This is a genomic window from Brevundimonas sp. 357, from assembly GCF_003938605.1.
Lineage (GTDB): Bacteria > Pseudomonadota > Alphaproteobacteria > Caulobacterales > Caulobacteraceae > Brevundimonas.
The window spans coordinates 1-56,263 of sequence record NZ_RHWX01000005.1; the positions used below are offsets into that span (position 1 = coordinate 1).

Genomic DNA, 56,263 nt, shown 5'->3' on the forward strand with positions numbered 1-56,263 from the left:
CGCCCGCGCGGCCCAGGCGGCGGCCGCGGCTGCTGCTGCGGCGGCGCCGACGGTCACGGCCCCTGCCGCCGCTCAGACGCCGTCCGCCGCCCCGCCCCTGGCCGGCTGACCTTTTGGCGGGCGAAGGCGCGATCTTTCGCCGCCTGTCGTGGTTTTGCCGCTCTTCCTGTCCTATGTTCCCGGCGTCATGAGCGACCATTCCGAACTCGGCCATATCCGTCCCTGGCGCCACATCGAGCGCCGCAAGAGCCGCCAGATCATGGTCGGCTCCGTTCCGGTCGGCGGCGACGCCCCGATCAGCGTCCAGTCGATGACCAATACGCCGACGACCGACGCGGCGGCGACCCTGGCCCAGATCCGTCAGCTGGAGGAGGCCGGGGCTGACATCGTCCGCGTCTCCTGCCCGGATGTGGAATCGACGGAGGCCTTTAAAACCATCGCGCGCGAAGCCCGCGTGCCGCTCGTGGCCGACATCCACTTCCACTACAAACGCGGCATCGAGGCGGCCCAGGCGGGCGCCGCCTGCCTGCGCATCAACCCCGGCAACATCGGCTCCATCGACCGGGTCAAGGAAGTCGTCCAGGCCGCCCGCGACCACGGCTGCTCCATGCGCATCGGCGTCAACGCCGGCTCGCTGGAGAAGGAGCTGCTGGAGAAGTACGGCGAGCCTTGCCCCGACGCGATGGTCGAAAGCGCCCTGAACCACGCCCGCATCCTTCAGGATCTGGACTTCCACGAGTTCAAGATCTCGGTGAAGGCGTCGGACCCCTTCCTGACGGTGGCCGCCTATCAGCAGCTGGCCGACGCCATCGACTGCCCCCTGCACCTGGGCGTGACCGAGGCGGGGCCGCTGCGCACCGGCACCATCAAGTCGGCCATCGGCATGGGCAATATGCTGTGGTCGGGCATCGGCGACACCATCCGCGTCTCGCTGGCCGCCGATCCGGTCGAAGAGATCAAGGTCGGCTTCGACATCCTGAAGTCCCTGGGCCTGCGTCACCGGGGGGTGAACATCATCGCCTGCCCGTCCTGCGCGCGTCAGGGCTTCAACGTCATCGAGACGGTGGCGATTCTGGAAGAGCGCTTGGCCCATGTCTCGACCGCCATGTCGCTGTCGATCATCGGCTGCGTGGTCAACGGGCCGGGCGAGGCCCTCTATACCGACATCGGCTTCACCGGCGGCGGCAAGGGGGCGGGCATGGTCTATCTGAACGGCAAGATCGCTCACAAACAGGCCAACGACGGCATGATCGACGAGATCGTCGCCCAGGTCGAAGCCAAGGCCGCCGAGCTGGACGCCGCCCGCAAGGCGGCCGAATAGTCGGCGAAACGAGAGGGGGGAGACGATGCTGAAACACGCGATCCTGGCAGCGGCGCTGTTGGCGGGCGCCGCCTGTGCGCCGGCGCCTGAGGCCGAGCTGTCGCCTCGATCCGTCGGCATGGCCAATCCCGCCTCGGCCAACTGTCAGCGCGAAGGCGGCAAGTCGGAAATCCGTCGCGACGCCCAGGGCGGCGAATACGGCGTCTGCGTCTTCGAAGACGGCCGCCAGTGCGAGGAATGGGCCCTGTTCCGCGACAAGCGCTGCGTGGCGCCCAAGGCGGCCGACTGAAGACGACTGAACAATGAAACTCTACATCACCACCCCGTCGCCCTTCGCGCGCAAGGTTCGCATCGTCGCCCGTGAAAAGGGCCTGGCCGACCGGATCGAGGAGATCGTCGTCGATCCCTACGGCAATGCGCCGGAACTGCTGTCGAACAATCCTGTGGTGCAGGTTCCGACCCTGATCGCCGAGGACGGCCTGCCGCTGACCGACAGTCCGGTCATCGCCGAATATCTGGACGCGCTCGGCGCCGGGCCGCGTCTGCTGCCGACCGAGGGGCCGGAGCGCCTGCGGGTCAAGCGACTGGAGACGCTGGGCTGCGGCGCGCTGGAGATGGGCGTCAAACTGGTGCTGGAGAAGCGCCGGCCCGAGCAGGAACGCTCGCCGTCGTGGATCGAACGCTGGACCGTCAACATGGGCCGCGCCCTCGATGCGCTGGAGGCCGCCGCCCCCGACGTCGACGCGCTGGACATGGGCGTGCTGACGGCGGGGATCGCCGTCACCTGGATCAGCTTCCGCCATCCGGACTACGACTGGAAGACGGGCCGCCCGAACCTGGTCGCCTTGCAGGCGGCGCTGGAGCAACGTCCCAGCTTTATCGAGACCTATCCCGTCTGAGGCTCAGTCGGCCGTCGCCTCGAACGGGGACAGAAGACGATAACGCAGGCGGGTGTTGTCCGCATCTATCACCTCCAGCCGCGCGCCGCGAAAGCCGATGACCGCGTCTTCATCCAGGTCGTATTCGACCGTCTGGGTCTGAGCCGGTCCATCGTGCGTCGTCTCGCGATAGAGGAAGCGGACCTTGCCGTCGGCGCGGCCATGATAGATCAGTTCGCGCCGTCGCGATCCGTCGTCGGCCTCCTGGATGCGGATGTCGCGCACCTGGGGCGTCGTGTTCCAGGTCAGGACGCACAGGCCTGGCGTGATGAAGCCGCGTACCGGACCTGACCCGTCATTGGCCCGGCATAGCCCGCCCGAGGTATGGGGCGCGGTCCCCAGCAGGGGATCGCGGGCCGTCATCCGGTCGGAGACGTAGTAGGTGTGGCGTTGGTCGCTCTGTCGCGCCGTCAATTTGCCGGGCGAGATGGTGAAGCGCTTCCTCAGTAAGCCGTCGCCCCAGGTCAGCTCATTGGCCAGGGCCAGGCCCGGCAGGCTGCGCCGCCGTCCTGCCTCGACGGCCGCCTCGCCGACATCGACTTCCGTGACCGTGTTCAAGGCGGGACGGTCGACGGTCTCGATCTGCGGCGCGACTATCTGCGTCGAGGCGCAGCCGGACAGCAATCCTCCAGCCATGACGCAGGCCGTGAGGTCGATCATCCATGTACGCATCCCGTCGCCCCGACCTGTTGCATGCGACAGTCGGCCAGCGATCCGCGCCTCTGTCAATGATCAGTGTTAGGTGAGGAGTTGGTAGCCTTGGAAGGCCGCCAGCACGATCAGCAGGCCTCCCACTGCATAGGTCAGAGCCTTGCGCGGCGCCATCTTGACGATCAGCCCGGCGAAGGGGGCGGCGATCAATCCGCCGACCACCAGTCCGCCCACTGCGGCGGCGTGGTTCTGCAAGGCGCCCGCCTCTTCCCAGTGGCCGGTGATCAGCGCCCAGACAAAGGTGGCTGATATGGCGACGGTCAGGAAGAACTCGGCCGTGTTCACCGTACCGATGGCCTTGCGCGGCTCCTGTCCGGCGCCGACCATGGTTGATGAGACCGTCGGTCCCCAACCGCCGCCGCCGACCGCGTCCAGAAAGCCCCCGATCAGGCCCAGCGGGCCGGTGACCCAGGCGGGCAGGTGGCGCGTCGGGATGTCATGCCCGGCCCGCCACAGAATCCACGCCCCGACCAGGGCCAGATAGCCGACGATGAAGGGTTTGATCACCGCCGCCTCCAGTCCTGTCAGCACATAGGCCCCCAGCACCCCGCCGATCACGCCGGCGACAGCCAGGGGCAGCAACAGCCGCCACTCCACGTTCTTGTGCCAGGCGTGGCTGCCTGCGGACGCGGCGGTGGTGAAGATCTCAGCAGCGTGGACGCTGGCCGATGCCGTAGCCGGGGGCACGCCCAGCGCCAGGAGTACGGAAGAGGATATGACGCCGTAGGCCATGCCTAGGGCCCCGTCGACAGCCTGCGCCAGGACACCGACCAGCAGGAACAGGAAGAAGGTATCCATTCACGCCTCGGTCGGCTGTTGTTGAAGGCCATCAGGCGCAGGTCGCGGCCCGGCTGGCAATGGTTGTCGTGATCGGGTCAGGCCTGATCCAGGCGCGCGAGGGCGTTCAGCACGTCGCGGCCGCGATAGGGCTTGATGACCATGGCCGCCGCCAGTTCGGCGTTCTGGGCCGCGGCTGTCACGTCGCCGGAAAGGAAGACGACGGGCACGCCCCAGCGCGCCTTCAGACGACGCGCCAGATCGACGCCTGTCGCAGCGCCCGACAGGTTGATGTCCAGCAGGGCCACGTCAATGGGATGAAGAGCGGTGGCCGCCTCGGCTGCTTCGGCGCTGTGGAAGGGGCCGATGACCCGATGGCCGGCGGCGTCCAGGGCCTCGGTCAGGTCGATTGCCGCTTCGGCGTCGTCCTCGACCAGCAGGACGGTCAGGGGATCGGCCTCGGTCGTCGCCGCAGGTTCGACGGGCATGCGGTCGACGGCGGGGGTTTGGCGCACCAGAACGGCGCGGACATAGGGCCACAGTTCGGCGGCGGGCCGTTCAGCGTCCAGATCGAAGATCTTGGCCAGGGCCTTCAAGTCCTTCTCGGCGTCCGGGCTCACGGGGGCGCCGCCCGCAGTCAGCAGGCCGTCATAGAGCGCGCACAGGCGCGCGACGTCGGCGCCCGGCGCAGGGCCCGTCGAGGCCCCATCCAGGGGCTTTTCATGGGTCATGCCCTGTCTCCAATTTTGTTTCAGCCCCGTGGAGCTAGGGGTTTTGCAGATGCGAAGGAACCGGCCTGACGGGCTTGTGACGGCTGTTCACGATTGCTCCATGAGCGCGTGTAGAGGCGTTTTTATCGACACGGCGCCGCGTCGCGGGTAAGGCTCCGCGCTCGATTTTCTCAGCAAGGATACGCCGTTGCGACTGCCTCAGGCCCGGCTCGATCAGGTGCTCGACCGCTTCCATCAGGTGGAGGCGCGCATGGGCGCGGCCTCGGACGGCGCCGAGATCGTACGCCTGTCCAAGGAGCACGCCGAGCTGAAGCCGGTGGCCGACGCGGTCCAGGCCCTGGCCCGCGCCCGGGCCGAGGCCGACGACCTCAAGGTGATGGCCGCAGACCCGGAAATGGCCGCCCTGGCCGCCGATGAACTGGACGCCCTGACCGAGCGCCTGCCGGGCCTGGAGCGCGAAGTCGCCCTGCTGCTGGCCCCGCGCGACGCCGATGAAAACGCCTCGGCCGTACTGGAAGTGCGCGCCGGCACCGGGGGCGACGAGGCGGCCCTGTTCGCGGGCGATTTGTTCCGCATGTATTCGCGCTACGCCTCCGCGCGCGGCTGGCGGGTCGAGATCGACAGCGCCACCGAGGGCGACGCCGGCGGCTACAAGGAGATCATCGCCACTGTGACGGGCGACGGCGTGTTCGGCCGCCTGAAGTTCGAGAGCGGCGTGCACCGGGTCCAGCGCGTACCGACGACCGAGGCGGGCGGACGCATTCACACCTCGGCGGCCACAGTCGCCGTCCTGCCCGAGGTCGAGGACGTCGAGATCGAGATCCGCGACCAGGACATCCGCATCGACACTTATCGTTCGTCCGGCGCGGGCGGCCAGCACGTCAACAAGACCGACTCGGCGGTGCGCATCACCCACCTGCCGACCGGGATCGTCGTCACCTCGTCCGAGAAGTCGCAGCACGTGAACCGCGACAAGGCGATGAAGAATCTGCGCGTGCGCCTCTACGACATGCAGCGGCAGGCCAAGGACGCGGCTCGCTCGGATGCGCGCAAGTCGCAGGTCGGTTCGGGCGACCGGTCCGAGCGCATTCGCACCTACAACTTCCCGCAGGGGCGCGTGACCGATCACCGCATCGGCCTGACCCTGCACAGTCTGCCGCAGATTCTGGAAGGCGAGATCGATCCTCTGCTGAACGCTCTGATCGCCGAGGACCAGGCCGCGCGCCTGGCCGACCTGGAGGCCGAGTTCGCCTAGGGCGTCGCTTCAGGGCCGCTTCGTCCTGGTGCGACGTCGCAGCACCCGATCGCCCAGGCTTTCGGCGTACTTCAGCGTATAGGCCAGGGCGGCCGGATTGCCGCGCCGTGCGCCCACGGAATCGGCCATCACCGCCCCGCGCTCGCCGATGGGCCGGGGCGCGCCGATGGTGGTGTCGATGGCCGTCTGGTGCTCGATCTCGGCGTTCAGCCGAGCGCCCATCAGGATCACCTGCACCGAGATCCAGGTCCACAGCAGGAAACCCATGGCGGCCGCCAGCGGGCCATAGGAATCTGTGCGCACGAAGGTGGTCAGGAACCAGCTGAACAGGAAGGAGACCAGCAGGCTCATCGTCGCTGCGAACAGCGCCCCCGGCGTCAGCCAGCGCCAGCGCGCCCGCGCCCGGCTGGGCCCCAGTCGATAGATCAGGGCCAGCGCCCCTGCATAGCCGAAAAACAGCAGCGGCCAGCGCAGCGGAGCCAGATAGGCCCATTCGTCCTCAAGGCCGAACACCGCCAGCACTACCGGCACCCCGACCACCAGTGTCGAGCTCAGCAGCACCGCCGCCATCGCTGAGACGGTGAAGCCCATGCACATCAGGTTGTAAACGACGATATTGCGCCGCTCGACCTCATGATAGGCGAGGTTCAGGCCGTAGAAGAGGGTCTTTACGCCGCCGTTGGCCGCCCACAGCGTCAACAGCAGGGTCCAGGCCAGGGTGAAGGTCAGTTGTCCGGTCGAATTGCCCGCCAACCGCGTCATCTCCGTCCCCAGAAACTGCGCCACGTTCGCCGGCAGCACCTCATAAAGGAAGCTCAACTGCCCCCAGGCGTCGGCCGGATCGGCGAACAGACCGTAGATGGTGACGAAGGCGCCCAGCGTTGGAAACAGGGCCAGCAGCATGAAGAAGGTCACGCCTCCTGCGACGAAGCCGACGCGGTCGCCGAAATAGCCCATGACGGTGCGCCACAGAATGTCGACCCAGCCCTTGTGCGGAATCTGCCTCGGCCGCTGGGCCAGACGGCCGCGACCCGGCTCCTTGTCGTCATAGTCTTCGGGCGTCGGATCGCGCGGGGGCAGGGGCTCGGGCCGCTCGGGCCGCAGCTCCAGGCCGAAGCGATGGCCTTGAGTATAGAGCAGATGCGCCGCCGTCGCCCCCGTCGCCAGTCCGCCCGCCGCAGCGGCCAGATAGCGCAGCAGTCCGCCCGTCGCGTCGTGTGATCCCCGCGCAGCCCGACGTTTTCCGACGCGCGGCGCGCGATGATTCGACCGTGGTTTCATCCCCATTCGCCCTTCAACGGCCACGCTGCCTGGCCGTTCCGTCTTGAAATCATGCGTCACAGACCCCAATCACCGGGGATGTCTGATCAGAACACCCAACCGACTCTGCTGACCGCCTGGAAAGGCGCCCAGGCGCGCCTGAAGGCCGCTGGTATCGACAGCCCCTCCATCGACGCCCGCATTCTGCTGGAGACGGCGACCGGAGCGGGGCGCGTGGATATTCTGAACGATCCCTATCGACTGGTCACGCCGGAACAGGCGCAGGCGCTGGAAACCCTGGTCGAGCGACGTCTGCGGCGCGAGCCCGTGTCGCGTATCCTGGGCCGCAAGGGGTTCTGGAAGATCATGCTGAACGTCACGCCCGACGTGCTCAGCCCGCGGCCGGACACCGAGACCCTGCTGGATGTCATCGTCCGCGCCTTTCCGCCGCACAAGGCGTTCGACATGATCGATCTGGGCACCGGCTCAGGCGCCATCCTGCTGGCGACGCTGGCCGAGCGATTCGGCGCGCGCGGCGTCGGCACCGATATCTCGTCCGAGGCCATCGCCGTGGCGCGCGAGAACGCCGCCAACCTGGATTTGAACAGCCGCTGCACCTTCCTGCGTACGGACTGGGCGACGGGCTTCGCTGACGACAGCTTCGACCTGGTGGTGTCCAATCCGCCCTACATCCCGAGCGGCGATATCGCCGGCCTGGATCCAGAGGTGCGCGATCATGACCCGCATCTGGCGCTGGACGGCGGCCCGGACGGGTTGCAGCCCTATCGCGACCTGGCGCCCGAGATTGCGCGCATCCTGCGCCCGAACGGCATCTTCGCAGTCGAAATCGGCTGGGATCAGGGCGAGGCGGTCAAGGCCTTGTTCGAGGCGGCGGGCTTCACCGACGTGAAGGTGGTCAAGGATCTGGGCGACCGCGACCGCGTGGTCACCAACGGCCCGGATCCGCGCGTGGAGCCTATCCCTGAAGCTGAAGCGCCGATGCAATAAAAACCCTTGGCAAAGCGTCTCTGTGCGCGCTAAGTTCGTGGTGTTCCCCACTCAGACGCATTCTTTTCGAGCAGGTTCGCTCGCTTAAGCGCATCGGAGTTCAGTGACGGTCGCGTCCCTAGGACGGACGCGGCGGACCACGGGGAGCGCACGGTTTTCCGAACAGCTCGCACCGGGGATTGGCCCCGAACGAACGGAACGACGAACAGGGCCCCGACCGTCTCCACGACGGCGGCCCGCACCAGCACGGTAAGCTCCGATGAGAGATTTCAAGGGCATGAAGCGTCAACGCGGACGCAACCGTAAGCCCGGCGGCGGCAATAACGCCAACGCGACCAATCCGAACCGCTCGTGGGACTCGCAAGGTCCAGAGAATATCAAGGTCCGCGGCAACGCCCAGACCGTCTATGAACGCTACATGCAGCTGGCGCGTGACGCCGCGGCCGCCGGCGACCGCGTTCTGGCTGAGAACTACACCCAGCACGCCGAACACTATTTCCGCGTCCTGCGCGCGCTTCAGCCGCAGCGTTCAGTGAGCGAAATCGCTCAACGCGAGCAAGCGGGCCAAGGTTTCGATATCGACTTCGAGGACGAGTCCGGCGCACAGGCGGCAGCCATCATCGCCGCCCAGCAGGCTGAAGAACGCCGCGTCGAGGATGAAGCTCGCCGTCAGGCCGAACGCGCCGAGCGCGAGGCCAATCGTGACCGCGATCGTGATCGCGACCGGGATCGTGACGGCTCCGACCATGGCGGCGCCGACAGCGAGGGCCGAGAAGGCGGTCGTCGCGAAAGTCGCCGCGAACGCTGGGAGCGTCGTCGCGACGAACGCAATCGCCGCTTCGAAAACACCGAGGGCGAGCCTGGCGTCGCCGCCGATGACGAAAACGCCGCGCAGGGCGAAGATCGTCCGACCGAGGTCGTCGCATCGAGCGATGAGACGACGGTTGAGCGTGCGCCGCGCGCTCCTCGTGCGCCGCGCCGTCCGCGCGGGGGAGCTGAGGATGAGGCCGTACAGTCGACCGACGACGCCGCCGCCTTGCCGGGCTTCCTGACACGTCCCATCACCGCTGAAGACGGCGCCTCGGTTGAACAAGACGCCCCGCCCGCACCCAAGCGCCGTACGCGTCGCAAGGCCGAGCCGGCCGTCACCGACGACGAAGGCTGAGCGCGCTCTATTCTACTAAAGCGAGCGCCTACAGAAAAATACAACCTTTGATCGGCCATCCTTCTTTTGACGGGAGGATGGCCGATGGAATTCGTTGTGCTGATTCTGGCTCTCGGCCTCGCGACGGGCGTCGCCGGGCTCAGGCTGTCGTTCGGGGCCCATGGCCGCATTCGCGCGGCGCAACGTCTGCATGATCGCCAGATGGACGGCGCGCGACGTCGGATCGTCCAACTTGAAGCGGCCCTTGTCGATGCGGACGCGATTCGAATGCGGGCGCAGGATAGCGCTTTGCAGGGACGTCGGCGCCATGCTGATCTGATGGCCGCCGTCAGCCGCCAGATGCGCTCCCCGCTGGAGGGGGTTCTCGGCTTTTCCGACCTTCTGCGCCTGAACGCGGCGGGGGAGCCGCTCAGTCACCGTCAGCGGCAGGCGGTCGAGCGGATCCGCGAAGCCGCCGCCCGGCTGCTGATCCTGGTCGAGGGCATGAACACACTGGCAGGCGCCGAGCGACCCGTCCCAGCCGTGCTTCAAGCCGTCGATCCCCTGCTGCTGGCGCACAAGGTCTGCCTGGCTTTCGAGATAGAGGCGACGGCGGCCGGAGTGTTACTGACCCTGCCCGAGCCGAAACCGGGTCTGACCGCCCTAGCGGACCCTGAACGGCTGACGCGCATCCTCTCCGCCCTGATCGCCAACGCCGTGCGCCACAACCGTCCAGGCGGAACGGTGACGATCGAGGGGCGCCGCGTCGGAGCCGAAATACAGGTGACGGTGCGCGATAGCGGCCCCGGTCTATCATCGGCGCAGCTTGAAACGCTGTTCGAGCCTTTCACCCTTCCGGCGATCGCAGCGGGGCGGGTTTCAGGTGCGGGCCTGGCCGCCGCCAGAGGGTTGGCCGAGGCTATGCAGGGGCGTGTCGAAGCCGAGAGCGTTGAAGGGCAGGGCGCGGCCTTCACCGTCAGCCTGGCTGCCGCACTCGCCGCGCCATCCGACGCCGCCGGCCGTTCCGAGGGGCTGTTGGCGGATCTGCCGCGCATGCCGTCGGGCGTGCTTCTGTACATCGCCCGCGACGCGGCGGCGGTGGCTTTGATGCGACGCCTGACGCAGGACTTCGACGGGCTTCAGCTCCATGTCGCGGCGTCCGTGGACGAGGGCGCGGCGCTGGCGCGCGACCTGCGACCGGACGCTCTCATCCTTGATCTGGATCTGGCGGAGGACGGGGGCGCGGCCTTTCTGAAGACCGTGCGCACGGATCCGACGCGACGCCCGACGCCGGTCCTTGCCCTGACTTCGGACGCGCAGGCTTTGTGCGCCGACGGCGTCGCGGAGCTGCTTCGACGGCCGGTTTCCTTGGCAGACCTGACCGCGACCCTGGCCAGGTTGCTGAATCAGTCCGCAACGGAGTTTTGCGACGCGAGGGTGGCGCGTACGACGTCATAAGTCGGTGCGCAGGGTTGACGCGGCGGGCCATGGCGGCTTCCTAGAGAAATGGGGCTTTCGATCCCTGTCGCGAGGGAAACCGATATGCAGCGCGCGCCGATCCGTTCTTTCCGGCCGACTCTATTGCGAAGCAGCCTGTCGGCGTTTGCGCTTTCAGCCTTGGTCGCCGCCTGCGCCACGACGCCCCCACCGCCGCCGCCGCCGCCGATCCCCGTCGCGCCCGAAGCTCCTGTGGGCGCGGTGCTGGACGATTGGCGCGGGGTCATCACGGCGGCCGATCGTGACCGTTATCAGCGCCGCGCCGCCGCTTGGTCTCTGGCTCTGGAGCAGGCCAAACGACAGCCTGGCTCGGGCGACCTGGCGGCGCTGGGCGAATTGATCGACCCGGAGGCGGCTCGTCCCTCGGTGATCCCGCCGGGCGGAAATTATCGCTGCCGCACCGTCAAGCTGGGCTCGCAGGGCGGCGAGGCGGGGCTGGGGTATGTCGTCTATGGCTGGTTCGCCTGTCGGATCGAGAACACCGCCCAAGGCCTCAAGCTGACCAAGCTCAGCGGCTCCCAGCGTCAGGCGGGCCTGCTCTTCCCGGAGAGCGATCGCGAGATGGTCTTCCTCGGCTCCATGGCTCTGGCCTCCGAACCGGGCGCGCGCGCCTATGGTCAGCGTCCGGAGCGTGACATGGTCTCGGTGCTGGAGCGCATCGGTGAAAACCGTTGGCGCCTGGTCACGCCCTGGCCCGCCAATGAATCCAACCTCGACATACTGGAGTTGGTCCCGGCCCCGGCGACAGCCCGCCGTCGTTGAGCGATGGGAACTTGATCGACGCGGCTTGACCGGAGACGACCGGAGCCGCCACCTTGCGGCTCCCTCTCTTTCAACATCAGGACAAGCCCATGCGCGGCGTCGGCCTCACGCTCGGATCCATCATCGCTATCGCTGTTGTCCTGGCGGTCGTGCTGATCGGCTTTCCGACCTACAATGTCTATTCCAAGCAGATGGCGGGCAAGGCGGCCTATGAGGAGGCGGTGCAGAACCGTCGTATCCGCGTGCTGGAAGCCCAGGCCGCCTTGGATTCGGCCAAGCTGACCGCCGCCGCCGAGATCGAGCGCGCCAAGGGCGCCAATGAGGCCAACCGCATCATGGCGGAAGCTCTCGGCGGTCCCGAAGCCTATCTGCGTTGGTCCTACATCAACATGCTGCAGGAAACCGCAGGCAAGGAAGGTCGCCAGACCATCTACATCCCGACCGAGGCGGGCATGCCGATTCTTGAGGCCGGTCAGCGGCCTGCGGCGCGGTGAGGAGCGGTTCCGATGGCGAGGGGCTTGCTTTTCAGCCGGCCAACCGCTCCAGCACTGTGGCGATGACGCGCTCATAGGCGTCGGTCAGGGCGCGCAGTTCGGCCTCGGGCACGCGCTCGTCGACCTGGTGCATGGTCTGGCCGACCAGACCCAGCTCCAGCACCGGACACAGGGCGCGGATGAAGCGGGCGTCGGAGGTGCCGCCGGTGGTCGAGGCCTCGGGACGGCGGCCCAGCACGGCCTCCACCGCGTCCTGCACGGCGCCGACGAAGACGCCGGGTTCAGTCAGGAAGGCCTCGCCCGAGCACATGTGCTCCAGCTCGATCCGCAGACCGGTCTCGGCCTGAAGCGCGCCCGCCTCGCGGTTCAGCCAGTCGATCAGGCCGTCGCCGGTGTGGGTCGGGTTGAAGCGGATGTTCAGCCGCGCCTTAGCCTCGGCCGGGATGATGTTGGTCGCCGGATTGCCTACGTCGATGGTGGTGATCTCCAGGTTCGACGGCGGGAACTCGGGATAGCCCTCGTCGAGGACGTGGGCGTCGAGCTGGGCCAGCAGCCGGGCGATGACCGGGGCCGGATTGGCGGCGCGATCGGGATAGGCGACGTGGCCCTGCTTGCCGAAGACGGTGATCCAGGTGTTCAGCGAGCCGCGCCGCCCGACCTTGATCATGTCGCCCAGGTGGTGGGCCGAGGACGGCTCGCCGACCACGCAGGCGTCGATGACCTCGCCCTCGGCGGCCAGGGTCTGGACCACCCGCTTGGTGCCGTGCAGGGCCGGGCCTTCCTCGTCGCCGGTGATCAGGAAGGACAGGGAGCCTTCGATTTCGCCTTGGGCGAGCACGCGCGAGACGGCGGCGACCCAGGCGGCGATGCCGCCCTTCATGTCCACGGCGCCGCGGCCGTACAGGACGCCGTCGCGGGTTTCGCCCTCGAACGGTCCGGCGCTCCAGGCCTTCAGGTCGCCGATCGGCACCACGTCGGTATGGCCGGCGAAGCAGAGGTTGGGCGAGGCCGTCCCGCGCCGGGCGTAGAGGTTCTCGATCCGCGCGTCGTGGCCCACGCCGCTCGGCCCCTCGAACACCATGCGGCGGCAGGTGAAGCCCAGGCCGGTCAGGGCGCGCTCCAGCACGTCCATGGCCCCTTCGTCGGCGGGGGTGACGGACGGGATGCGGATCAGGTCGCGAGTCAGTTCGACAGGATCGATGACGGAATGTGATGCGGCGTTCATGAGGCTATTGCTTTAGGCATATCCCGCATCCGCGAGAAGGCCCGACGGCCGCGACAGCGCCCCTTGTTTGAAGACGCACCACGACCGTGACGACCGAAAGCATCGATTCCGCCCCGACCGTTCCGCCCCAGCCGCCGCTGCCGCCCGGACCGCCGCCCGGACCGCCGCCCGGTTCGCCGCCTGACGACGGTCCGTCCAGCCCGTGGGGCATTCACGATTTCCGCCTGCTGTGGCTGGGGCGGATGGTGGCGGTCCTGGGCATCCAGATCCAGTCCTCGGCCCTGCTGTGGCAGGTCTATGAGATCGCCCGGCGCGATCATCCGATCGAGCAGGCCAGCCTCTATCTGGGCCTGGTCGGGCTGTGCCAGTTCCTGCCGCTGCTGGCCTTCACCCTGCCCGCCGGGGCCATGGCCGACCGACGTGACCGCAAGCACACCGTCACCCTGTCGATCATCGTCGAGGGGATGTGCGCAGGCGCTTTTCTGCTGATGGCGCTGCACGGCTCGCCGCCGTTGTGGGGCCTGCTGGCGGTGGCCGCCGTCTTCGGCGCGGCGCGCGCCTTCCTGGCCCCGGCCAGCCAGGCCTTCCTGCCGATGGTGGTGGGGCGCAAGGCCCTGCCGCCCGCCATCGCCGCCCAGTCCATCGCCTTCCAGACCGGGGCCATCGCCGGTCCGGCCCTGGGCGGGGTCATCGTCGGCTTCAACGTGCCGTTGGCCTACGCATCGGCCGTGGCGCTGTTCCTGGTGGCGATCGCCTGCTTCGTGCTGATCCGCACCAAGGGCAAGCCGCAGGTCGACCCGTCCAAGCTGGGCCCGGTGCAGCAGGTCAAGGAAGGCCTGGCCTATGTGTGGAAGACCAAGATCGTCCTGGGCGCCATCTCGCTGGATCTGGTCGTGGTGTTGCTGGCCGGGGTGGCCCTGCTGACGCCGATCTTCGCGCGCGACATCCTGCATGTGGGAGCGATCGGCTTCGGCCTGCTGCGGGCCTCGTTTGGGGTGGGGGCGCTGATCATGGCCCTGTATCTCAGCCGTTTTCCCATCGTGCGCCACGGCGGGCGCTGGATGTTCGGCGCGGTGGCGGTGTTCGGCGTCTGCACCCTGATCTTCGGCCTGTCCAAGAGCGTCTGGCTGTCGGGCGCGGTGCTGTTCCTGGGCGGAGCGGCGGACATGATCAGCGTCAACATCCGCCAGACCCTGATCCAACTGGCCACGCCCGATCACATGCGCGGGCGGGTGTCGTCGGTGTCCATGCTGTTCATCGGCGCCTCGAACGAGCTGGGCGAGGCCTATTCCGGCGTCATGGTGCGCCTTCTGGGGCCGATCGGCGCGGCGGTGTTTGGCGGCTTCGGCGCCCTGGCCGCGACGGGCGTCTGGGCCAAGACCTTCCCCAGCCTGAGGAAGGCGAACAGGCTGACCTGATGCGCTCAAGCCGCCGCAGGCGTTAGCGCACGACCCTGATGAAAGAAAAGCGCCGCGATCGGCTGACTGCGGCGCTCACACCCCTCATCCGAGCGCCTTCGGCGCCCACCTTCTCCCTCAAGGGGAGAAGGAAAACCTAGCCCCAGGGGCGGAAGTGTTTCGACAGCTTGAGCCCCTGGCTCTGGTAGTGGCTGCCGCCCTCGCCGTAGAGACGCGACGGGCGTTCCGTCAGCGGCTCATAGACCAGTCGGGCGACGATCTGGCCGTGCTCCAGCAGGAAGGGAGTGTCGTGGGTGCGGACCTCCAACACGCCCTTGGAGCCCGCGCCGTGCGCCTCGTCCGTGCCGAAGCCGGGGTCGAAGAAGCCGGCGTAGTGGACGCGGAACTCGCCGACCGAGGGGTCGATCGGAGTCATCTCGGCGGCCTGATCGACCGGAATCTCCACATCGTCCGACGAGGCCAGGATGTAGAACTCGCCCGGATCCAGCAGCAGTTCGCCCCGACGCAGGGTCAGCGGCTCCCAGAAGTCGCGCGGGTCGTGGCCGTCGATGTGGTCCATGTTGACCACGCCCGCGTGGCGGCGGCCGCGATAGCCGACCACGCCGTTGTCGCCTGCGCGCAGATCGACGCCGACGCTGCGGGTCTCCAGCTTGGGCGGCTCGCCCGCCTTGAGGCGCAGCTGGTTCAGCCGGGTGCCCGGCTTGACCAGGATGGAGAAGGTCTGGGGCGCGATCTCGAGATAGAGGGGGCCGTCATAGCCCTCGTCCACGTCGTCGAAGCTGCCGCCCTGATCGGTCAGCAGGCGCACGAAGACGTCCACGCGGCCGGTTGAGCTCTTCGGATTGGCGCGGGCGTTCAGCCCCTTGGGCAGGTGAAGGCGCTCCTGCAGGCGGGCGATGTAGACGCAGCCCTTCTCCATGACATAGCCGCCCGACAGGTCGATGGCGTGCATGGCGACGTCGGCGATGCGCGCCTCGACCTTGCGCTGACCGGGCAGGAAGGAGGCGCGCACGCGCCAGGCCTGGTCCGATAGGCGCAGGTCCAGGCTGGCGGGTTGGACCTGATCGACGTCGAACGGGGTGTCGGAGGCGATGGCGCCGATCGCGATCAGGGTCTCAATGCCCTGGAAGGGAAGGATGCCGGAGCGGGCGGGAATCTGAAAGCTGGTCATGCCGTCCTGTTCTCACACGGATTTTCTCGTCTGTGTAGCTTGTCGGCGACGACAGACGCTTGAACCCCGCGTACGGCGGGCTGCATATAGCGCATGCACTCCGCTCCTGCCTACTCCGCCGAGACCGAAGGCGTCGTCGTTCGCGTCCGCCCCTCCTATCTGGCGGGCCAGTCGGACCCGGCCGAGGGGCGCTGGGTCTGGGCCTATCAGGTCGAGATCGTCAATCTGAGCGGCGGCCCGGTGCAACTGGTGGCCCGGCGCTGGACCATCACCGACGCCATGGGCCGGGTCGAAGAGGTGCGCGGTCCCGGCGTGGTCGGCGAACAGCCGGTGATCGAGGCGGGCGACAGCTACGCCTACGCCTCGGGCTGCCCGCTGACGACGCCGTCCGGCTCGATGGTCGGCGCCTATTTCATGCAGGACGCCGAAGGCCGCATGTTCGAAGCCGCCATCCCGGCCTTCAGCCTGGACGTGCCGGACGCCCGCCGGGTGCTGAACTAGCCGCGCGGCGCCGCCGTCAACCGCAACAGCTGGGGCGTCAGCAACAGCACCAGGATCGGCGCCGCCGCGAACAGGGAGGACAACCAGAAGGCGGCCGAGGCTGCGCCCTCTACCCCGCCGGGCGTCGCGATCCCAGCGACGTTGGCGATCATGCCTGCGCCCGCCGCGCCCATGGCGATGGCGAACAGCTGGACCGTGGTCATGGCGCCGCTGGTCAGGTCGCGCTCGTCATCAGGGGCGTTCTGGAACACGCGGGTCACCAGCGCAGGCCAGACCAGGCCGATGCCGAAACCGACCAGAAACAGGCCCAGACACACGCCCGCCAGCACGCCTGCGCCTCCAGCCGTTTCAATCGGCAGGAAGACCGACATCAGGATCAGCCCGCCCAGCATCAACAGAGGACCGGCGAACAGCAGGCGCGTGCCCGATCCGCCCTGCCAACGACTGCTGACCAGGGTGGCGAAGGTCCAGCCGAAGGCCATCAGGGCGGCCAGATACCCCGCCCACAGCGGAGACTGGGCGTGCAGGGTCTGAAGCAGATAGGGCACGAAGATCTCGGCCTGCATTCCCGCCATCAACAGGGCGATGGTCAGATAGAGCGCGCCCAGCGGCGTCTTCAGGCTGAACGAGCGGCGCGGCAGAAGGCGCGCCTGCGAACGTCCGTCGGCGACGGCGATCAGGACGACCAGGGCGACCGCCGCGCCCAATCCGGCCAGATTCCACGCCAGCAGCGGCGACAGGCTTCCAGCCGAGACACTGAGGACGGCGCCGGACAGCAGGACCAACTGGAGCAGGGGCAGGCGGCCGCCGCTGTCTCGCGCTCCATCGCGGCCCGGAAGGGTGGTCAGGGCCAGCAGGATGAAAAGCGCCGCCACCGGGACCAGCGAGCCGAAGGCCAGCCGCCAGGCGCCCATCTCGGCGAACAGACCGCCGACCGCCGGGCCGATCAGGGTGGCGACGCCGAACATGGCCGAAATGACGCCGATGACCCGGCCCCACAGAGCATCGGGGAAGACGATGCGGGTCACGGCATAGGCCAGGGCGTACAGCAGGCCGCCGCCGAACCCCTGAATGAAGCGGCCGCCCAGCATCACGGGCATGGAGGGCGCCAGCGCGCAGATCAGCGAGCCGCTCGCGAAGATCAGAGCCGCCGCCGCATAAGCCGCGCGGGGGCCTGTCGCGCGTAGAAAGGGGGCGGTCAGGGCGGCCGCCAGAATGGAGGCCAGGACGAACAGGGTCGTGGTCCAGGCGTAGAAGTCCAGCCCGCCGATATCCTGCACCGCCGAGGGCATGACGGTGGTGGCGATGTAGATGTTGACGGAATGCAGGACGACGCCGCCCGCGAGGACCAGAGCGTAGGCGCCGTTGCGCCCGCTCAGAAGCGTACTCCAGCCCGGCGGGGCGTCGTTGGGTATGTCGGTCATTTCGGCTCTCAAGGAGGCGGCGGGGCTGCCGCAAGCCGATGAGCTTCTAGAACCTCAAGTAGACTTGAGGTCAAGCGCGCTTCGGTCAGACCGGCGGGATCAGATGTCGCGGCCCCGGCCCCTCCAGACTCAGCACGTCGTCGGGGTTGCGAAGCGGGCATTCGTCCAGCGACAGGCAGCCGCAGCCGATGCAGCTGGTGATCTGATCCCTCAGCTGGGTCAGGGCGGTGATCCGCTCCTGCAGCATGGCGCGCCAGGCCTCGGAGAAGCGGCGCCAGTCGGCGGCGTTGGGGGTGTGGTCGTGCGGCAGGTCGGTCAGGGCCTCGCGCACCGTCGCCAGAGGGATGCCCGCGCGCTGGGCGATGCGGATGATGGCGATGCGGCGCAGGACGGCGCGCGGATAGCGACGCTGGTTGCCCTCGGTGCGCCAGCCTTCGATCAAGCCCTCGGCGTCATAAAAATGGATAGTGGAGACGGCTACGCCGCTGCGCCGCGCCACTTCACCGACCGACAGAGCCGACTTCAGCGCGGACATGAGCAAACCTCGAGCATGGCTGAGGTATGGTGAAGCTGACGGCGTGATGCAAGCTGTCGGCTGTGCGGCCTACTCCGCCCTCAAGCAGCGCGAAGCGCGGTAGGGCCAAACAAAAAAACCCTCGCCAAAGGCGAGGGGATGGGACTGCGTCAACCCGGATGAACCGCAGTCCCGCCCCCGAGTCCGCCGGCAAGCGGCGGGACGGACGGCGGCCCCTGTAAGAGGCGTTCGTGTCGGCGGTGAGGCCGAAAGCCGACGACGCGGCGGCTGTCCTGCTCAAGCAGAGAGCGACCGCGTCGCGAGCGATAGCGGACTTAAATATACCGGCGCAGGCTGCGGGCCAGGTCGGACGAGGCGTCCTTGCCGGCGCTCTTGCGGACCTGGGGCTGGTAGGCGACGCGGGCGTGTTCAACGCAATAGACGCCTTCCGAGGCGCGGCGGCCGCAGAAGCTGAACTCGCTGGTCGAAGGGTCGCCGATCGGCCATTTGCACATGTGCGCGCCCAGCGTCAGCACCGTGGCGGTGCCGGCCAGTTCCGGCGCGGGCGTCGGAGCCTGGGACGCGGCGGCGATGGCGACCGGGCGCGGGGCCGCGGCCTCGATGCGGCGCGGGGCCGACGGGGCCTGCACCGGCGCAGCCGGGGCGGCGGCGCGCGGACGGGCCGGGCGGAAGGTGGTGCGCGCGGGTTGCGACGGAGCAGCCCGGCCTGACAGGCCCAGGCGGTGCACCTTGCCGATCACGGCGTTGCGGGTCACGCCGCCGCCAAGGGCCTTGGCGATCTGGCTCGCTGACTGGCCTTCCAGCCACAGCTTCTTGAGCGCGCCGACGCGGTCTTCGGTCCAGCCTGGGTTCATGTCGCCCTCCTGCGGAGAAGTCGGATTCAATATCTTGTGCCGGAGTCCGAATTTCGGCCCCTCATCACGCCTCTAATCGTAAATCACCCCTTAAAACACGCAATATGTGGGAATTCACCTGTCCACAGAAACTACATCTAGTATGGTTAATGTCCCGATTTGACTCAACTTCCTGGGTGTCATCCACAGGGGCTGCGCCTTGCGAAACCGGCCTGGCTGTCGCATCTGAGGCGGCATGACGCACCTGACCGCCGGTTCCGACGCCTCTTCCGCCACGCCTCACGGCCTCCCGCAACCCCGTCGCTATGACGGGATCAACTGGGTGGGGCTGCGCACCCTCTACTTGAAGGAGGTCCGCCGCTTCTGGAAGGTGGGCGCTCAGACGGTGGCGGCGCCGGTGGTGACGACCCTGCTCTACATGATGGTCTTCGTGGTAGCGCTGAAGGGGGCGCGGCCGCCGCTGCACGGCACGCCTTTCGCCGAGTTCGTCGCGCCGGGCCTGATCATGATGGCCATCCTGCAGAACGCCTTCGCCAACGCCTCGTCCAGCCTGATCCAGGCCAAGATCATGGGCACGGCCACCGACTTCCTGACGCCGCCGCTCAGCCCGCTGGAGCTGACGGTCGGCTTCACCCTGGGCGCGGCGACGCGCGGGGTGGCGGTGGGTCTGGTGACGGCGATCTGCGTCATGCCCTTCGCGAGGCTGGGCCTGGCCAACATCGCCCTGATCGTATGGTTCGGCCTGATCGCCTCCTTGCTGATGGGCATGGTCGGGGTGCTGGCCGGGCTGTGGTCTGAGAAGTTCGACCATCTGTCGGCGGTGCAGAACTTCGTGGTCATGCCGATGACCTTCCTGTCGGGCACCTTCTACCTGATCGACAGCCTGCCTGAGCCCTTCGCCGGCATCAGCAGGTTCAATCCCTTCTTCTATCTGATCGACGGCTTCCGGGCGGGCTTCATCGGTCATGCCGAGGGCAGCCTGATGGTCGGGGTGGTCATGAGCGCCGTCTTGACCGTGGTCATGGGCGCGGCCTGCTGGCTGGTATTCCGTTCGGGCTGGCGGCTGAAGAGCTGACGGCTTTGATCGTGAGCGAAGATCTGAGTTCAGATGCGGTCGCATCTGAACCGGTTTCGCTTTAAGCAAGACGTCGAGCGCGAGGCGAGGGGCCTCGCGAAAGGGGCCTCGCCATGTCGTTTCATCTTCGCCTGAAAGCCGCTGTCAGCGGCGCCTGCCTGGTCGCCGCCTGCCTGACGGCCGCACCGTCTTTCGCCCAGGATCGCGCCGCCGATCTGCGTGAACAGGTCGGCGCCTACGCCAAGCCGTCCAACGCCGAGCGCCTGGAGGTGCTGCTGGGCCAGTTGCGGGCCGAGGGCTTCGCGCCGACGGTCGAGACCTTCGAAGGCGGCGGCCGCGCCGGTCCGATGCAGGGCTCAAACGTCGTCGTCGTCATCGGCGAGGGCGAGAAGGAGATCCTGCTGACCGCCCACTATGACGCGGTGAAGCTGCGCGACGGAACGATGGCCGACGGCCTGGTCGACAACGCCGGTTCGGTGGTCGCCCTGATCGAGGCGGCCAAGATCCTGCGCGAAGCGTCGCTGTCGCACCGTATCCGCATCATCTTCTTCGACCAGGAGGAGCTGGGCCTGATCGGCGCCAGGAAGTGGATCGAGGCGCATGGGATCGCCAATGTCGCGGCCGTGGTGAACTCGGACGTCGCCGCCTATGGCGACACCATGATGTACGGCCAGAACAACGGGGCGCAGTCGGCCTTCGTCACCCGCGCGGTGCAGGAGCTGTGCGCCGAGCGCGCCCAGCAGTGCGTCGGCTTCCCCGAATATCCGCCGTCCGACGACCGGGCCTTTTCGGCGGCGGGCGCGCCGGTGGTCTCTCTCGGTTTTCAGGACGAGGTCGGCGCCCACCAGATGTGGCTGGCCTTCAACGGCGGCCAGACCAACGGCCTGGCCGAGGGCTTCGTCCCCCAGGTCTTCCGCGTCATTCACTCCAAGGACGACGTCATCGCGGCGGTCGAAGGCCACACCATCGATCTGGCCGGTCGGACCTATGCGGCCCTGATCCAGAAGCTGGATGCGCAACTGCGCTGAATTCGCGCCCCTCGCGGTGTTGACTAAGCCGGAATAGCGCCCGACAAGTTCGTCGCCCTTTTCCAAAGCGGTCCCGTCGCAGACGCGCCGGGACCGTCTCGCTTTATGGAGTCTGCCAAGTGTCCGGTCATCTGATGGGTGTCTACAATCGCGCGCCGCTGGAAGTGGAGCGCGGCCAGGGCGTCCGCCTCTGGTCCACTGACGGGACCGAGTATCTGGACTGCGTCTCGGGCATCTCGACCAATGCGCTGGGCCACGCCCATCCCAAGCTGGTGCAGGCGGTCAAGGATCAGGCCGAGAAGCTGTGGCACGTATCCAACATCTTCAAGATTCCGGGGCAGGACGCCCTGGCCGATTCCCTGTGCGAGAAGTCGTTCGCCGACGTCGTCTTCTTCACGAACTCGGGCACCGAGGCGATCGAGTGCGCCTTGAAGACGGCGCGTAAATTCCACGTCGCCAACGGCCAGCCTGAGCGTATCGACATCTACGGCTTCGACGGCTCGTTCCACGGCCGCACCTACGGCGCCATCAACGCCGCCGCCAACCCCAGCTACACCGAGGGCTTCGGGCCCAAGATGGAAGGCTTCCATCAGTTGAAGTGGGGCGACAAGGCCGCCCTGACCGCCGCCTTCGAGAACCCGAACACGGCCGCCATCATTCTGGAGCCGGTGCAGGGCGAGGGCGGCTGCCGCGCCACGCCGGACGCCGATCTGCGCTGGATGCGCGAGATGGCCGACAAGTACGGCGTCTTGATCATCTTCGACGAAGTCCAGTGCGGCATGGGCCGGACCGGCAAGCTGTGGGCCCACGAATGGGCCGACATGACGCCGGACATCATGGCTGTCGCCAAGGCTCTGGGCGGCGGCTTCCCCATCGGCGCCTGCCTGGCCACCGCCGAGGCGGCCAAGGGCATGACGGTCGGCGTGCACGGCTCGACCTTCGGCGGCAACCCGCTGGCCATGGCCGTCGGTCAGGCCGCCTTCGACGAAGTGTCGTCGGACGCCATTCTGGACAACGTCAATGAGGTCGCCGGCTACCTGACCCAGCAACTGCACGGCCTGGCCGAACGCTTCCCCGACGTGATCGTCGAGGTGCGCGGCAAGGGTCTGCTGCTGGGCGTCAAGCTGGTTCCGAACAACCGCGAGTTCATGGGCTGGGCCCGTGACGAGGCCAGGCTGCTGGTCGCCGGCGGCGGCGACAACCTGGTCCGCGTCCTGCCGCCGCTGAACATCACCCTCGACGAGGCCCGCGAGGCCATCGAGAAGTTCGAGAAGGCCTGCGAGTTCGCCCGCGCCAAGGTCGCGGGCTGACGCTGTTTCTCCCTCCTCTTCATGGGGAGGGGGCCGAGCCGCGAGGCGAGGCCGGGTGGGGACGCTTTCTTCTACCTCCAGACTTTCGCAGGGCCGCCCCCACCCGGTCCCTGCGGGACCACCCTCCCCATGAAGGGGAGGGAGAAGGCTTGGTCATGGTTCGTCACTTCCTCGACATCCACCGCCTGGACGCAGCTGACCTGCGCGCCATTCTGGACGACGCCCATGCCCGAAAACGCGCCCGAAAAGGCTGGCCCCAGGGCCGCGCCGACGCCGATGCGCCGGGCAAGGACCGCGTCCTGGCCATGATCTTCGAGAAGAACTCGACGCGCACCCGCTTCAGCTTCGACGCGGCCATCCGCCAGCTGGGCGGCGACTCCATCATCGCCACCGCCTCGGACATGCAGCTGGGCCGGGGCGAGCCGGTCGAGGACACGGCTCGCGTCCTGTCGCGCATGGTCGACGCCGTGATGATCCGCGCCAACGATCATGAAGACGTCGAGCGCTTCGCCCGCGTCTCGACCGTGCCGGTCGTCAACGGCCTGACCGACCGCAGCCACCCGTGCCAGATCCTGGCCGACCTGATGACGATCGAGGAGCATCGCGGCCCGATCGAGGGCAAGACGATCGCCTGGATCGGCGACGGCAACAACGTCTGCCACAGTTTCATGCACGCCGCGCCCAAGTTCGGCTTCCACCTGCACGTCGCCTGCCCGGCGGAATACCACCCCGACCTGCGCGACCTGGAGAAGGGCGGCGCTCACGTCCACCTGACCAGCGACCCGCGCGAGGCGGTCAAGGGCGCCGACGTCGTCGTCACCGACACCTGGGTGTCGATGGGCGATCAGGACTATGAGGCCCGCCTGGCGGCCTTCGAGCCCTACGGCGTCGACGAGGCCCTGATGGCCGAGGCGGCCGACGACGCCGTCTTCCTGCACTGCCTGCCCGCCCACCGCGGCGAAGAGGTGACCGACGCCGTCATCGACGGTCCGCAGTCGCTGATCTGGGACGAGGCCGAGAACCGCCTGCACGCCCAGAAGGCGGTCCTGGCCTGGTGTTTCGGAGCTTTCTAGGTCGCCCTAACGCGCTTCGCGCTGCTTGAGGGCGAATTAGGCCTAGCGCAGGTTGACGTCGACCACGTCGCCCGCGTCCGGCTCCTTGCCGGTCAGGTTGGCGCGGGCGATCTCGAAGGCGAACTTCATCAGGCCGCCGTCGCTGACCCAGACCCGGCCGTCGTCGCCGTCGAAGCGCAACAGAGTCAGGCGGGGATCGTCCTTCCCGTCCGGATACCAGGCCGACAGCACCGGGTTCCAGTAGCGTTCGATGACGGCCCGGTCGTGACCATGCACCGACAGGGCGCCGTGGATGCAGGCCCAAACCTTCTGGTCCTTGGAGCCATAGCTGAACATGGCCGTCTGTCCCGGCGTCGCCGCGTCGCGCGCCAGGTCTGTGTCGTCGCGGGTGAAGAACCAGATGGTTCCGGTCTCGGCCTCGCGAAAGGCGGTCATCGGCTGGCTGTGATAGCCGGGGCGATCCAGTCCCAGCATCCCGGTGTTGCTGGACTTCAGGCTTTTCCAGAAGGCCTCTTCGGCCTCGGCGGGCGTCAGTTGCTTGTCGGTCAAGATCGTCTCCTGTCTCGTCGTTCGGGGAGGCAGGACAACCGACCCGGCGCCGGAGCGTTCCCGCCTAGAACGGCGCCGCGGACGGCAGAGGCCGCCCGCTCAGCTCCGCCATCAGGTGGATCAGCAGGAAGAAGACCAAGGCGGCCGCCAGCAGCATGATGAAACGCCACGGCATCATGCGCGGGCCGCGCATGATGTCCGTCGGGCGCGACCCGCGCCATCCGGCGAAGACGGCGATGGCGATCGAGGCGAGCAGCAGGATCAGGGTGAGCGTGGCGTCCATGACGGCGGCAGTTGGGGCGCCCAAGGCCGCGATGCAAGCGCCGTCGGCCGCGTAATCCCCAGCGTGACCGTATTTCTTGATGCGCGGTTAATCTAAACGCGGCATTAACCATGTCGGGCGCATCAGCGGCCTGTCGGCTGCCGTCGGCGACTCGCGACGAGGCGCCACATCTAGCGGTTAACGACACGTTTACACGCTTTATCTGGAAGGATACCGTTCGCGTCATGGGTCGGGAGGCGAATCAGTGACCGCAGCGGCGCCGTGGAGCGTGAAGGGCATCGATCCCAAGGCGCGCGAGATCGCTAAGGATCTGGCGCGACGTTCGGGCATGACCCTGGGCGAGTGGCTGAACTCCATGATCATGGACGAGCCGGACGAGGACGACGGCGTCGCCACCCTGCCGCGCCGCTCGCCCATTCCTGATCCCTATGACCGCCGCAGCCGTTCGCGCCGCCTGGACGACGTCTATGGCGAGGACGCGTATCAGCAGCCGGGCATCGGTCGCATGGGCGCCTCGCTGGAAGTTATCGCCGAGCGTCTGGAGGCGGCCGAGCGTCGCTCGACCTTGGCCATTCAGGGCATCGACCAGGCGGTTGCCGGTCTGGTGCGCCGCCTCGAGAAACAGGATGAGGCTGAGACCGCCAAGGCCCGCCGCATCGATGACATCGCCGAAGAACTGCGCGAGGGCCATCGCCGCCTGCGCCGTCTGGAGCAGGACGCCGGGACCGAGGCGCGCGAAGGGCTGGATAAGCTGGACGCGGCGCTGACCGCCGTCTCCACGCGCCTTTACGACATGGACGAGCGCCAGCGCGCGGGCGTCAGCGAGCTGCGCGACCGCATCGAGGCGATCGAGAAGACGGCCGGGCCGGGCGCCGGAACCTCCCTGCTGTCGCAGGTCGGCGTGCGTCTGGACGACGCCCAGTCGCGCACCTCTGACGCGCTGAAGGGGCTGGAGCGGTCGTTCGCCGCCCTGGATCTGCGGATGCGCGACGCCGAGCGCCGCATCGAACCGGACCATGCGCGCGAAGCGTCGCGCTTCGAGAAACTGGCCGAGAGCCTGACGCGCCAGGTCGAGTCCAGCCGGACCGAGATGATCCGTCGCCTCGACGCGGCCGAGACCGAAGGCCGGGTCGACCGCATCGAGCGCGCCCTGGCCGCCATCGGCGAACAGGCGCGCGCCGCCGAGCAGCGCTCAGCCGCCGCCGTCGAGGGCATGGGGCGTGAAATCCTGCGGATCGCCCAGAACCTGAACGGTCGCGTCGAGAAGGTCGAGAAGATCGAAACGGGCGGCGCAGGCGTATCGGAGTCTGGCGTCGACGCCAAGGTCGAGGCCATGGGGCGGGCGCTGGAGCAGAAGCTGCAACGCGATATGGCGCGCCACGCCGAGGCCGTTGATCAACGCATCACTCGTTCTGACGATCAGCACGCCTTGGCGCTGGAGCGGCTGGGCGGCGAGATCACGCGTATCTCGGACCGTCTCAGCGAACGCATCGCCCAGTCCGAGCGTCGCTCGGCTCAGGCCCTTGACGACATCGGCCGCCGCTTGGCGGAAAGCTCGGACAAGCTGGACCAGCGGCATGACCGCGCCTCGGGCGATCTGGCCGAACGCATGCGGCAGAGCGAGGAGCGCACGGCTCGTCTGCTGGCTGACGCGCGCGACAGCATCGAACAACGCGCCGGCCGCGCGGAGCGTCGCGAGACGCCGCTGGAAAGTCCCGAGCCCGCGCCCTGGACCCCGGCCGAGAGCGCGAGCGGCGACTGGCGCGCAGCGGCCTTCGCCGATCCTGTAGAGCCTTGGTCGCAGGATCCTCTGGCGGGGGCGGTCGAGGCCGCGCCCTTCCCGGGCGATACGGACCGACATCCGGACGAGGGGGGCTTTGCTGACCCCTTCGAGGCTGATTTCCTGGAGCCTGGCCAGGGCGCTGCGCCGTTCGGTCGTGTTGCATCTGATGCTGTCCCGCCTGCGCCCTCAAGCAGCGCGCCCGAGGCCTTTGGCGGCGCGGACATCAGCGATATTCTGGCGGCTTTCGAGGATCAGGCCGCGGACGTTTTTGAGCGCCCTGACGCCGTCTCTGCGACGACGGACGATCGCCCGCTGACGCTGGGCGACGACGAGGACGGCTTCGCCGCCGAACTGGAATTCGTAGATCCTGCGCCGCGCGCGACGCTTGATGACGAGCGCGCCTCGACACGCAACGTTCTGGACGCGGCTCGCGCCGCCATGACGCCCGAAAGCGCTGACGACGGCGCCCGTTCGGGCTTCGGCCTGAAGAAGCGCGGCGGCAAGTCCAAGCTGCAGGAGCGCCTGGACAAGCAAGCGGGTCGTCAGGGCTCGACCGTGCGCAAGGCGCTGGGCGCTTCGGCCGTAGCAGCTCTGGTCGTCGGCGGCGGCTACGCCAGCCTGCAGGTGGCCGAGGGCGCAAGCCTGCGCTTTCCTGGCGTGACCCTGTCGGGCGTCGTGGCTGGCGAGACGGGGGCGGCCGCGGAGGCTGCTGCTCCGATTGCGGCTCTGGCCCTGGACGCGACCCCGACCGACGCCGTGCCCTCCCCCGAGGCGGCGGCGACCGAGGGTGCGGCCCTGTTCGCCCGCGCCGGCCTGATGCTGGACAACGGCGACGAAGCGGGGGTCGAGCCCCTGACCCGTGCGGCCAACCTGGGCTATGCGCCGGCGCAGTTGCGCCTGGCCATGCTGTATCAGGACGGTCAGGCGGGCCTGACCGCCGATCCGGTCGAGGCCCGCGCCTGGGCGCGTCGCGCGGCCGAGGGCGGCGAGGCCAAGGCCATGCATCATTACGCCATGCAGTTGTACGACGGCGTCGGCGGGGCCAAGAGCGGACCCGAAGCCCTGGCCTGGCTGAAGAAAGCGGCCGCCGCCGGTCGCGTCGATAGCCAGTACAACGTCGCCAAGATGCTGGAGCAGGGCGACGAGGGCGTTGCGGCCAATCGGTCCGAAGCCTTCAAATGGTACATGATCGCGGCTCGTCGCGGCGACCAGCAGGCCTTGGCCTCGGTGCAGCGCCTGACGCCCGCCCTGTCGGCTGTGGAGCGTCGCAAGGCGCGCGAGGCCGCCGACGCCTTCACCGCGCCGCCGCTGGGCTGACGTTCAGCGCAAACAGGCGCGGCGCGGGGGTGGCGGTTCGCCGCAGGGGCCGCTAAGACCGGAAGCCTAGTCGCCTTTCCGGCGCCGATTGCCTGTCCTTCCAGCCGAAGGCGCGTGCCGTGGATATTTACCTGCCGATCGCCGAAGTCTCGGTGAACTGGCCGCTCCTGGTTCTGCTGGGGGCGCTGGTCGGATTCGTGTCCGGTCTGTTCGGCATCGGCGGCGGCTTCCTGATGGCGCCGGTCCTGGTCTTCCTGGGGATTCCGCCGACGGTGGCGGTGGCCAGCCAGGCCAGCCACGTCGTCGCCTCCTCGACCTCGGGCGTCATCCGCTATTCCGGCATGAAGGCGGTCGATTATCGCATCGGCGGCATCATGGCTGTCGGCGGGGCGCTGGGCGCCGTGCTGGGCGTTGAGCTGTTCCGCTATCTGCGCCTGCTGGGTCAGGCCGACCTGGTGGTGGCCCTGTCCTATCTGCTGTTCCTGGGCTCGATCGGCAGCATGATGCTGTACGAAAGCCTGACGCAGATCCTGCACCGCGTCCGGGGCGAGACGCCGCCGCGCAAGGAACGTCGCCGCCCCATGTGGCTGTACGGCCTGCCGTTCAAGATGCGTTTCCCGCGTTCGGGTCTCTACATCAGCGCCATTCCGCCGTTCGGCCTGGGCGTGTTTGCAGGGATTCTGTCGGCCATCATGGGGGTGGGCGGCGGCTTCATCCTGGTGCCGGCCATGCTCTATGTGCTGCGGATGAAGGCCAGCGTGGTGGTCGGCACCAGCCTGTTCCAGATCATCATCACCACGGCCATCACGACGGTGCTGCAAGCCGGACGCAACCAGACGGTGGACATCGTCCTGTCGACCATCCTGCTGCTGGGCGGGGTGGTGGGGGCCCAGTACGGCGCCAAGCTGTCGGGCCGGTTCCGCGCTGAAGAAATGCGGGCGGCGCTGGGGCTGATCGTGCTGTTGGTCGGCATCCAGATGGGGCTGGAGCTGTTCGTGCGGCCCAGCGACCTGTTCCTGCTGGCGCCGGGGGTGGCGGACTGATGTTCCAGGTTCTGCCGTCGGAGCCGCCGCCCCAGGTCGCGGCGCCCGAGATCATCATCGAACGCTCCGCCGCCACGACCGAGGAGGTGCGGGTCGCCGCCGCCCTGACGGACGCGCGGGTGGATGTGGACTCCGGGTTCAAGGGGGCGTCGATCGTCCTCTACGGCGCCGTGTTCAACCCGACCGATACGCCCGCGGACGTGGTGGTGGTGGTGCGCGGCCCCGACGCGCCGGTCCGCCTGGTCAAGAAGACGCGCAACATGGGGGTCTGGCTGAACAGCCGCCCGGTGCTGTTCGAGGGAGCGCCCGGCTTCTACATGACCGCCTCGACGCGGCCGCTGAGCGACATCGCCGACTTCGGCCAGTTGCGCCGTCTGGGCGTGGGCGTCGATCACCTGCGCATCGATGCGCCGGAAGAGGCCCGCACCGTCACCCGCTACGGCGTGCGCGACGTGGTCATCAGCCGCCTGGGCGAGGACTATCTGGACTGGCGCCGCGCCGTCATCCGGCTGAAGGAGGCGGCGGCCCTCTATGACACCGACCCCAAGGGGGTGGAGTTCGTCGATCGGGGCCTGTTCCGCGCCGAGGTCAAGCTGCCCGCCGTGGCGCCGACGGGGAAGTACTACGCCGAGGTCTGGCTGTTTCAGGAGGGGGCTCCGGTGTCGGTGTCCAACATGACGCTGACCGTCGAGAAGGTGGGGCTGGAGCGCGACATCTATGAGTTCGCCCACAACCGCCCTTGGAGCTACGGCGTGCTGTGCGTGCTCCTGGCGGCGATGACGGGCTATGCGGCGTCGCGGGTGTTCCGGAGTCGGTGACTTCTCACCCGCTCATCTCGGCGTCCGCCGGGGCGAGCGGAGGTTGGGGCTGCGCTCAAGCAGCGAGCAACCGCGTTGCGAGCGTAGCGCCAACAAAAAGGGCGGCCCGCGAAGGCCGCCCTTTCCGTTTCGCCTGTACCTGAGCCTCAGGCGGCCTTGGTCTGCGGCGCGAAGCGGCCGTAGAAGGTCTCGTCCTTGGCGGCCATGTCGCGCAGAAGCTGCGGCGCCTTGAAGCGGTCGCCGTATTTGGCGGCCAGTTCGTCGGCCTTGGCCACGAAGGCCTTCAGTCCGGTCTGGTCCATGAAGGTGATGGGGCCGCCGGTCCAGGGCGCGAAGCCCCAGCCCAGGATGGCGCCCAGGTCGCCTTCGCGCGGGTCGTCGATGACGCCCTCTTCCCAGCAACGGGCCACTTCCACCGCCTGGCGATACAGCAGACGGGTCTTCAGCTCGTCGATGGCGGCCAGCGCCTCGGGGCTTTCGCCGAAGGCGTCGCCCTTGGTGGTCGGGGCCAGTTCGGCCAGGCCCGGCCAGATGACCTTGGGCTTCTGGTCGTAGTCGTAGAAGCCCTTGCCGTTCTTGCGGCCGTAGCGGCCCTGCTCGACCATGGTGGCGACGATCTGTTCGCCTTCGGTCGGGACGTACTTGTCGCCCAGATCCTCGCGGGTCTGTTTGGCGATCTTGTACGACAGGTCCAGGGCCACGTCGTCGTGCATCTCCAGCGGGCCGCGCGGCATGCCGGTCATGCGGCCGACGTTGTCGATCAGCACGGGCGAATAGCCCTCTTCCAGCATGGCCATGCCTTCCATCAGGAAGGTGGAGAAGCAGCGCGAGGTGTAGAAGCCGCGGCTGTCGTTGACGACGATCGGCGTCTTCTTGATCTTCAGGACATAGTCCAGCGCCTTGGCCAGGGCCGCGTCGCCGGTCTTCTCGCCCATGATGATCTCGACCAGCATCATCTTGTCGACGGGCGAGAAGAAGTGGATGCCGATGAAGTCCTCCGGCCGCACGCTGGCCTCGGCCAGACCCGAGATCGGCAGGGTCGAGGTGTTGGAGCCGAACACGGCGCCTTCCGCCAGTTGAGCCTCGGCGCGCTTGGTGACGTCCGCCTTGATCTCGCGGTTTTCGAACACGGCCTCGATGACCAGGTCCGAGCCCTTGATCAGGTCATAGTCCGTCGTCGCCGTGACCAGGGCCAGGGTGGCGTCGAACTTCTCCTGGGTCATCTGACCGCGCGACAGGCGCTTCTTCAGCAGTTCCTCGACGTGGGCCTTGCCCTTGTCGGCGGCTTCCTGGGTCTGGTCGATCAGCACGGTCTCGATGCCGGCCATGACCTGCACATAGGCCACGCCTGCGCCCATCATGCCGGCGCCCAGGACGCTGACTTTCTTGGGATCGGACTTGGGCACGCCGGCCGGCCGCACGGCGCCCTTGTCCAGTTCCTGCTTGGACAGGAACAGGCTGCGGATCATGGCCTGGGCCTGGGGCGTCATCAGGGTCTTGATGAAGTAGCGCGTCTCGATGCGCAGGCCGGCCTCGATCGGCACCTGCACGCCTTCATAGACGGCCTTCATCATGTTCAGCACGGCCGGGTAGTTGCCGTAGGACTGCTTGCGTAGAATGGCGTTGCCCATGATGAAGACCTGGGCGCCCGCCGGGTGGTAGGGGCCGCCGCCGGGGATCTTGAACTTGGGATCGTCCCACGGCTGGACGGCCTTGCCGCCGTTCTTGATCCAGGCCTTGGCGGCCGCGACCGACTGGCCCTTCTCGACGACCTCATGGACGACGCCGGCGCCCTTGGCGTCGTTCGGGCGCCAGGACTTGCCTTCGGCCATCTGCATCAGGGCGGTCTGCACCCCGATCAGGCGCGTCAGGCGCTGGGTGCCGCCGCCGCCGGGGAAGAGGCCGACCTTGATCTCGGGCAGGCCCAGCTGGATCTTCGGGTCGTTCTCGACGACGCGATAGTGGCAGGCCAGGGTGAACTCCAGTCCGCCGCCCAGCGCCAGGCCGTTGATGGCCGCCGCGACCGGCTTGCCCGAGGTCTCCAGCGCGCGGAAGGCGCCGTTCAGCGCCCAGCCGGTGTCGAACGCCTTTTGCAGGTCGCCGCCGCCGGCCAGCATGCCCGACGCCATGTCGCCCAGGTCCGCCCCGGCGCAGAAGCCGGTCGTCTTGCCCGAGGTCAGGACCACGCCCTTGATGGCGTCGTCGGTCTTGATCTTTTCGACCAGGGCCGGGATCTCGGCGATCACGGCCGAGGTCAGGGTGTTCATCGAACGGCCCGGCACGTCGAAGGCGACCGTGGCGATGCCGTCGGCGTCGATGTCGATCTTGAAGTTTTCCATAGTCATTCGCTCCCGGATCAGACGCGTTCGATGACGGTGGCGGTGCCCATGCCGCCGCCGATGCACAGGGTGGCCAGGGCCGTCGACTTGTTCGAGCGTTCCAGCTCGTCCAGCACCGTGCCCAGGATCATGGCGCCGGTGGCGCCCAGCGGGTGGCCCATGGCGATGGCGCCGCCGCAGACGTTGATCTTGTCGTGCGGGATGTCGAGCGCCTGCATGTAGCGCAGCACCACGGCCGCAAAGGCCTCGTTCAGTTCATACAGGTCGATGTCGCCCGGCTGCATGCCCAGCTTGCCCAGCAGCTTGCGGGTGACGGGCTCGGGGCCCGTCAGCATGATCGACGGTTCGGAGCCGATCGAGGCGCCGCCCAGGATTTTCGCGCGCGGCTTCAGGCCCAGGGCCTCGCCCATCTCCTTGGAGCCGACCAGGATGCCCGCCGCGCCGTCGACGATGCCGGACGAATTGCCCGGCGTGTGGACGTGGTTGACGCCCGCCGCCTCGGGGTAGCGCTGGTTGATCACGGCGTCGAAGCCCATGCCGCCCATCATGACGAACGAGGGGTTCAGCCCGCCCAGGGTCTGCATGTCCGTCTTCGGACGAATGGTCTCGTCACGGTCCAGCTGGGTCAGGCCGAGCTGGTTCTTGACCGCGATCACCGATCGATCGAAGCGGCGCTCGGCCCAGGACTGGGCGGCGCGCTTGTGGCTTTCGACCGAATAGGCGTCCACGTCGTCGCGGCTGAAGCCGTATTTGGTGGCGATCATGTCGGCCGAGACGCCCTGCGGCACGAAATAGGTCGGAAAGGCCGCCGAGGGGTCGGTCGGCCAGGCGCCGCCGTCGGAACCCATCGGTACGCGGCTCATGGCCTCGACGCCGCCGCCGACGGCCATGTCGGCCTCGCCGGACTTCACCTTGGCGGCGGCCATGTTCACGGCCTCCAGACCCGAGGCGCAGAAGCGGTTGATCTGTACGCCCGCCGTCTCCTGGCCCCAGCCGGCCGACAACACGGCGGTGCGGGCGATGTCCGAGCCCTGCTCGCCCACCGGCGACACCACGCCCAGGATCACGTCATCGACCTTGGCGGTGTCCAGGCCGTTGCGGTCGCGCAGAGCCTCCAGAACCTGGGTCGCCAGGCTCAGGGCCGTGATCTCGTGCAGGCTGCCGTCCTTCTTGCCCTTGCCGCGCGGGGTGCGCACGGCGTCGTAGATGTAGGCGTCGGCCATGGAGCGTCTCTCTTCTTTTGTGTCCCTACCGTTCGCTGCGCGACAGCGAACTGCATGAGGGACGGTTTTCTGGTGTCCCTATCGCTCGGCGCGCGGCGCCTCGCTGCATGAGGGACGGTTGTCGTCTTGGTTGGGAGGCGGTGGGCGGACGGATCCGATCATCGCGTCTGGAATTGAAACTCAGGTCGTTAGAAAGCCGACGTTTACGTCAACGTCAAGTAACAAGGCGCGTGAGGTCGCCGGATATGAAAAGGGCGGGCCGTTGTGCGCGGCCCGCCCTGTCTTCTTAGCCTCAGCGGCGCGCCAGCCGCACCAGCTTGCCGTTCTCCTCGTCGGTGACGACCCAGACGGCGCCGTCAGGCCCGACCGCCACATCGCGGATGCGCTCGCCCAGGCCGGTCAGCAGACGCTCTTCGCCGACCACGCGGCCGTCCTGAAGCACCAGGCGGACCAGATGCTTGCCGCCCAGGCCGCCGATCAGGGCGTTCCCCTTCCAGTCGGAGAACATGGCGCCGTCGTAGAAGACCATGCCGCCCGGCGCGATCACCGGATCCCAGTAGTAGACGGGCTGGACGGTGCCTTCCTGCGTCGTCGTGGCGCCGGGGATGGCGTCGCCGCTGTACTCGATGCCGTAGGCCGCGCCCGGCCAGCCGTAGTTGGCGCCCGCCTTCTCCAGGTTCAGTTCGTCGCCGCCGCGGGTGCCGTGCTCGATGCTCCAGACCGCGCCGGTTTCCGGCTGGACGGCGATGCCCTGCGGGTTGCGGTGGCCGTAGGACCAGATCTCGGGCAGGGCGCCCTCGCGGCCGACGAAGGGGTTGTCGGACGGGACCGAGCCGTCGGCGTTGATGCGGATGACCTTGCCGTGGTGCGAGGCCAGGCTCTGGGCCGTCGGCCGCATCGGCCTGTCGGACCGCTCGCCGATGGTGATGTACAGCTTGCCGTCCGGGCCGAAGACCAGGGAAGAGCCGAAATGCTTGTCCCCGTCATAGGTGTCCTTGACCTGGAAGACGACCTGTACGTTCTCGATGCGGCTCAGGTCGTCCGACAGACGGCCGCGGGCCACGGCCGTGCCGTTGCCGCCGTCTCGCGGCTGGGCGTAGGACCAGTAGATCGTCTGGTCCTGGGCGAAGGTCGGGCTCAGGATCACGTCCAGCAGGCCGCCCTGGCCGCGCGCCGCTACGGCGGGCAGGCCGCCGATCGGCGCGCCGATCCGGCCCTGGGCGCTGACCACGCGCATCCGGCCGGGCTTCTCCGTCACCAGCCACTGGCCGTCCGGCAGCAGGGCCAGGCCCCAGGGATGCTCCAGACCCTCGGCCACGACGGCGTGTTGCATGGCGATCGTGGTGTTGACCGACGGCGCGCGGGTCTGGCCTTCGTGCGCCGGCTTCTGATCCGGGTTGTTGGGCGGACGAGTCTCGACCGGCGCGCCGACGGTGGCGGAGGACGACGCCTCATCCTGTCCATTGGCCCCGCAGGCGGCGAGAGCCAGGGCGGCGACGGAAGCGGCGAAGAGGGCGGGGCGCAGCATGACGGCTCCTAAACGGCGTGGCTTTGAGGGGCAGTCTGCCGCCAGACCGCGCTTTGCGCGAGCCGAAACGCGCCGCGACCGATAGTCCCGCACGAAATCCGCATCGAAGCGGCTTGAACCGGAGAGAAGGCGGCGATATACGCACCCCTCTCGCGCTCAGGGGTCGTTCTCGATCCGGCGCGATGTTCCGTAAGGGGTTGGGTAGCTCAGATGGTTAGAGCGGTGGATTCATAACCCACAGGTCGGCGGTTCGATCCCGCCTCCAACCACCACGGATTTTCCAAGCATTGTTATAGCCTGACGTCGTTTTCAGCTTCGTTGGTCTTTGGCCGGCAGCAAATGTCGCTTCCGAATTTGGCGGCTTCAGCGGTTCAGTCGAAATTGAACTCGCATCAACTGATCGAAGGCTGATCGCCGCTTCGGCGCTATCGCGCAGACCATGCCCGGCGTCAGCCTGAATGACTGACTCTGCTCGCAGATCGGCTTGCGACAGCAAAGTCCGTTGCTCCTCGTCGTCGCGCCGCTCATGGACGAGACTCTCACGAAATCTGACGGTTGATCGACGGCGGGGGCGGAGCATAGGAGGGCCCGCCGCTCCTGAGAGGCGGCGGGCCAGAAATTCAGTCTTGAATTTAATTACAGCTGTTTGAATCTCTTAGGGTAGTTCGGAAGTTCGGCGCAGGCTCCATAGCCAAGCATCCACATGATGGCGCATCCGAGTTCATAGCCTGCCTCTCCGCGCGAGGAGTAGCGAGAGCTGGCGTGAGCGGCGCTCGCGACAGACGAGAACATCAAGGCAGCACAGGCGCCGGCGATCAGTTTCTTCTTCATAGTAGCCTCCCTCTACCGCTCACCCAGTGTGAGCGTGAAAATTCTACACAGGGCGATGTCGTTGCCGCTGTGGCAATTCGACGCTATCTGACAGTCACTGTCCGCAATGCTTGGGGGCTGCTATCGCAAGAGGGCTCATACAGCGATGGGCCTTGCGGCGGCGAAGCCGTATTGAGTCGTTCAGGATGATATCCGTGGCGAGGCGCACGACTTCGGTCGAGCGCGGGCGTTCTAGCCGTGCCGGAGAGCGGCTCCAGGCGGCGCCGGGAAGATGGAGATTGTCGCTGTTCTTGGCCAGGCAGGTTCTTGGCCTGCGAGGACGTCTCAGCCTTGCGGGATTCGAGTCGCTACGCCCGTGATCTTGCAGGCATAATCCGTCTGAGGGCGACCTGTCTGACCGCCGGTGGGCGACAGGATGCCGCCGCGGTCGCGGCATTCGGTTTCCAGCTTGTCCATTTCCTGCTGATAGGTCGGCAAGGGGCGGCCCGAGGCGCAGGCGGCGAGCGCCAGCGGGGCGAGGATGGCGGCGGCGACGAACAGGGGGGCGCGCATGACAATCTCCTTCGACAGGTGAAACGAGCGACGAGGCGCGATGATCTCTCCGAATGTTCCGCCGAGCAAGCGGTTCAGCCCGCCAGAACGCCCAGATGCTCCAGCAGGATCTTCAGGCCCAGCGCGATCAGGGCCACGCCGCCGATCAGTTCGACGATCTTGCCCAGCCGCGCGCCCGCCGCCTTGCCGACCAGCAGGCCCAGGGTCGCCAGGGCGAAGGTGGTGAAGCCGATGCAGGCGGCGATCAGCCAGATGTTGGCGTCCAGCAGAGCCAGGCCGACCCCCACGGCGCCGGCGTCGATCGAGGTGCCGACGGCGGTGGCGACCAGGGCCAGCAGGCCGCGCGACGCGGCCTTGCCGCCGGCGTCAGCCGTCTCGACGGCGTCTTCGTCGCGCTTCAACGCCTCCCAGATCATCTTGGCCCCGACCGCGCCCAGCAGGCCGAAGGCGATCCAGTGATCGATCGCCGCGACGAAGCCGGCGGCCGCCACGCCCAGGGCGAAGCCGATCAGGGGGGTGATGGCCTCGATCACGCCGAACACCAGGCCCGAGCGCAGGGCTTGGGACACCGTCGGCCGGTGCTGGGCGCCGCGCCCGATGGCGGCGGCGAAGGCGTCGGCGGACATGCTGACGGACAGGACGGCGATGGCGACGGGGGACATCATGGGAAAACACACTCGGCCGGACGCATGACAGCACGCTCCACGCACGGGCCGGCCCCGCAGGTGCAGCATGCTGGTCTCGCTAGGCGGAGGTGATCCGCTGATCGCGCCATGCTCCTGACGACAGGAGCAAGTGTGTTGACGCGACCCCGGCTGGGATATGCCGGAAGCTACTCCCCAACGGCCGCCCCTCTAACGCCTCGTTCCGAGTCTATCAACCCGCGCATGGCCAAAGGCGACAAGACGCCCCATCTGTGCTAGACGCCGCCGCTTCATCCTTCGCCGCAGGACATCCGCCCTTGAGCATTTCGCTCGATCTCTCGCGCGCCAGCGCCCCCGTTCAGGGTATGGTCAAGACGCCCGTCAACCTCAGCGGTCTGACGCGCGACGAGCTGCGCCAGGCCCTGATCGACGCCGGAATCTGCCCGCCGGAAAAGGCCAAGATGCGCGCCTCCCAGGTTTGGCGCTGGATCCACCACTACGGCGTCACCGACTTCGCCCTGATGAGCGATGTGGCCAAGGACACGCGCGCCAAACTGGCCGAGGCTTTCACCCTGGCTCGCCCCGAGATCGTCGAGCGTCAGGTGTCCAAGGACGGCACCCGCAAATGGCTGATCCGCACGGCGCCGGGCATCGAGATCGAGACCGTCTACATCCCCGACGTGGGCCGGGCGGGCGCCCTGTGCGTTTCGTCCCAGGTGGGCTGCACCCTGAACTGCACCTTCTGCCACACCGGCACGCAGAAGCTGGTCCGCAACCTGACCACGGCCGAGATCGTGGCCCAGGTCCAGGTGGCCCGCGACGACCTGGACGAGTGGCCCTCGCCCAAGGAAGACCGCCGCCTGTCCAACATCGTCTTCATGGGCATGGGCGAGCCGCTCTACAATCTGGACCACGTCGCCAACGCCATCGACATCATCTCGGACAATGAGGGCATCGCCCTGTCGCGTCGCCGGATCACCGTGTCGACCTCGGGCGTCGTGCCGCAACTGAACGCCCTGGGCGAGCGCACGGCGGCCATGCTGGCGATCAGCCTGCACGCCACCAACGACCCCTTGCGCGATCAACTGGTGCCGCTGAACAAGAAGTATCCGCTGGACCAGTTGATGGCCGCCATCCGCGCCTATCCCGGCCTGTCCAACGCGCGCCGGGTGACGTTCGAGTACGTCATGCTGAAGGGCGTCAACGACAGCCCGGCCGAGGCGCGCGCCCTGATCAAACTGATCGAGGGCATTCCGTCCAAGGTGAACCTGATCCCGTTCAACCCCTGGCCCGGCACCGATTATCAGTGCTCGGACTGGAAGACGATCGAGACCTTCGCCGCCATCCTGAACAAGGCCGGCTACGCCTCGCCCATCCGCACCCCGCGCGGTCGCGACATCCTGGCCGCCTGCGGCCAGCTGAAGTCCGAGAGCGAAAAGCTGCGGGCCAGCGCGCGGATCAAGGCTGAGCGCGAAGAGGCCGACGCGGCCTGAGGCGCCGACCGTCCGGTTGGACGCTTTGTCCGCCGACTGTGGCGCGGGCGCCCTAGCGGAAGGGCCAAGCTTTCGGGCAAGGGTGTTTTGGTTTCGTTCCCCTTCAGGCTGGGAGGCTAGGGTTCGTCGTCATGGAGACCTCGTCGTTGCCGGGCGTGCTGTCGACGCCTGAACTCCAGGCGTTTGCGACGGGCTTTCCGATCCTGATGCTGCACCTGGCCGTGACCTTCGGCCTGCTGGCGGCGGGGGCGGCGGTCTATGCGCTGCTGACGCCGTGGCGTGAGATCGCCCTGATCCGCCAGGGCAACCCGGCCGCCGCCGTGGCCTTTTCCGGAGTGCTGGTCGGCCTGGCCATTCCGCTGGCGGTGTCCCTGTCGGTGTCGACCTCGATCCGCGACATCGCCATCTGGGGCGTGGCGACGGTGGTGCTGCAACTGCTGGCCTTCCGCGTCGTCGACTTCCTGCTGCACGGCCTGCCGCAACGGATAGAGAAGGGCGAGACCTCCGCCGCCGTGGTCCTGGCCGGGGCCAAGCTGTCGACCGCCCTGATCCTGGCGGCCGCCCTGACGGGTTGAGGGGGCGGCCTTGCGCTTTCCCCACCTTCCCGACTGGACCATCTACGCCGCCGTCATCGGGGTGATCCTGATTGCGTCCCTGAACCGGGGCGAGCGGGCTGATGCGCCGCACGACTTCCATGCCGAAGAACCGACAGGGCCGTTGCTGGGGCCGATCACCCCCTTTGATCCGTCCGTCACGGTCGACACCTCGGACGAGCATGAGCCGGTGTCGGGCACGGCCTTCTCCATCGCCGGGGACGGGCGCTGGATCACCGCGCGCCATGTGGTCGAGGGCTGCCGCAAGCCGGCCCTGGTGATCGACAAGACCCGCGCCCTGGCCGCCGACGTGCGCCTGGCCGCGCGGGCGGACGTGGCCCTGCTGCTGACCGACGGCGGGCCGCCCGCCCTGCCGATCGCGCCCCAGGCGCCGCTCTACAAGGGCCAGCGCGCCTTCCATCCCGGCTTCCCCCAGGGGCGGCCGGGCGAGGTGGCCTCGCGCCTGATCGGCCGCGAGACGCTGAAGATACGCGGTCACCGCTCCTATGACGAGCCGGTGCTGGCCTGGGCCGAAGCCGGCCGTACGAGCGGGCTGAAGGGCACCTTGTCAGGTTTGTCCGGCGCGCCGGTGCTGGATCGTCGCGGGCGGGTGCTGGGCGTGACCATCGCCGAGTCGCCTCGGCGCGGCCGCATCTACACCACGGCGCCCGACACCTTCGTCCCCACGGTCGGCGCCCAGCAGCGCGCCGACGAAGCCGCCCTCGGCCAGGCGGTGACGACCCAGAACTACGGCGCCGTCTCCGACCGCCTGCGTCAGGATCTGCGGGTCGCCCAGGTGGTCTGCCTGACGACGTGAGTGAATGAGTTTCCTCCCTGTTCGCGAAGCGGACGGGGAGGTGGATCGGCGGCGAAGCCGACGAGACGGAGGGGCCGCTTGGTTCCGCCGTCCTAGCCCCTCCACCGCTTTCGCGGTCCCCCTCCCCATTTGCATGGGGAGGAAAAGATCGCCCGGCGCCCTATTTCAGCGAGGCGCTGCCCAGGTTCAGTTCGGTCAGCGGAATGACCTCGACGTTCGGATACTTGGCTCGCAGGCCGTCGATGAACTTGGAGGCGTCTCCGACCACGACCAGGCTGGCCCGGTCGGCCGGCAGGTGTTCGGCGAAGGCGGCTTCGACTTGTTGCGGCGTGACCGCGCGGACGCGCCCGGCGTAGTCGGCCAGATCGCTCATCGGCAGGTCGTAGAGGGCCAGGTTGGCGACCAGGCCGCCCAGGCCGTCGACCGTCTCCAGCGAGCGGCCGAAGGCGCCGATCAGGGTGGCGCGGCGCGGAGCCAGTTCGGTCTCGGTCGCCGGTGCGTCGCCCAGCTTGCCGATCTCGGCCAGCATCAGATCGACGACCTCGGTCGCCGATTCGTTCTTGGTCTGGGTCGAGGCGGTGAAGACGCCCGCGTCCGCCCGCGCGCCGAGCGACGATCCGGCGCCGTAGGACAGGCCCTTCTCGATGCGGATCTTCTGGTTCAGCCGCGAGGAGTAGCCGCCGCCCAACAGGGTGTTGCCGACCGTCAGCGGGAAGAAGTCGGCGTCGGTGCGGCTGACGCCGCGGATGGCGGCGACGACCGCCGCCTGGCCGGCGCCCGGCTGGTCGATGACGACGACGCGCGGGGCCAGGGCCTGGCCCGCCTTGTCGATGGCGGCCGGCGCCGGACCGGCGTCGCGCCAGTCGCCGAAGGCTTCATCCGCCAGGGCGCGGGCCTCGGCCGGGGTCACGTCGCCCGAGAAGACCAGGGTCGCCTGCGATGGACGGAAGCGGTCGGAGTGGAAGATCGCCACATCGTCGCGCGTCAGGGCGGGGATGCTGTTCACCGTGCCCGAACCCGGCGCGCCGTAGGGGGCGTCGCCGTAGATCACGCGGCCCACCGACTGGGAGGCGACGGAGCCCGGCTGGCTCAGCGCCACGCGCAGGCCGTCCAGCGTCTGGGACTGCTGACGCTCCAGTTCCTCGGCGGCGAAGGTCGGGTTGCGCACCAGATCGGCCATCAGGGTCAGGGTCTGGCCGAACACGTCCTTGGGCGCATTGGCGTAGACATTGGTGAAGTCGGCGCCCGCGCCCGCGCCGATGCTGGCGCCCAGCTGCTCGATGGCGGTGGCGATTTCCGGGGCGGCCCTGGTCGTCGTGCCCTGGGTCAGCAGGGCGGCGGTCATGGAGGCCACGCCCGGCTTGCCCGCCGGATCATGGGCCGAACCGGCGTTGAGGTTCAGCCGCGCCGAAACCAGCGGCAGCCCCTGCGTCGGGGCGACCAGCACGCGCAGGCCGTTGTCCAGACGGAAGTCGGCGATGGCCGGGGTGGCGGGCGACACTTCCGGCCCCGGCTGGGGCAGGCGGGCGCGCTCGGCTTCCGGCAGCAGGACGGCGACCGGACCGGCCGGAGCCAGGGAGGCGACCGTGACGGGGGCGTCGACGTTCTTCTTCTGCTCGCTGGGCGCGTTGGCGTCGTTGGCGGGCAGGTAGTTGATGGTGATCTGGCGCTGCGGCGTCAGATAGCGGCGGGCCACGCGCTGCACGTCGGCGGCGGTGACGGCCTGGATCTCGGCGATCTCGCGGTCGGCGGCGGTCGCGTCGCCGGTCATGATCAGGGCCATGCCCAGGGTGGTGGCGCGGTCGTCGATGCTTTCACGCCCGCGCAGGGCGTCGGCGACCAGCTCGTTCTTGGCCTCGGCCAGTTCGGCGGCGGTGACGGGCTCGTCGCGCAGGCGCGCGATCTCGGCCTCAAGCGCGGCCTTGCCGGTCTCGACCGTCTCGCCGCCCGCCATGATGGCGTAGGCGGTCAGATTGCCCGCCTGCTGGGCGAAGTCGGGGCTGGAGCCGATCGAGGCGGCGATCTGCTTGTCATAGACCAGCGAGCGGTACAGGCGGCTGCTCTCGCCGGTCGACAGGATGCCGTCCAGCACCGTCAGGGCTGCGCGGTCGGCGTCCTTGTAGGCCACGGTGTTCCAGGCCAGGGCGACGGCGGGCAGGGGCACGTTCGGCGCATAGTAGGTGGCGGTGCGCGGGCCGGTCGGCTCGGGCTCTTTCACGTCATTGGCGGGCATGGGCGTCGACGGACGCTTCAGCGGGGCGAAGTATTCGTCGACCCAGCCGTCCAGCTGCGCCTGATCGAAATTGCCCGCCACGATCAGCATGGCGTTGTCCGGCCGGTAGTAGGTGGCGTGGAAGCGCAGCACGTCGTCCAGGGTCGCGGCGTCCAGCTCCTCGATCGAGCCGATGCCCGGACGACGATAGGGGTGATCCTGATAGATGGTCTCGGGCGTGAACAGGCCGAACAGGCGGCCATAGGGGCTGGCCAGGATGCGCTGGCGGTATTCTTCCTTCACCACGTCGCGCTCGGAGGCGAAGTTCGCCTCGTCGACGACCAGGGAGCCCATGCGGTCGGCCTCGGCGAACAGGATGCGCTGCAGGTGGTTGGCCGGGACGACCTCGTAATAGGCAGTCACGTCGTCGGCGGTGAAGGCGTTGTTGAAGCCGCCGACGTCCTCGGTCAGACGATCGAACGTCTCGGACGGCATGTTCTTCGTCGCCTTGAACAGCAGGTGCTCGAACAGGTGGGCGAAGCCCGAGCGGCCCGCCGGATCGTCCTTTGACCCCACGCGATACCAGACCTGCACCGTGACGTTGGAGGTCGAGGCGTCGCGCGCCGTATAGACCTCCATGCCGTTGGCCAGCACCCGCTTGGCGAAGCCCAGCGGCGGCACCTCGACCCCGCTCTGGGCGGTCGACGCGGCGGCGGGCGGCGCCTTGGCCCAGGCCGGGGCGGCGGCGGGCAGGCCGAGCAGCAGCGCCGAGGCGCAGGCGGTCAGGATCAGGCGTTTCTTCATGAGGGGCGGCTTTCCAACGCCCGCAGTCGAAGAAACGGGCGCCGAAAGCCTAGCAGGGCGAAGCGCCGCCGCGCACCTTACGGAGCTGTAATGAAACGGGGAGACGTTACCGTCCAAACACCTCGACGCCGACGCCGCCATCGGTCGCCAGCCAGGCGCGTTTCATGCCCTGGCTGTTGTAGGGCTGGGCGATGTTGCCGTGACGGTCCAGGGCGATCAGGCCGCCGTCGCCGCCCAGGGCCCCGATGCGGTCGATGGTCGCTTGCGACGCCTCGGCCAGAGACTGACCGGCGGCCACGCCGAAGGCGGTGCGCGCGGCGGCGGCGACGCGGATGAAATACTCGCCCTGGCCGGTGCAGGAGACGGCGGCGTGCTCGTCAGCCCAGGTTCCGGCGGCGGGGATGGGGGTGTCGCCGACGCGGCCCGGCATCTTGCCGAACACGCCCGCCGTCGAGGTGGCGGCCGCCAAACGGCCCCGGCTGTCCAGCACGCAGCAGCCGACGGTGCCGTGGCTCAGGCCGCTGGGCGGATGGTTATCCTCGCCTTGACCGGCGCGGGTGTACCAGGTCTCGGGGTCTTCGACGCGCGCCAGGCCCTGTTCGGCGGCGAAGCGGGCGGCGCCGTTTCCGGCCAGCATGACGTGGGGGGTGCGGTCCATCACCGCGCGGGCGGCGACGACCGGGTTGCGGAACCCTTGCAGGGCGGCGACGGCCCCGGCCTTGCCGGTGATGCCGTCCATGAGGCTGGCGTCCAGCTCATAGTCGCCCGCCAGATTGGGCGAGGCGCCGCGTCCGGCGACATAAAGGCCGGAGTCCTCCAGCATGACGACCGCCTCGACCGCCACGTCCAGGGCCGAGGCCCCGGCGTCCAGCCGCGCCTTCATCGCCTCCACCACCTCGCGCATGTGCACGACCTCGGCGTCGTAGTTGCGCTCGCGCCGGGCGCCTGCGCCGCCGTGAAGGATGAGGGCGGGTTTCGCCATGATCGTCTCCTCAGAACCCATTCGGTCTCTTTGCATCGGGCCGCAGGCTGATTAGCGTCGCCGGCGTGTCGGCGCCATGGCCGATGGGGGGATAGCTGAAAAGAGTTCCTATGCGTGCAGTCCTGTCCAAGGCCCCCGGCGGCCCGGAATCGCTCGTCGTCGAGGAGATCATGGACCCCACGCCCGGTCCGGGCGAGGTGGTGATCGAGGTCAAGGCCGTGGGCGTCAACTATCCCGACGCCCTGATCATCGCCGACAAATACCAGTTCAAGCCCGAGCGCCCCTTCGCGCCGGGGGCCGAAGTCGCGGGCGTCGTCGACGCGGTCGGCGAGGGGGTGAAGGGCGTGTTCCGGGGCGACCGCGTCGTCGCCGTGCCCGGCTGGGGCGGCATGGTCGAGCGGCTGAAGGTCAAGGCCGACAGCCTGATCCCCATTCCCGACGGCATGGACTATGAGACCGCCGCCGCCTTCATCATGACCTACGGCACCAGCTACTACGCCCTGAAGGATCGGGCGCAGCTGCAGCCGGGCGAGACCCTGCTGGTGCTGGGCGCGGCAGGGGGCGTCGGCGCGGCCGCCGTCGAGCTGGGCAAGGCGATGGGCGCGCGCGTGGTCGCCGCCGCCTCGACCAACGACAAGGTCGAGTTCGCGCTGGAACTGGGCGCCGACAACGGCCTGATCTACCCCTCCGGCCCGATGGACAAGGCGGCCCAGAAGGAGCTGTCGGGCGAGTTCAAGCTGTCGACCGGCCGCGACGGCGCCGATGTGGTCTTCGACGGGGTGGGCGGCGATTACGCCGAGCCGGCCCTGCGCGCCATGGACTGGAACGGCCGCTATCTGGTGGTCGGCTTCCCGGCGGGGATTCCGTCGCTGCCGCTGAACCTCACCTTGCTGAAGTCGGTGTCGGTGGTCGGCGTCTTCTGGGGCGCCGCCGTCGCCCGCGATCCGAAGGCCCACGCCGCCAACATGGCCGAGCTGATGCAGCTCTACGCCGAGGGCAAGATCAAGCCGCGCGTCAGCCGCACCTTCCCGCTGGAGCGCGCCCATGAGGCCATCCAGGCCCTCAGCGACCGCTCGGCCGTCGGCAAGATCGTGGTGAAGGTGGAGGACTAGGTCTAGCCCTCGTCTTCCCGCAGCCGCTTCAGCGCCTGCGCCGCCTGATCGTGGTGGCGGGGCTTGAGGTGGGCGCCCAGGGTCGCCAGCACCGCCGCGATCACCGCCGCGTCGTCGGTGAAGCCGATGCCGGCGAAGATGTCGGGAATGGCGTCCACCGGCATGACGAAATAAGCCAGCGCCCCCAGGATCAGCCCCTTGGCCGCCAGCGGCGTCTTGGGATCCTGGGCGGCGTACCAGGCGGCCATCGCCTGTCCGGCGAAGGGGATGCGGGCGGCGGTGCGTCGCATCTTGGGCCAGAAGCCCTTGCGCACGCGCATCTCGTTCACCTTCTGCACGGCGGGAACCAGAGCCTTTTCAGGATTGATGGCGTCATCGGGCGACACCCCGTTGGTCTTTGCGGTCATGGCCGCTAAATCCTCGCACGAGCACTCGGTTCAATCGAATATAGGACGACTTTCATGAAACTCGACGCTTCGATCGCAGCAGTGGTGACGGGCGGGGCTTCGGGCCTCGGCGAAGGCACGGCGCGCGCCCTGGCGGCCAAGGGCGTCAAGGTCGCCCTGTTCGACCTGAACGAAGAGCGCGGCGAGGTCATCGCCCAGGAGATCGGCGGCGTCTTCTGCAAGGTGGACGTGACCTCGGACGACAGCGTCGCCGCCGGCTTCGCCAAGGCCCGCGCCGCCCACGGCCAGGAACGCCTGACCGTCAACTGCGCCGGGATCGCCACCGGCCAGAAGACCGTCAGCCGCAAGCGTGAGACCGGCGAGATCCGCGCCCACGACATGGTCCAGTTCGAGCGCACCGTTTCGATCAACCTGTTCGGCACCTTCCGCGTCCTGTCGCAGTCGGCGGCGGGCATGGTGACGCTGGAGCCGATGGAGGACGGCGAGCGCGGCCTGATCGTCAACACCGCCTCGGTGGCGGCCCAGGACGGCCAGATCGGCCAGGCGGCCTATTCGGCGTCCAAGGGGGGCGTCTACGCCATGACCCTGCCGGTGGCGCGCGACCTGATGAACGAGGGCGTGCGGGTCAACACCATCCTGCCGGGCATCATGTGGACGCCGATGATGGCGGGCATGGACCAGAAGGTGCAGGACGCCCTGGCGGCCATGATCCCCTTCCCCAAGCGCCTGGGCACGCCGGCCGACTACGCCGCCCTGGCCCTGCATCTGGCCGAGAACACCTACATCAACGGCGAGTGCATCCGTCTGGACGGGGCTATTCGCCTCGCCCCTCGCTAAGCGAGGCGGCTGAAGGCCGCTAACGCTCGCCGCGCGGCGGCTCGCTGCTTGAGCGGGCTGGGCGCGCATAACGGGCGGACGGCTCTGTTTTGAAGCGGCCCTCGGGGCGTCCGCGCGGGCGTTTCGGGGGCCGTTTTCGTGTGAAGTTTCAGGGCTATTCGAAAAAAACCGACGGATTGGACGAAAATCGAAAAAGGGGCTTGCGCGATCCGAAGTCGGTCCGCTATACGCCCCTTCCTCGACGGGGAGCAGCACATCGCTCCCAACGGAGTGCGGGCGTAGCTCAGGGGTAGAGCATCACCTTGCCAAGGTGAGGGTCGGGCGTTCGAATCGCCTCGCCCGCTCCAGTCGAAAGGGAAAACGGGGTCCGGCCGCAAGGTCGGGCCCCGTTTCCTTTTGCGCTCCGTTCATCGCCGCACATGAAAAAGGCCCGACGATCGCGTCGGGCCTTTTCACGTTCTGCACCCCTTGCCCTACAGCCCCAGCGCGGCGCGGATGTCGCGCCAGTCGACGTATTTGAAGTTCTGGGTTCCGGTGTCGTTGACGTCGTCCTGGATCACCACCAGGCCCTCGGGGAAGGGGCCGACCGCACCGCCCAGGGCGGCCAGGCCGTCGGTGCCCGTCACCCCGTCGACCACCCCGTCCACGACCACGAAGCGGCCCTTGTACTGCGGCTCTGCGCCGTCGATGCGCCAGACGGGGAAGGTCGAGTCGCCCTGACTTGAGGCGATCAGATAGCGCGCGGCGCCGTCCGTCAGCGTCGTCAGCCCTTCGGCGTCGGCCACCAGCAGCCCCGGCGCGACCGGCTGGACCAGGGTGCGCGTCCCGCCCGAAGCCGGATCGAGGCCGTAGCGCCACAGGCCGACGTTCTCCTCGGCGATATAGAGGGCGTCGGTCGCCGGATCGGCGGCGCAGCCTTCGGAGATGGAGCCGATCTCGGCGCGGCGGACCAACTGTGCGGCGGGGCGGCCGTCGGTCCCGGCAGCGACGATGAACTGACGCAGTTCGCCTTCATGGCCGACCAGGACGGCGTGAACCTCCTCGCCGCGCCGGGCGAAGCAGAAGCCGTAGGGCTCGACCACGTCGGTGGCGATGGAGCCCCAGTAGCGCACCTTGTTGTCGCCGGTCCCGGCCGGGTCGAACAGATAGAGGGCGACGCCGGTGCGGCCCGGCGTGCGGTCGCTGGCCCCGATCAGCAACTGCGGGCGGCCGTCGAGGCTCAGGCCCTCGACCACGTCGACGTTGTTCAGCAGCCCCTCGGGCATGAACTGCAGGATGGTCCCGTCGAAGCCGTAGACGTAGAGGCCCGCCTTCTTGTCGGTGCCGACGACGAAGCCGGGGGTCTGGACGCCGCCGATGGTCACGGGCGTCGTCGAGGCCCAGACGGCGGGATCGTCGGCCGCGTCGTCGCCGACCGTGCCGACCGAGGGCGTCTCCAGCACGGCGCGCACGGGCGCGCCCTGGCCGACGAAGCCGCCGCCCTCGCCCTGATAGTCCGCCTCATGCCCGGCGCAGGCGGCCAGAAGCAGGGCGGGGGCCAGAAGGCCGGCGAGCGAACGCAGGGGCAGGGAGGCGGGCATGAGCGGGGCTTTCCGTCCGAATGAGGAATGTCCGCCCGAAACACGCGCGCGACCGAGCGGTCAACGGCGCCGCCGCGACGGTTCGGCGATGGTTCGACAACGGATGATCCGCGTCGGGACGAACTGTCGTCATCCCGTGTTCCGCTCGCAGATTCCTTTTCGTGAAACCGTCGCAGCCGCGTCGTCGCGGCGCATTAGCCATCCCGCCGGAACCGGGCCGCCAGAAGCGGCGCCGGCCTTCGGGGATATGGACATGAAGCTCGGACTTCTTCTCAGCGCGGCGAGTCTGCCGCTGGTTTTCGCTGTCGCCGCCCAAGCTGCTGACGCCAGGGCTGCCGACGTGGCGGTTGACGCCGCTCCGGCCGTCGCGGCCGCCCCGGCGGGCGACGGCCTGATCGGTCGCGTCGTCAAAGCCGACGGTTCGCCCCTGCCGGGCGCCGAGATCATCGACCGCGCCAGCGGCCGCCGCGCCGTCAGCAACAGCCAGGGCGAGTTCAACCTGGGCGGCGTCTCGGGCCAGGTCACGCTGGAGGCCCGCTACATCGGCCTGCCGACCGCGACCCAGACGGTCGCCGCCGCGCCGGGCCGCCTGACCTCGGTCACCGTCATGATGGGCTCGGGCGATGCGGTCGCCGTGGCCGACGTCATCGTCAACGGCGTCATCACCGAGGGCGTGGCCCGCTCGCTGAACCAGCAGAAGAACGCCGATGGCGTGATCAACGTCCTGTCGGCCGACGCCATCGGCCGCTACCCCGACCCGAACGTGGCGGAATCGCTGCAGCGCGTGCCGGGCATCGCCATCCAGCGCGACCAGGGTGAGGGCCGCTACATCAACGTGCGCGGCGCGCCGTCGGCCTTCACCGCCGTGTCGGTGGACGGGGTGACGGTTCCGGCCGTCGATCCGAGCACGCGCGCGGTCGACCTGGACACCCTGCCCAGCGACATCGTCTCCAACATCGAGATCTCCAAGACCCTGCTGCCGAGCCAGGACGCCGACTCGATCGCCGGCGCCGTCAACATCAAGACCCGCTCGGCCTTCGACCAGCGCCGCCTGGCCGTCAGCGGCTATGCCGGCGGCAGCTACAACGACTACGGCGGCGAGGACATCCGCGCGGGCGCCACGGCGTCGAACGTCTTCGGCGCGGACCAGACCTTCGGCGGCCTGCTGTCCTACTCCTACTCCAAGACCAACCGCCGTCCCGACAACGTCGAGTCCGGCTGGACCAAGATGAAGACTCCCGAAGGCGGCGAGGTGTTCGCCCTGGAGGAAAGCCTGTTCAAGGACTACGACACCGAGCGCACGCGCCAGTCGATCAACGGCTCGCTGGAGTTCCGTCCGTCGGACGCCTATCGCGCCTGGGTTCGCGGCTCGTTCGCCCAGTTCGAGGACGACGAATACCGCAACCAGCTGCTGCTGACGTATGACGAAGGAAACCTTCAGGCCGGCGCCACCGACCGCAAGGCGACCTTCGACGAGGTGACGGTCGAGCGCCAGCTGCGTCACCGCACCCAGAAGAACGAGATCCTGACCCTGACGACCGGGGCCGAGCGCATCTTCGGCAACGGCGCCGTGTGGGACGCCAACATCTCCTGGGCCAGCAGCGAGCAGACCTATCCGAACCGCAACGAACTGCTGTTCCGGTCGCGGGCCAAGCCGTCGGTCACCTATGACTTCACCGGCGATCACTACCAGCCGACCTATTCGATCTTCACGACCGGCGAACACATGGATGCGGCGCAATACCGCTTCCGCGAGAACGCCTTCCGTTCCAGCACGACCGAGCAGGACGAACTGACCTTCCAGACCAATTTCGAACTGCCTTCGGTTATCGGCGGCCGGGAAGTCACCTGGAAGTTCGGCGGCAAATACCGCACCCGCGATGTCTCGGCCGACGAGGACCGCTTCCGCAGCCGTGACGCCGCCCATGCGCCGTCGCAGTCCTACGCCGACCTGCTGACGGGCTCGGACTCGCGTAACTACGACTATCTGTTGGGCAAGAAGTTCAACAATGGCCTGGTGGACGACTACTTCGGCCAGATGCGCCCGCTGTCGCCGATCCGTCCGGCGGATTCCATCGCGGCGGACTATACGGCCAAGGAAGACATTCTGTCGGCCTACGCCCAGGGCCGCCTGGACATCGGCGCGACCAACATCATCTTCGGCCTGCGCGTCGAGAACACCAAGTTCGAGGGCGAGGCCGCCAGCCTGATCGATAACGACGGCACCAAGCCCTATGACATGGCGCGGGTCGATCGCGACGACACCGAGTTCTTCCCCAACCTGACGGTCCGTCACAGCTTCTCGGACAATCTGATCGGCCGCTTCGCCCTGACGCGCTCGATCTCGCGCCCCGAGTTCAACCAGATCGTCCCGCGTCGTATCGAAGAGACCGACGGCACGGACATCTCGTATGAGATCGGCAACCCGGACCTGCAACCGACGCTGTCGAACAACGTCGACTTCGGGCTGGAATACTATTTCGCCTCGCTGGGCGTGGTGTCGGCCAACGCCTTCTACAAAGACCTGACCGACTACCGTTACATCCTCAAGTACGAGGACAAGGTGACGATCGACGGGACCGAATTCGACGCCGAGTTCGAGACCCCCATCAACGCCCCCAACGGCCATCTGATGGGCCTGGAGCTGAACTGGCAGCAGAAGTTCAGCTTCCTGCCGGGCTGGGCCTCGGGCTTCGGCGTCTTCGCCAACTACACCTGGACCGACGCCGAGATCGAAACGGCCCAGGCCTATGGCGGACGCAACAAGTTCTCGCTGCCGGGCCAGTCGGAGAACAACTACAATCTGGCGCTCTTCTACGAGATGGCCGGCTTCAGCGCCCGCCTCAGCTACACCAAGCGCAGCGACTATCTGGAAGAGATCAACGCCGACGATCCCGACTTCGACCTGTTCGTCGAGGGCCGCGAGCAGCTGGACTTCACGGCCTCCTACGACTTCGGCAACGGGGTCGAAGTGTTCGGCGAGGCCAAGAACCTGACCGACTCGGCGGGCGTCCGCTACTACGGCTCGCGCGAGCGGACCTATGAGTACGAGAAGTTCGGCTACAACGTCTTCATGGGCGTGCGCTTCAAGTACTGATCGGTCGGTGAAGCGAAACGGAGGGCCGGGCGGCGACGCTCGGCCCTTTTGCCTTGCGGCTTTGGGCCGCTTTGCCTTTGGTCGGCATGGCCCCGGGCGCAAACCGGGCCTATATGGAGCCTGGCGGTTGACCCCGCCGGGGTCGGCGCTAGTGTCCGCGCCGTTTCCCGAACCCTGCGCCAGACCGATCAGAGGACTTCCATGGCCGACGCTTCCCAGACCTACGACGTGGTGATCATCGGGGGCGGGCCGGGCGGCTACAACGCCGCCATTCGCGCCGGCCAGCTGGGCCTCAAGGTCGCCTGCGTCGAGATGCGCTCGACCCTGGGCGGCACCTGCCTGAACGTCGGCTGCATGCCCTCCAAGGCCCTGCTGCACGCTTCGGAACTGTATGAGGCCGCGGGCAAGGACTTCGCCGGCATCGGCATCGAGGTGAAGCCCAAGCTGAACCTGGGCCAGATGCACAAGGCCAAGGACGACAGCGTCGAGGCCCTGACCAAGGGCATCGAATTCCTGTTCAAGAAGAACAAGGTCGACTGGCTGAAAGGCCGCGGCCGCATCGCCGGCCATGACGGGACTTTGGGTAAGGTCGAGGTCGAGGCCGCCGACGGCGCCAAGACGACCTATGACGCCAAGAACATCATCATCGCCACCGGCTCCGAGCCGACCCCGCTGCCGGGCGTCGCCTTCGAAGAGGGCAAGGTCATCGACTCGACCGGCGCCCTCTTCCTGCCCAAGGTTCCCAAGCACATGATCGTCATCGGCGCGGGCGTGATCGGCCTGGAGCTGGGCTCGGTCTGGCGCCGCCTGGGCGCCGAAGTCACCGTCGTCGAATACCTGGACAAGGTCGGCGCCGGCATGGACGCCGAGGTCGCCACCGCCTTCCAGCGCGGCCTGGCCAAGCAGGGCATGACCTTCCGCATGGGGACCAAGGTCACGGGCGCCAAGTCGGTCAAGGACGGCGTCGAGCTGACGGTCGAGCCCGCCGCCGGCGGCGCCGCTGAAACCCTCAAGGGCGACGTGGTCCTGGTCGCCATCGGCCGTCGTCCCTACACCGAGGGCCTGGGTCTGGAGACGGTCGGCGTCACGCCGGACCAGCGCGGCTTCGTCGGCCACGACCACTTCAAGACCTCGGCGCCGGGCGTCTGGGTCATCGGCGACGTGACCCACGGTCCGATGCTGGCTCACAAGGCCGAGGAAGACGCCGTCGCCGCCGTCGAACTGATCGCCGGCAAGCCGGGCCATGTCGACTATGACCTGGTTCCGTCGGTCATCTACACCACGCCGGAAGTGGCCTGGGTCGGCAAGACCGAGGAGCAGCTGAAGGCCGCGGGCGTCAACTACAAGAAGGGCAAGTTCCCCTTCGCCGCCAACAGCCGCGCCAAGATCAACCACGAGACCGACGGCTTCGTGAAGGTGCTGGCCGATGCGACGACCGACAAGCTGCTGGGCGTCCACATCTATGGCCCGCAGGCCGGCGAGCTGATCAGCGAAGCGACCATGACCATGGCGTTCGGCGGCTCGTCCGAGGACATCGCCCGCACCTGCCACCCGCACCCGACCCGCGCCGAAGCCGTCCGCCAGGCGGCCATGGGCGTCGAAGGCTGGACCATGCAGGCGTAAGCCTCACCGGCTTTCAGACCGCGATCTGAACGGCGCGCTCCGCACGGGGCGCGCCGTTTTTCGTTGCCGAAACTTAACTTGCTGGCCTCGGCGGCCATCTTCAGTTTCACCGCGAAACGGCGGGAGCGAGGGTGAAGCGATGCGTTTGGCGATTGGATTGGCGGCGGCGGCCTGGGCGGTGATCGGTTCTGTCGCCTCGGCGCAGGACTATCGACCCACGTTTCACCCTGACCAGTTGAAAGGCCCTCCAGCAGGCGCGTTCAATGAGGTTCTGGTGCTGGGCTCGCCGCACCTTTCCGCCCTGCCGGACAGCTTCCGGCCCGAGCTGTTGGAGCCCTTGCTTGATCGGTTGGCGACTTGGCGACCGACGGCGATTGCGGTCGAGAACCTTTCGGGTCTGCAGTGCGATGCTATGAAACGCCAGCCGACACGCTATGCCTCGACGATTAGAAGTTATTGCTATGATCCGGCCAAGGCCGGTGAAGCCGCTGCATTGGATGTTCCGGGCGCCAATGTCGAAGTCGAGCGTGTTCTGGCGGACTGGCCGGAGACGCCTTCGTCAACACAGAGGCGACAGCTCGCCCTACTTTTTCTGGCCGCCGGAGAAGCACCGTCCGCCGTGGTCCAGTGGCTGCGTCTGCCTGAAAGCGAGCGGTTTGCCCAGGACGGGCTGACGGAGGAGTTGGTTGCCGAACTGAACCGACGGATGACGCGTCGCAATGAGACCGAGCTGATCGCCGCAGCTCTGGCGGCGCGTCTGGGTCTGGAGAGGTTGTGGGCCGTTGATGACCACACGGCTTCTTCCGACATTCGACCGGACGAGCAGGAGGGCTATCGTCAGGCCATCATGGGATCTTGGGACAATCCGAATTCAAAGGCGCGAAAGGAAGCCTCAGCGGCGTTGGGCGCTGGTCTGGAGCGTCCAGGCGGCTTGTTGGCGATGTATCAGGCCTACAATGATCCGGCTGAAGCCGTAGCGGCCTATCGCTCCGACTTCGGCGCGACCCATGTGGAGCCGTCGCCCGAGGCGTTCGGGCGACGCTATCTCGGTTATTGGGAGACCCGCAACCTGCGCATGGTCGCCAACATCCGCGACGTGCTGGGGCGCTATCCGGGCACGCGGATGCTGACCATCGTCGGCGCCTCGCACAAAGGCTATTACGAGGCCTATCTGAACCAGATGCACGACGTGCGGCTGGTCAGTTCCGACGCGGTTCTGCGTTAGCGGCCCATTCTGCGGCCAGCACGGCGTAGATGAATTCGTCGCCCCAGACGCCGTTGAAACGGTCGTTCTGGATCAGGTGCGCCTCACGCCGGAAGCGCAGCCGTTCGACCACGCCGATGGAGCCGCGATTATCGGCGTCTAGTCGAGCGAATATGCGGTGCATGCCAAGCGTGGCGAAACCGGCGGCGACCAAGGCGCCGACGGCCTCGGTTGCGTAACCCTGCCCGTTAAAGTCGGGATTGAAGATGTAGCCGACTTCGGCCTGGAGCGCGCTCATGCTGGCGAGTTTGAGCAAGACCTCGCCCAACAAGGCGTTGTCCGTTCGGCGCGAGACCGCCAACCGCATGACATCGCCGTCCTTGGCGAATGCGGGAAGGGTTGCGGCGGTGAAGGCGGCGCGCGCCTCCTCGGCGTCGGGCGGCGCAGCGTAGAGAAAGCGATAGACCTCGGGGCGAGCGTGGTAGTCGCGGTAGGCCTCGAAATCGTCAGCACGGAAGGGGCGAAGCGACAGGCGTCGGGTTTCGATCGGCAGGGACGGAAGCGACATAGGAGCCTTGTTTGGGCGGTCGGGCTTCGTACATGTGAAGTCTATCGCCTATCGCAACGGGAAATCGGCATGGACCTTCAACTCACCGGCAAGCGCGCCCTGGTCTGCGGCGGCTCCAGCGGCCTGGGGCGGGCGGTGGCGACGGCTTTGGTGGCCGAGGGGGCGCATGTGGCCCTGCTGTCGCGCGATGCGGCCAAGCTGCAGGCCGTGGCCGACGAACTGAACGTCATGGGGCCGGGCAAGGCGGTCATCGCTCCGGCCGATCTGGCTGACCACGACGCCCTGCTGAAGGCGGTGGACGTCGCCGAGACGGCGCTGGGCGGGCCGATCCAGATCCTGCTGAACAACACCGGCGGGCCGTCGCCGTCGGGCGTGGCGGGTCTCGGTCCGACGGTCTGGCGCGATCAGTTCGAGGCCATGGTGCTGTCGGTCTTCCGCTTGACCGACCGGGTCATGCCGGGGATGCGGGCCATGGGCTGGGGGCGCGTCCTGAACGTCGCCTCGACCAGCGTGATCGAACCGATCGGGACGCTGGGCGTATCCAACACCCTGCGCGCCTCGGTGGCGGCCTGGGCCAAGACCTTGGCGGGCGAAGTCGCGGCCAATGGGGTGACGGTCAACACCCTGCTGCCGGGCCGGATCGACACCCCGCGCATCGAGCGGCTGGACGCCGCCCGCGCCGCCGCCACGGGCGCGACGCCGCAGGACGCGCGCGCCGAGTCGGTCAAGTCCATCCCCGCTGGGCGCATCGGCACGACCGAGGAATTCGGCGCGGTGGCCGCCTTCCTGGCCAGCCCGCTGGCGGGCTATGTCACCGGCTCCCTGATCCGCATCGACGGGGGGGCGGTCAGGGCGATCTGACGCCAGGCGCGGGCGCAGGAAGCGGCGGCGAGCGCCGCATCACCCCGCCGAAGCGGATGCGTTTGGCGCCATAGTCCAGAATGATCCGGTTGAAGCGCGTCAGCACGTCTGCGCCCAGCAGCAGGGTCGGGCTCTCGATCAGGTTCAGCACATGAAAGACGTGCAGGTCGGCGAACAACAGGGGCGTGGACCCCAGATCGCGTCGGTGAAATTGCAGGTTCGCGACCTGGCCCGCTTCGGCCGTCAGCGACTGGCCGGTGACGCCATAGACGCGCACCTGCGGGCGGCTGGAGCCGCCCAGGCGCGCGTCCAGCGCTCGCAGCAGGGCGCGGTTGCCGATGGAGTACTGCGCGCCCGTGTCGATGAAGGCCGCGGCATCGACGCCGTCTGCGACGATGCGGGTGATCAGCAGGCGGCGGAACAGGTCTTCGTGCGACAGACTCTCGACGGAGGGAAGACGGCTGGCTCGTCCCTCGCCGAACAGGCCCGCCGATCCCGGCCCGAAAGACGGCGCCAACAGCACGCGCCGGTTCCGGAAGTCCAGGGTCAGGCGAAACGGGGCCAAGGCGTCCAGCCCCAGCAGTCCGTCCGCTCCCAGCAGGGCGTAAGGGAAGACCGGCGCGATCAGGTCCAGGAAACGTCGGCGTGAAAAGCCCAGGCGCGGCAGGCGAACGGTCGGCACGAGCTCTGACGATGTGATCCCGTGCACGCGGATCAGCGGCCCTGGTTCGAGTTGAAGCCTTTGCGCCAACTGGTTCGAGATCGAGGTGCGTTCCGCCCCCGTGTCGATGACGAAGACGCTGCGGCGCGCCCCCAGATCGACCTCGATCGCCATTCGCGTCAGCAGATTGGTCAGCAGCCGGGCCTCTCCGTCCGGCGGAGGCGCAGGGGCGTCAGCTTGGGGCGCGGCGATGACGGGCGACGCCAGGGTCAGCCCGCCCGCCGACAGCAATCGAGTCAGCAGGGTGCGCCGATCAGCGCCGAGAGACGGTTCAGGGGCGTTGGCTGTCCACACGCGCGAACTCCCGTCCCGCGATCATCCCGGCCCGAAATCTGGCGCCTTTTCCATGCGCTGAATAGTCAGCCGCGCGGGTGGGCCTGGGCGTAGGCGGCCAGCAGGCGGGCGGCGTCGACCTGGGTGTATTTCTGCGTCGTCGACAGGCTGGCGTGGCCCAGCAGCTCCTGGATCGAGCGCAGGTCGGCGCCGGCGCCCAGCAGATGGGTGGCGAAGCTGTGGCGCAGGGCGTGGGGCGTGGCCGAGGCGGGCAGGCCGAGGCGACCCCGCAGCCGCTGCACGGTCGCCTGCACATGACGGGCGCTCAAAGGGCCGCCGCGCCGCGCACGGAACAGGGCCTGGTCCGCGTCGATGACGAAGGGCTGGAGCGCCAGATAGGCCTGCGTCGCCTCGCGCACCTGCGGCAGGACGGGGACCATCCGCGTCTTGTCGCCCTTGCCGGTGATGCGAAGGCTGTCGGGCAGGGGGGCGTCGGACCGCTTCAGGGAAAGGGCCTCTGAAATCCGCAGGCCGCAGCCGTAGAGCAGGGTCAGGACGGCGCGGTCGCGCGCGGCCTCCCACGGCTCCATGTCGGGATCGGCCCCGGGTTCGTGCAGCAGGCCCTTGGCCTGATCCTCGCTGACGGGGCGGGGCAGG

Annotated in this window: 51 protein-coding genes, 2 tRNA genes and 1 riboswitch (1 of these 54 cut by a window edge); of the genes, 29 read left to right on the top strand and 24 right to left on the bottom strand. The window is 68.2% G+C overall.

Annotation, left to right across the window (positions count from 1 at the left end; translation table 11 throughout):
* Nucleotides 1–187 precede the first annotated feature (187 nt).
* Genes ispG through EGK63_RS05615 form a run of 3 tightly spaced genes read left to right on the top strand, consistent with a single transcriptional unit; the run spans nt 188 to nt 2,220 of the window.
* The gene (gene ispG / locus EGK63_RS05605; RefSeq protein WP_125900327.1) at nt 188–1,321 is read left to right on the top strand and encodes a flavodoxin-dependent (E)-4-hydroxy-3-methylbut-2-enyl-diphosphate synthase; all 1,134 of its coding nucleotides are present in this window, start codon (nt 188–190) and stop codon (nt 1,319–1,321) included.
* A 25-nt stretch (nt 1,322–1,346) separates the two neighbouring features.
* Complete coding sequence (locus EGK63_RS05610; protein WP_125900328.1) at nt 1,347–1,610, top strand: DUF333 domain-containing protein; 264 nt, start codon at nt 1,347–1,349, stop codon at nt 1,608–1,610.
* A 13-nt stretch (nt 1,611–1,623) separates the two neighbouring features.
* Entirely contained in the window at nt 1,624–2,220 is a 597-nt protein-coding gene (locus EGK63_RS05615) for a glutathione S-transferase N-terminal domain-containing protein (protein WP_125900329.1), read from the top strand.
* 3 nt (nt 2,221–2,223) lie between these two features.
* Here the strand turns inward: EGK63_RS05615 and EGK63_RS05620 are convergent, their stop codons facing one another.
* From EGK63_RS05620 to EGK63_RS05630, 3 genes are all read right to left on the bottom strand, one after another.
* Nucleotides 2,224–2,919, bottom strand: a complete 696-nt coding sequence (locus tag EGK63_RS05620) for a hypothetical protein (protein ID WP_125900330.1) — start codon at nt 2,917–2,919, stop codon at nt 2,224–2,226.
* A gap of 78 nt (nt 2,920–2,997) precedes the next feature.
* Complete coding sequence (locus tag EGK63_RS05625) at nt 2,998–3,768, bottom strand: sulfite exporter TauE/SafE family protein (RefSeq protein WP_125900331.1); 771 nt, start codon at nt 3,766–3,768, stop codon at nt 2,998–3,000.
* Nucleotides 3,769–3,845: 77 nt separating this feature from the next.
* Entirely contained in the window at nt 3,846–4,478 is a 633-nt protein-coding gene (locus EGK63_RS05630) for a response regulator (protein WP_125900332.1), read from the bottom strand.
* A 187-nt stretch (nt 4,479–4,665) separates the two neighbouring features.
* Here EGK63_RS05630 and prfA point away from each other — a divergent pair, with 187 nt between their 5' ends.
* Entirely contained in the window at nt 4,666–5,733 is a 1,068-nt protein-coding gene (gene prfA, locus EGK63_RS05635) for a peptide chain release factor 1 (protein WP_125900333.1), read from the top strand.
* 9 nt (nt 5,734–5,742) lie between these two features.
* Here prfA and EGK63_RS05640 read toward each other — a convergent pair whose 3' ends face one another.
* A complete protein-coding gene (locus EGK63_RS05640; RefSeq protein WP_243637589.1) occupies nt 5,743–7,014 on the bottom strand; it encodes a YihY/virulence factor BrkB family protein in 1,272 nt (423 codons plus the stop codon).
* 78 nt (nt 7,015–7,092) lie between these two features.
* On the opposite strand from EGK63_RS05640, the gene prmC reads away from it, so the two are divergent.
* From prmC to EGK63_RS05665, 5 genes are all read left to right on the top strand, one after another.
* Nucleotides 7,093–8,001 (top strand): peptide chain release factor N(5)-glutamine methyltransferase, encoded by a 909-nt coding sequence (gene prmC, locus EGK63_RS05645; RefSeq protein WP_125900334.1) that lies wholly within the window; start codon nt 7,093–7,095, stop codon nt 7,999–8,001.
* A 277-nt stretch (nt 8,002–8,278) separates the two neighbouring features.
* A complete protein-coding gene (locus tag EGK63_RS05650; protein WP_234287862.1) occupies nt 8,279–9,166 on the top strand; it encodes a DUF4167 domain-containing protein in 888 nt (295 codons plus the stop codon).
* Nucleotides 9,167–9,250: 84 nt separating this feature from the next.
* A complete protein-coding gene (locus tag EGK63_RS05655; RefSeq protein ID WP_125900336.1) occupies nt 9,251–10,603 on the top strand; it encodes a hybrid sensor histidine kinase/response regulator in 1,353 nt (450 codons plus the stop codon).
* A 159-nt stretch (nt 10,604–10,762) separates the two neighbouring features.
* Complete coding sequence (locus EGK63_RS05660) at nt 10,763–11,404, top strand: DUF4893 domain-containing protein (RefSeq protein ID WP_243637590.1); 642 nt, start codon at nt 10,763–10,765, stop codon at nt 11,402–11,404.
* Nucleotides 11,405–11,493: 89 nt separating this feature from the next.
* A complete protein-coding gene (locus tag EGK63_RS05665; protein ID WP_125900338.1) occupies nt 11,494–11,898 on the top strand; it encodes a hypothetical protein in 405 nt (134 codons plus the stop codon).
* A 31-nt stretch (nt 11,899–11,929) separates the two neighbouring features.
* Here the strand turns inward: EGK63_RS05665 and dapE are convergent, their stop codons facing one another.
* On the bottom strand, nt 11,930–13,123 hold the full coding sequence (gene dapE, locus EGK63_RS05670) for a succinyl-diaminopimelate desuccinylase (RefSeq protein WP_125900339.1): 1,194 nt from the start codon (nt 13,121–13,123) through the stop codon (nt 11,930–11,932).
* Nucleotides 13,124–13,260: 137 nt separating this feature from the next.
* On the opposite strand from dapE, the gene EGK63_RS05675 reads away from it, so the two are divergent.
* Complete coding sequence (locus tag EGK63_RS05675; protein WP_125900481.1) at nt 13,261–14,541, top strand: MFS transporter; 1,281 nt, start codon at nt 13,261–13,263, stop codon at nt 14,539–14,541.
* 136 nt (nt 14,542–14,677) lie between these two features.
* Here the strand turns inward: EGK63_RS05675 and EGK63_RS05680 are convergent, their stop codons facing one another.
* Nucleotides 14,678–15,712, bottom strand: a complete 1,035-nt coding sequence (locus tag EGK63_RS05680) for a 2'-deoxycytidine 5'-triphosphate deaminase (protein ID WP_125900340.1) — start codon at nt 15,710–15,712, stop codon at nt 14,678–14,680.
* A 93-nt stretch (nt 15,713–15,805) separates the two neighbouring features.
* Here EGK63_RS05680 and apaG point away from each other — a divergent pair, with 93 nt between their 5' ends.
* Nucleotides 15,806–16,213 (top strand): Co2+/Mg2+ efflux protein ApaG, encoded by a 408-nt coding sequence (gene apaG / locus EGK63_RS05685; RefSeq protein ID WP_125900341.1) that lies wholly within the window; start codon nt 15,806–15,808, stop codon nt 16,211–16,213.
* Here apaG and EGK63_RS05690 read toward each other — a convergent pair.
* The 3 genes from EGK63_RS05690 to EGK63_RS05700 all read right to left on the bottom strand — a co-directional run bounded on the left by EGK63_RS05690 (nt 16,210) and on the right by EGK63_RS05700 (nt 19,026).
* Complete coding sequence (locus EGK63_RS05690; RefSeq protein ID WP_125900342.1) at nt 16,210–17,637, bottom strand: MFS transporter; 1,428 nt, start codon at nt 17,635–17,637, stop codon at nt 16,210–16,212. The two genes, apaG and EGK63_RS05690, sit on opposite strands and share 4 nt — an antisense overlap.
* 85 nt (nt 17,638–17,722) lie before the next feature.
* Nucleotides 17,723–18,172 carry a redox-sensitive transcriptional activator SoxR gene (soxR, locus tag EGK63_RS05695; protein WP_125900343.1) on the bottom strand — a complete coding sequence of 150 codons (450 nt, stop codon included), beginning with the start codon at nt 18,170–18,172 and terminating at the stop codon, nt 17,723–17,725.
* Nucleotides 18,173–18,486: 314 nt separating this feature from the next.
* The gene (locus EGK63_RS05700) at nt 18,487–19,026 is read right to left on the bottom strand and encodes a GcrA family cell cycle regulator (RefSeq protein ID WP_125900344.1); all 540 of its coding nucleotides are present in this window, start codon (nt 19,024–19,026) and stop codon (nt 18,487–18,489) included.
* 235 nt (nt 19,027–19,261) lie between these two features.
* Here EGK63_RS05700 and EGK63_RS05705 point away from each other — a divergent pair, with 235 nt between their 5' ends.
* From EGK63_RS05705 to argF, 4 genes are all read left to right on the top strand, one after another.
* Nucleotides 19,262–20,101, top strand: a complete 840-nt coding sequence (locus tag EGK63_RS05705) for an ABC transporter permease (RefSeq protein ID WP_125900345.1) — start codon at nt 19,262–19,264, stop codon at nt 20,099–20,101.
* A 113-nt stretch (nt 20,102–20,214) separates the two neighbouring features.
* On the top strand, nt 20,215–21,129 hold the full coding sequence (locus EGK63_RS05710) for a M20/M25/M40 family metallo-hydrolase (RefSeq protein WP_125900346.1): 915 nt from the start codon (nt 20,215–20,217) through the stop codon (nt 21,127–21,129).
* Nucleotides 21,130–21,263: 134 nt separating this feature from the next.
* Nucleotides 21,264–22,439 (top strand): aspartate aminotransferase family protein, encoded by a 1,176-nt coding sequence (locus tag EGK63_RS05715; protein ID WP_125900482.1) that lies wholly within the window; start codon nt 21,264–21,266, stop codon nt 22,437–22,439.
* Nucleotides 22,440–22,594: 155 nt separating this feature from the next.
* On the top strand, nt 22,595–23,512 hold the full coding sequence (gene argF, locus EGK63_RS05720) for an ornithine carbamoyltransferase (RefSeq protein ID WP_312220195.1): 918 nt from the start codon (nt 22,595–22,597) through the stop codon (nt 23,510–23,512).
* Nucleotides 23,513–23,554: 42 nt separating this feature from the next.
* Here argF and EGK63_RS05725 read toward each other — a convergent pair whose 3' ends face one another.
* Both EGK63_RS05725 and EGK63_RS05730 read right to left on the bottom strand, forming a co-directional pair.
* Nucleotides 23,555–24,061: a pyridoxamine 5'-phosphate oxidase family protein gene (locus tag EGK63_RS05725; protein ID WP_125900348.1), complete on the bottom strand. Its 507-nt coding sequence runs from the start codon at nt 24,059–24,061 to the stop codon at nt 23,555–23,557.
* Between the two features lie 64 nt (nt 24,062–24,125).
* Complete coding sequence (locus EGK63_RS05730) at nt 24,126–24,344, bottom strand: hypothetical protein (RefSeq protein ID WP_125900349.1); 219 nt, start codon at nt 24,342–24,344, stop codon at nt 24,126–24,128.
* 244 nt (nt 24,345–24,588) lie between these two features.
* Between EGK63_RS05730 and EGK63_RS05735 the strand changes: the two genes are divergently transcribed.
* From EGK63_RS05735 to EGK63_RS05745, 3 genes are all read left to right on the top strand, one after another.
* Nucleotides 24,589–27,444, top strand: coding sequence for a hypothetical protein (locus EGK63_RS05735; protein WP_243637592.1), 2,856 nt, complete (start codon nt 24,589–24,591; stop codon nt 27,442–27,444).
* A 119-nt stretch (nt 27,445–27,563) separates the two neighbouring features.
* Nucleotides 27,564–28,487, top strand: coding sequence for a sulfite exporter TauE/SafE family protein (locus tag EGK63_RS05740; RefSeq protein WP_087138814.1), 924 nt, complete (start codon nt 27,564–27,566; stop codon nt 28,485–28,487).
* Nucleotides 28,487–29,305: a TIGR02186 family protein gene (locus EGK63_RS05745; protein ID WP_125900350.1), complete on the top strand. Its 819-nt coding sequence runs from the start codon at nt 28,487–28,489 to the stop codon at nt 29,303–29,305. Before EGK63_RS05740 ends, EGK63_RS05745 begins: the two co-directional genes overlap by 1 nt.
* Nucleotides 29,306–29,451: 146 nt before the next feature.
* Here the strand turns inward: EGK63_RS05745 and EGK63_RS05750 are convergent, their stop codons facing one another.
* The 3 genes from EGK63_RS05750 to EGK63_RS05760 form a co-directional block, all read right to left on the bottom strand.
* Nucleotides 29,452–31,644: a 3-hydroxyacyl-CoA dehydrogenase NAD-binding domain-containing protein gene (locus EGK63_RS05750; RefSeq protein WP_125900484.1), complete on the bottom strand. Its 2,193-nt coding sequence runs from the start codon at nt 31,642–31,644 to the stop codon at nt 29,452–29,454.
* 17 nt (nt 31,645–31,661) lie between these two features.
* Nucleotides 31,662–32,867 (bottom strand): acetyl-CoA C-acetyltransferase, encoded by a 1,206-nt coding sequence (locus EGK63_RS05755; RefSeq protein WP_003166334.1) that lies wholly within the window; start codon nt 32,865–32,867, stop codon nt 31,662–31,664.
* 292 nt (nt 32,868–33,159) lie between these two features.
* On the bottom strand, nt 33,160–34,392 hold the full coding sequence (locus EGK63_RS05760; RefSeq protein ID WP_125900485.1) for a PQQ-dependent sugar dehydrogenase: 1,233 nt from the start codon (nt 34,390–34,392) through the stop codon (nt 33,160–33,162).
* Between the two features lie 198 nt (nt 34,393–34,590).
* On the opposite strand from EGK63_RS05760, the gene EGK63_RS05765 reads away from it, so the two are divergent.
* Nucleotides 34,591–34,667 (top strand) — tRNA-Met (locus EGK63_RS05765).
* A gap of 364 nt (nt 34,668–35,031) precedes the next feature.
* Here EGK63_RS05765 and EGK63_RS05770 read toward each other — a convergent pair.
* From EGK63_RS05770 to EGK63_RS05780, 3 genes are all read right to left on the bottom strand, one after another.
* Nucleotides 35,032–35,226 (bottom strand): hypothetical protein, encoded by a 195-nt coding sequence (locus tag EGK63_RS05770; protein WP_125900351.1) that lies wholly within the window; start codon nt 35,224–35,226, stop codon nt 35,032–35,034.
* A 324-nt stretch (nt 35,227–35,550) separates the two neighbouring features.
* Entirely contained in the window at nt 35,551–35,778 is a 228-nt protein-coding gene (locus EGK63_RS05775; protein WP_125900352.1) for a hypothetical protein, read from the bottom strand.
* Between the two features lie 74 nt (nt 35,779–35,852).
* Nucleotides 35,853–36,443, bottom strand: a complete 591-nt coding sequence (locus EGK63_RS05780; protein ID WP_125900353.1) for a manganese efflux pump MntP family protein — start codon at nt 36,441–36,443, stop codon at nt 35,853–35,855.
* A 12-nt stretch (nt 36,444–36,455) separates the two neighbouring features.
* Nucleotides 36,456–36,621, bottom strand: a riboswitch (yybP-ykoY riboswitch).
* 118 nt (nt 36,622–36,739) lie between these two features.
* On the opposite strand from EGK63_RS05780, the gene rlmN reads away from it, so the two are divergent.
* The 3 genes from rlmN (at nt 36,740) to EGK63_RS05795 (ending at nt 39,325) form a co-directional block, all read left to right on the top strand.
* Nucleotides 36,740–37,915 carry a 23S rRNA (adenine(2503)-C(2))-methyltransferase RlmN gene (rlmN, locus tag EGK63_RS05785; protein WP_125900354.1) on the top strand — a complete coding sequence of 392 codons (1,176 nt, stop codon included), beginning with the start codon at nt 36,740–36,742 and terminating at the stop codon, nt 37,913–37,915.
* 131 nt (nt 37,916–38,046) lie between these two features.
* Nucleotides 38,047–38,490 (top strand): DUF350 domain-containing protein, encoded by a 444-nt coding sequence (locus EGK63_RS05790; protein ID WP_003166326.1) that lies wholly within the window; start codon nt 38,047–38,049, stop codon nt 38,488–38,490.
* Between the two features lie 10 nt (nt 38,491–38,500).
* On the top strand, nt 38,501–39,325 hold the full coding sequence (locus EGK63_RS05795; protein WP_125900355.1) for a serine protease: 825 nt from the start codon (nt 38,501–38,503) through the stop codon (nt 39,323–39,325).
* Between the two features lie 160 nt (nt 39,326–39,485).
* On the opposite strand, the gene EGK63_RS05800 is transcribed toward EGK63_RS05795, so the two are convergent.
* Nucleotides 39,486–42,341: a pitrilysin family protein gene (locus EGK63_RS05800; protein WP_125900356.1), complete on the bottom strand. Its 2,856-nt coding sequence runs from the start codon at nt 42,339–42,341 to the stop codon at nt 39,486–39,488.
* Nucleotides 42,342–42,447: 106 nt separating this feature from the next.
* A complete protein-coding gene (locus tag EGK63_RS05805; protein ID WP_125900357.1) occupies nt 42,448–43,323 on the bottom strand; it encodes an isoaspartyl peptidase/L-asparaginase family protein in 876 nt (291 codons plus the stop codon).
* Between the two features lie 110 nt (nt 43,324–43,433).
* On the opposite strand from EGK63_RS05805, the gene EGK63_RS05810 reads away from it, so the two are divergent.
* Nucleotides 43,434–44,435, top strand: coding sequence for an NADPH:quinone oxidoreductase family protein (locus EGK63_RS05810; protein ID WP_125900358.1), 1,002 nt, complete (start codon nt 43,434–43,436; stop codon nt 44,433–44,435).
* 2 nt (nt 44,436–44,437) lie between these two features.
* Here EGK63_RS05810 and EGK63_RS05815 read toward each other — a convergent pair whose 3' ends face one another.
* Nucleotides 44,438–44,842, bottom strand: coding sequence for a YkvA family protein (locus EGK63_RS05815; protein WP_125900359.1), 405 nt, complete (start codon nt 44,840–44,842; stop codon nt 44,438–44,440).
* 54 nt (nt 44,843–44,896) lie between these two features.
* Here EGK63_RS05815 and EGK63_RS05820 point away from each other — a divergent pair, with 54 nt between their 5' ends.
* Together EGK63_RS05820 and EGK63_RS05825 are read left to right on the top strand one after the other, a co-directional pair.
* Complete coding sequence (locus EGK63_RS05820) at nt 44,897–45,679, top strand: SDR family oxidoreductase (RefSeq protein ID WP_125900360.1); 783 nt, start codon at nt 44,897–44,899, stop codon at nt 45,677–45,679.
* 272 nt (nt 45,680–45,951) lie between these two features.
* Nucleotides 45,952–46,026: transfer RNA gene (locus tag EGK63_RS05825), tRNA-Gly, on the top strand.
* Between the two features lie 126 nt (nt 46,027–46,152).
* On the opposite strand, the gene EGK63_RS05830 is transcribed toward EGK63_RS05825, so the two are convergent.
* The gene (locus EGK63_RS05830; RefSeq protein WP_125900361.1) at nt 46,153–47,259 is read right to left on the bottom strand and encodes a phytase; all 1,107 of its coding nucleotides are present in this window, start codon (nt 47,257–47,259) and stop codon (nt 46,153–46,155) included.
* Between the two features lie 253 nt (nt 47,260–47,512).
* Between EGK63_RS05830 and EGK63_RS05835 the strand changes: the two genes are divergently transcribed.
* From EGK63_RS05835 to EGK63_RS05845, 3 genes are all read left to right on the top strand, one after another.
* On the top strand, nt 47,513–50,356 hold the full coding sequence (locus EGK63_RS05835; protein ID WP_125900362.1) for a TonB-dependent receptor: 2,844 nt from the start codon (nt 47,513–47,515) through the stop codon (nt 50,354–50,356).
* 201 nt (nt 50,357–50,557) lie between these two features.
* Nucleotides 50,558–51,979: a dihydrolipoyl dehydrogenase gene (lpdA, locus tag EGK63_RS05840; RefSeq protein ID WP_125900363.1), complete on the top strand. Its 1,422-nt coding sequence runs from the start codon at nt 50,558–50,560 to the stop codon at nt 51,977–51,979.
* A 139-nt stretch (nt 51,980–52,118) separates the two neighbouring features.
* On the top strand, nt 52,119–53,204 hold the full coding sequence (locus EGK63_RS05845; protein ID WP_125900364.1) for a DUF5694 domain-containing protein: 1,086 nt from the start codon (nt 52,119–52,121) through the stop codon (nt 53,202–53,204).
* On the opposite strand, the gene EGK63_RS05850 is transcribed toward EGK63_RS05845, so the two are convergent.
* Nucleotides 53,179–53,751, bottom strand: a complete 573-nt coding sequence (locus EGK63_RS05850) for a GNAT family N-acetyltransferase (protein ID WP_125900365.1) — start codon at nt 53,749–53,751, stop codon at nt 53,179–53,181. The genes EGK63_RS05845 and EGK63_RS05850 overlap by 26 nt on opposite strands.
* A 69-nt stretch (nt 53,752–53,820) precedes the next feature.
* Between EGK63_RS05850 and EGK63_RS05855 the strand changes: the two genes are divergently transcribed.
* Nucleotides 53,821–54,612 (top strand): SDR family oxidoreductase, encoded by a 792-nt coding sequence (locus tag EGK63_RS05855; protein WP_125900366.1) that lies wholly within the window; start codon nt 53,821–53,823, stop codon nt 54,610–54,612.
* Here EGK63_RS05855 and EGK63_RS05860 read toward each other — a convergent pair.
* Together EGK63_RS05860 and EGK63_RS05865 are read right to left on the bottom strand one after the other, a co-directional pair.
* Nucleotides 54,599–55,627 carry an aspartyl protease family protein gene (locus EGK63_RS05860; protein ID WP_125900367.1) on the bottom strand — a complete coding sequence of 343 codons (1,029 nt, stop codon included), beginning with the start codon at nt 55,625–55,627 and terminating at the stop codon, nt 54,599–54,601. The genes EGK63_RS05855 and EGK63_RS05860 overlap by 14 nt on opposite strands.
* A gap of 65 nt (nt 55,628–55,692) precedes the next feature.
* Nucleotides 55,693–56,263 carry the 3' portion of a tyrosine recombinase XerC gene (locus EGK63_RS05865; RefSeq protein ID WP_125900486.1) on the bottom strand. Its footprint extends 344 nt past the window's final position, so only the last 571 of its 915 coding nucleotides appear in the window; its start codon lies beyond the right edge, outside the window; the stop codon is at nt 55,693–55,695.

Coding starts and splice junctions, on each gene's coding strand:
- EGK63_RS05790 (WP_003166326.1), top strand. CDS start 38,047: ATGGAGACCTCGTCGTTGCCGGGCGTGCTGTCGACGCCTGAACTCCAG.
- EGK63_RS05615 (WP_125900329.1), top strand. CDS start 1,624: ATGAAACTCTACATCACCACCCCGTCGCCCTTCGCGCGCAAGGTTCGC.
- EGK63_RS05770 (WP_125900351.1), bottom strand. CDS start 35,226: ATGAAGAAGAAACTGATCGCCGGCGCCTGTGCTGCCTTGATGTTCTCG.
- EGK63_RS05655 (WP_125900336.1), top strand. CDS start 9,251: ATGGAATTCGTTGTGCTGATTCTGGCTCTCGGCCTCGCGACGGGCGTC.
- EGK63_RS05730 (WP_125900349.1), bottom strand. CDS start 24,344: ATGGACGCCACGCTCACCCTGATCCTGCTGCTCGCCTCGATCGCCATC.
- dapE (WP_125900339.1), bottom strand. CDS start 13,123: ATGAACGCCGCATCACATTCCGTCATCGATCCTGTCGAACTGACTCGC.
- EGK63_RS05845 (WP_125900364.1), top strand. CDS start 52,119: ATGCGTTTGGCGATTGGATTGGCGGCGGCGGCCTGGGCGGTGATCGGT.
- EGK63_RS05620 (WP_125900330.1), bottom strand. CDS start 2,919: ATGATCGACCTCACGGCCTGCGTCATGGCTGGAGGATTGCTGTCCGGC.
- EGK63_RS05835 (WP_125900362.1), top strand. CDS start 47,513: ATGAAGCTCGGACTTCTTCTCAGCGCGGCGAGTCTGCCGCTGGTTTTC.
- EGK63_RS05780 (WP_125900353.1), bottom strand. CDS start 36,443: ATGATGTCCCCCGTCGCCATCGCCGTCCTGTCCGTCAGCATGTCCGCC.
- prmC (WP_125900334.1), top strand. CDS start 7,093: ATGTCTGATCAGAACACCCAACCGACTCTGCTGACCGCCTGGAAAGGC.
- EGK63_RS05855 (WP_125900366.1), top strand. CDS start 53,821: ATGGACCTTCAACTCACCGGCAAGCGCGCCCTGGTCTGCGGCGGCTCC.
- EGK63_RS05690 (WP_125900342.1), bottom strand. CDS start 17,637: ATGACCGACATACCCAACGACGCCCCGCCGGGCTGGAGTACGCTTCTG.
- EGK63_RS05800 (WP_125900356.1), bottom strand. CDS start 42,341: ATGAAGAAACGCCTGATCCTGACCGCCTGCGCCTCGGCGCTGCTGCTC.
- ispG (WP_125900327.1), top strand. CDS start 188: ATGAGCGACCATTCCGAACTCGGCCATATCCGTCCCTGGCGCCACATC.
- EGK63_RS05810 (WP_125900358.1), top strand. CDS start 43,434: ATGCGTGCAGTCCTGTCCAAGGCCCCCGGCGGCCCGGAATCGCTCGTC.
- EGK63_RS05755 (WP_003166334.1), bottom strand. CDS start 32,867: ATGGCCGACGCCTACATCTACGACGCCGTGCGCACCCCGCGCGGCAAG.
- EGK63_RS05705 (WP_125900345.1), top strand. CDS start 19,262: ATGACGCACCTGACCGCCGGTTCCGACGCCTCTTCCGCCACGCCTCAC.
- apaG (WP_125900341.1), top strand. CDS start 15,806: ATGCACTCCGCTCCTGCCTACTCCGCCGAGACCGAAGGCGTCGTCGTT.
- EGK63_RS05640 (WP_243637589.1), bottom strand. CDS start 7,014: ATGAAACCACGGTCGAATCATCGCGCGCCGCGCGTCGGAAAACGTCGG.
- lpdA (WP_125900363.1), top strand. CDS start 50,558: ATGGCCGACGCTTCCCAGACCTACGACGTGGTGATCATCGGGGGCGGG.
- EGK63_RS05630 (WP_125900332.1), bottom strand. CDS start 4,478: ATGACCCATGAAAAGCCCCTGGATGGGGCCTCGACGGGCCCTGCGCCG.
- argF (WP_312220195.1), top strand. CDS start 22,595: ATGGTTCGTCACTTCCTCGACATCCACCGCCTGGACGCAGCTGACCTG.
- EGK63_RS05830 (WP_125900361.1), bottom strand. CDS start 47,259: ATGCCCGCCTCCCTGCCCCTGCGTTCGCTCGCCGGCCTTCTGGCCCCC.
- EGK63_RS05700 (WP_125900344.1), bottom strand. CDS start 19,026: ATGAACCCAGGCTGGACCGAAGACCGCGTCGGCGCGCTCAAGAAGCTG.
- EGK63_RS05625 (WP_125900331.1), bottom strand. CDS start 3,768: ATGGATACCTTCTTCCTGTTCCTGCTGGTCGGTGTCCTGGCGCAGGCT.
- soxR (WP_125900343.1), bottom strand. CDS start 18,172: ATGTCCGCGCTGAAGTCGGCTCTGTCGGTCGGTGAAGTGGCGCGGCGC.
- EGK63_RS05650 (WP_234287862.1), top strand. CDS start 8,279: ATGAAGCGTCAACGCGGACGCAACCGTAAGCCCGGCGGCGGCAATAAC.
- EGK63_RS05850 (WP_125900365.1), bottom strand. CDS start 53,751: ATGTCGCTTCCGTCCCTGCCGATCGAAACCCGACGCCTGTCGCTTCGC.
- EGK63_RS05745 (WP_125900350.1), top strand. CDS start 28,487: ATGTTCCAGGTTCTGCCGTCGGAGCCGCCGCCCCAGGTCGCGGCGCCC.
- EGK63_RS05775 (WP_125900352.1), bottom strand. CDS start 35,778: ATGCGCGCCCCCCTGTTCGTCGCCGCCGCCATCCTCGCCCCGCTGGCG.
- EGK63_RS05680 (WP_125900340.1), bottom strand. CDS start 15,712: ATGACCAGCTTTCAGATTCCCGCCCGCTCCGGCATCCTTCCCTTCCAG.
- EGK63_RS05610 (WP_125900328.1), top strand. CDS start 1,347: ATGCTGAAACACGCGATCCTGGCAGCGGCGCTGTTGGCGGGCGCCGCC.
- EGK63_RS05820 (WP_125900360.1), top strand. CDS start 44,897: ATGAAACTCGACGCTTCGATCGCAGCAGTGGTGACGGGCGGGGCTTCG.
- EGK63_RS05665 (WP_125900338.1), top strand. CDS start 11,494: ATGCGCGGCGTCGGCCTCACGCTCGGATCCATCATCGCTATCGCTGTT.
- EGK63_RS05805 (WP_125900357.1), bottom strand. CDS start 43,323: ATGGCGAAACCCGCCCTCATCCTTCACGGCGGCGCAGGCGCCCGGCGC.
- EGK63_RS05750 (WP_125900484.1), bottom strand. CDS start 31,644: ATGGAAAACTTCAAGATCGACATCGACGCCGACGGCATCGCCACGGTC.
- EGK63_RS05815 (WP_125900359.1), bottom strand. CDS start 44,842: ATGACCGCAAAGACCAACGGGGTGTCGCCCGATGACGCCATCAATCCT.
- EGK63_RS05710 (WP_125900346.1), top strand. CDS start 20,215: ATGTCGTTTCATCTTCGCCTGAAAGCCGCTGTCAGCGGCGCCTGCCTG.
- EGK63_RS05715 (WP_125900482.1), top strand. CDS start 21,264: ATGGGTGTCTACAATCGCGCGCCGCTGGAAGTGGAGCGCGGCCAGGGC.